This window comes from Xanthomonas euroxanthea (assembly GCF_900476395.1).
GTDB lineage: Bacteria > Pseudomonadota > Gammaproteobacteria > Xanthomonadales > Xanthomonadaceae > Xanthomonas > Xanthomonas euroxanthea.
In genome coordinates, this window is the sequence record NZ_UIHB01000007.1 from 113,054 (window position 1) to 170,724 (window position 57,671).

At 66.3% G+C, this 57,671-nt stretch carries 50 protein-coding genes and 1 tRNA gene; 16 read left to right on the top strand and 35 right to left on the bottom strand.

Annotated features, from left to right (window positions below):
- Positions 1-275 precede the first annotated feature (275 nt).
- Complete coding sequence (gene tmk / locus CPBF1521_RS19740; RefSeq protein ID WP_115678017.1) at positions 276-953, top strand: dTMP kinase; 678 nt, start codon at positions 276-278, stop codon at positions 951-953.
- Between the two features lie 178 nt (positions 954-1,131).
- On the opposite strand, the gene CPBF1521_RS19745 is transcribed toward tmk, so the two are convergent.
- The 4 genes from CPBF1521_RS19745 to birA form a co-directional block, all read right to left on the bottom strand.
- A tRNA-Thr gene (locus tag CPBF1521_RS19745) sits at positions 1,132-1,207 on the bottom strand.
- Positions 1,208-1,239: 32 nt separating this feature from the next.
- On the bottom strand, positions 1,240-2,163 hold the full coding sequence (locus tag CPBF1521_RS19750) for an SPOR domain-containing protein (protein ID WP_115678018.1): 924 nt from the start codon (positions 2,161-2,163) through the stop codon (positions 1,240-1,242).
- Positions 2,164-2,316: 153 nt separating this feature from the next.
- Complete coding sequence (locus CPBF1521_RS19755; RefSeq protein WP_102582093.1) at positions 2,317-3,045, bottom strand: type III pantothenate kinase; 729 nt, start codon at positions 3,043-3,045, stop codon at positions 2,317-2,319.
- Positions 3,042-4,055, bottom strand: a complete 1,014-nt coding sequence (birA, locus tag CPBF1521_RS19760) for a bifunctional biotin--[acetyl-CoA-carboxylase] ligase/biotin operon repressor BirA (RefSeq protein WP_328589320.1) — start codon at positions 4,053-4,055, stop codon at positions 3,042-3,044. Before birA ends, CPBF1521_RS19755 begins: the two co-directional genes overlap by 4 nt.
- A 40-nt stretch (positions 4,056-4,095) precedes the next feature.
- Here birA and CPBF1521_RS19765 point away from each other — a divergent pair, with 40 nt between their 5' ends.
- Both CPBF1521_RS19765 and CPBF1521_RS19770 read left to right on the top strand, forming a co-directional pair.
- Positions 4,096-4,410, top strand: coding sequence for a hypothetical protein (locus CPBF1521_RS19765; protein ID WP_016902777.1), 315 nt, complete (start codon positions 4,096-4,098; stop codon positions 4,408-4,410).
- Between the two features lie 8 nt (positions 4,411-4,418).
- The gene (locus tag CPBF1521_RS19770) at positions 4,419-5,174 is read left to right on the top strand and encodes a M90 family metallopeptidase (RefSeq protein ID WP_102251097.1); all 756 of its coding nucleotides are present in this window, start codon (positions 4,419-4,421) and stop codon (positions 5,172-5,174) included.
- A 157-nt stretch (positions 5,175-5,331) separates the two neighbouring features.
- Here CPBF1521_RS19770 and CPBF1521_RS19775 read toward each other — a convergent pair whose 3' ends face one another.
- From CPBF1521_RS19775 to aroE, 14 genes are all read right to left on the bottom strand, one after another.
- A complete protein-coding gene (locus CPBF1521_RS19775) occupies positions 5,332-6,519 on the bottom strand; it encodes a DUF1501 domain-containing protein (protein ID WP_115678020.1) in 1,188 nt (395 codons plus the stop codon).
- A gap of 84 nt (positions 6,520-6,603) precedes the next feature.
- Complete coding sequence (locus tag CPBF1521_RS19780; protein ID WP_370659389.1) at positions 6,604-8,193, bottom strand: DUF1800 domain-containing protein; 1,590 nt, start codon at positions 8,191-8,193, stop codon at positions 6,604-6,606.
- 123 nt (positions 8,194-8,316) lie between these two features.
- Entirely contained in the window at positions 8,317-9,687 is a 1,371-nt protein-coding gene (locus CPBF1521_RS19785; RefSeq protein WP_024939071.1) for an ATP-binding protein, read from the bottom strand.
- Between the two features lie 74 nt (positions 9,688-9,761).
- On the bottom strand, positions 9,762-10,445 hold the full coding sequence (locus tag CPBF1521_RS19790; RefSeq protein ID WP_002808458.1) for a response regulator transcription factor: 684 nt from the start codon (positions 10,443-10,445) through the stop codon (positions 9,762-9,764).
- 71 nt (positions 10,446-10,516) lie between these two features.
- On the bottom strand, positions 10,517-10,906 hold the full coding sequence (locus CPBF1521_RS19795; protein WP_180496800.1) for a hypothetical protein: 390 nt from the start codon (positions 10,904-10,906) through the stop codon (positions 10,517-10,519).
- A gap of 250 nt (positions 10,907-11,156) precedes the next feature.
- Positions 11,157-12,161 carry a tRNA dihydrouridine(20/20a) synthase DusA gene (dusA, locus tag CPBF1521_RS19800; RefSeq protein ID WP_115678050.1) on the bottom strand — a complete coding sequence of 335 codons (1,005 nt, stop codon included), beginning with the start codon at positions 12,159-12,161 and terminating at the stop codon, positions 11,157-11,159.
- A 462-nt stretch (positions 12,162-12,623) separates the two neighbouring features.
- Positions 12,624-12,848, bottom strand: coding sequence for a hypothetical protein (locus CPBF1521_RS19805; protein WP_181901303.1), 225 nt, complete (start codon positions 12,846-12,848; stop codon positions 12,624-12,626).
- Positions 12,849-13,728: 880 nt separating this feature from the next.
- Positions 13,729-14,304, bottom strand: a complete 576-nt coding sequence (locus CPBF1521_RS19810) for an ankyrin repeat domain-containing protein (protein ID WP_115678022.1) — start codon at positions 14,302-14,304, stop codon at positions 13,729-13,731.
- A gap of 57 nt (positions 14,305-14,361) precedes the next feature.
- A complete protein-coding gene (gene katB, locus CPBF1521_RS19815; protein WP_181142067.1) occupies positions 14,362-15,867 on the bottom strand; it encodes a catalase KatB in 1,506 nt (501 codons plus the stop codon).
- Positions 15,868-16,315: 448 nt separating this feature from the next.
- Positions 16,316-16,924, bottom strand: a complete 609-nt coding sequence (locus CPBF1521_RS19820; protein WP_104649929.1) for a DUF6624 domain-containing protein — start codon at positions 16,922-16,924, stop codon at positions 16,316-16,318.
- Between the two features lie 188 nt (positions 16,925-17,112).
- Complete coding sequence (dinG, locus tag CPBF1521_RS19825) at positions 17,113-19,245, bottom strand: ATP-dependent DNA helicase DinG (protein ID WP_115678023.1); 2,133 nt, start codon at positions 19,243-19,245, stop codon at positions 17,113-17,115.
- Positions 19,246-19,495: 250 nt separating this feature from the next.
- Positions 19,496-19,732, bottom strand: coding sequence for a hypothetical protein (locus CPBF1521_RS19830; protein ID WP_104584214.1), 237 nt, complete (start codon positions 19,730-19,732; stop codon positions 19,496-19,498).
- Positions 19,729-20,103, bottom strand: coding sequence for a hypothetical protein (locus CPBF1521_RS19835; RefSeq protein ID WP_181142066.1), 375 nt, complete (start codon positions 20,101-20,103; stop codon positions 19,729-19,731). The genes CPBF1521_RS19830 and CPBF1521_RS19835 overlap by 4 nt, the downstream gene beginning before the upstream one ends.
- Positions 20,093-20,944: a shikimate dehydrogenase gene (gene aroE / locus CPBF1521_RS19840; protein ID WP_104584212.1), complete on the bottom strand. Its 852-nt coding sequence runs from the start codon at positions 20,942-20,944 to the stop codon at positions 20,093-20,095. Before aroE ends, CPBF1521_RS19835 begins: the two co-directional genes overlap by 11 nt.
- Positions 20,945-20,996: 52 nt before the next feature.
- Between aroE and CPBF1521_RS19845 the strand changes: the two genes are divergently transcribed.
- Complete coding sequence (locus tag CPBF1521_RS19845) at positions 20,997-21,878, top strand: TolB family protein (protein WP_115678024.1); 882 nt, start codon at positions 20,997-20,999, stop codon at positions 21,876-21,878.
- 712 nt (positions 21,879-22,590) lie between these two features.
- On the opposite strand, the gene CPBF1521_RS19855 is transcribed toward CPBF1521_RS19845, so the two are convergent.
- The 3 genes from CPBF1521_RS19855 to CPBF1521_RS19865 form a co-directional block, all read right to left on the bottom strand.
- Complete coding sequence (locus CPBF1521_RS19855; protein ID WP_115678025.1) at positions 22,591-25,110, bottom strand: PepSY domain-containing protein; 2,520 nt, start codon at positions 25,108-25,110, stop codon at positions 22,591-22,593.
- Between the two features lie 345 nt (positions 25,111-25,455).
- Positions 25,456-26,445, bottom strand: a complete 990-nt coding sequence (gene hemB / locus CPBF1521_RS19860) for a porphobilinogen synthase (RefSeq protein ID WP_104584204.1) — start codon at positions 26,443-26,445, stop codon at positions 25,456-25,458.
- Between the two features lie 252 nt (positions 26,446-26,697).
- Positions 26,698-26,940: a hypothetical protein gene (locus CPBF1521_RS19865; RefSeq protein ID WP_005989387.1), complete on the bottom strand. Its 243-nt coding sequence runs from the start codon at positions 26,938-26,940 to the stop codon at positions 26,698-26,700.
- A gap of 203 nt (positions 26,941-27,143) precedes the next feature.
- Between CPBF1521_RS19865 and CPBF1521_RS19870 the strand changes: the two genes are divergently transcribed.
- Positions 27,144-27,599: a hypothetical protein gene (locus CPBF1521_RS19870; RefSeq protein ID WP_115678026.1), complete on the top strand. Its 456-nt coding sequence runs from the start codon at positions 27,144-27,146 to the stop codon at positions 27,597-27,599.
- A gap of 112 nt (positions 27,600-27,711) precedes the next feature.
- Here the strand turns inward: CPBF1521_RS19870 and CPBF1521_RS19875 are convergent, their stop codons facing one another.
- From CPBF1521_RS19875 to CPBF1521_RS19885, 3 genes are all read right to left on the bottom strand, one after another.
- Entirely contained in the window at positions 27,712-29,502 is a 1,791-nt protein-coding gene (locus CPBF1521_RS19875) for a DUF885 domain-containing protein (protein WP_181901304.1), read from the bottom strand.
- Positions 29,503-29,832: 330 nt separating this feature from the next.
- Complete coding sequence (locus CPBF1521_RS19880; protein WP_181901305.1) at positions 29,833-32,061, bottom strand: S9 family peptidase; 2,229 nt, start codon at positions 32,059-32,061, stop codon at positions 29,833-29,835.
- Positions 32,062-32,520: 459 nt separating this feature from the next.
- Positions 32,521-33,210, bottom strand: a complete 690-nt coding sequence (locus CPBF1521_RS19885; protein WP_115678028.1) for a glutathione binding-like protein — start codon at positions 33,208-33,210, stop codon at positions 32,521-32,523.
- Positions 33,211-33,463: 253 nt separating this feature from the next.
- Between CPBF1521_RS19885 and CPBF1521_RS19890 the strand changes: the two genes are divergently transcribed.
- The 5 genes from CPBF1521_RS19890 (at position 33,464) to CPBF1521_RS19910 (ending at position 41,072) form a co-directional block, all read left to right on the top strand.
- Entirely contained in the window at positions 33,464-36,478 is a 3,015-nt protein-coding gene (locus CPBF1521_RS19890; RefSeq protein ID WP_115678029.1) for a TonB-dependent receptor, read from the top strand.
- A gap of 178 nt (positions 36,479-36,656) precedes the next feature.
- Positions 36,657-37,358, top strand: a complete 702-nt coding sequence (locus tag CPBF1521_RS19895) for a SapC family protein (RefSeq protein ID WP_181901309.1) — start codon at positions 36,657-36,659, stop codon at positions 37,356-37,358.
- Positions 37,348-38,361: a cupin-like domain-containing protein gene (locus tag CPBF1521_RS19900; protein WP_115678030.1), complete on the top strand. Its 1,014-nt coding sequence runs from the start codon at positions 37,348-37,350 to the stop codon at positions 38,359-38,361. Before CPBF1521_RS19895 ends, CPBF1521_RS19900 begins: the two co-directional genes overlap by 11 nt.
- Positions 38,362-38,373: 12 nt before the next feature.
- Complete coding sequence (locus tag CPBF1521_RS19905) at positions 38,374-39,936, top strand: tryptophan halogenase family protein (protein ID WP_115678031.1); 1,563 nt, start codon at positions 38,374-38,376, stop codon at positions 39,934-39,936.
- 134 nt (positions 39,937-40,070) lie between these two features.
- Positions 40,071-41,072 carry an energy transducer TonB gene (locus CPBF1521_RS19910; protein WP_115678032.1) on the top strand — a complete coding sequence of 334 codons (1,002 nt, stop codon included), beginning with the start codon at positions 40,071-40,073 and terminating at the stop codon, positions 41,070-41,072.
- Positions 41,073-41,563: 491 nt separating this feature from the next.
- Here the strand turns inward: CPBF1521_RS19910 and CPBF1521_RS19915 are convergent, their stop codons facing one another.
- The 5 genes from CPBF1521_RS19915 to CPBF1521_RS19935 are packed head-to-tail and all read right to left on the bottom strand — an operon-like array spanning position 41,564 to position 45,974.
- Positions 41,564-42,757: an ABC transporter permease gene (locus CPBF1521_RS19915; protein WP_115678033.1), complete on the bottom strand. Its 1,194-nt coding sequence runs from the start codon at positions 42,755-42,757 to the stop codon at positions 41,564-41,566.
- Positions 42,754-43,500 (bottom strand): ABC transporter ATP-binding protein, encoded by a 747-nt coding sequence (locus CPBF1521_RS19920; RefSeq protein ID WP_104584186.1) that lies wholly within the window; start codon positions 43,498-43,500, stop codon positions 42,754-42,756. Before CPBF1521_RS19920 ends, CPBF1521_RS19915 begins: the two co-directional genes overlap by 4 nt.
- A 31-nt stretch (positions 43,501-43,531) precedes the next feature.
- Positions 43,532-45,130 (bottom strand): alpha/beta hydrolase, encoded by a 1,599-nt coding sequence (locus tag CPBF1521_RS19925; protein ID WP_181901306.1) that lies wholly within the window; start codon positions 45,128-45,130, stop codon positions 43,532-43,534.
- A gap of 59 nt (positions 45,131-45,189) precedes the next feature.
- Positions 45,190-45,390 (bottom strand): helix-turn-helix transcriptional regulator, encoded by a 201-nt coding sequence (locus tag CPBF1521_RS19930; protein WP_016903655.1) that lies wholly within the window; start codon positions 45,388-45,390, stop codon positions 45,190-45,192.
- A complete protein-coding gene (locus CPBF1521_RS19935; RefSeq protein ID WP_115678035.1) occupies positions 45,387-45,974 on the bottom strand; it encodes a hypothetical protein in 588 nt (195 codons plus the stop codon). Before CPBF1521_RS19935 ends, CPBF1521_RS19930 begins: the two co-directional genes overlap by 4 nt.
- 330 nt (positions 45,975-46,304) lie before the next feature.
- On the opposite strand from CPBF1521_RS19935, the gene CPBF1521_RS19940 reads away from it, so the two are divergent.
- Positions 46,305-47,870: a GH39 family glycosyl hydrolase gene (locus CPBF1521_RS19940; protein WP_104649915.1), complete on the top strand. Its 1,566-nt coding sequence runs from the start codon at positions 46,305-46,307 to the stop codon at positions 47,868-47,870.
- 144 nt (positions 47,871-48,014) lie between these two features.
- Here CPBF1521_RS19940 and CPBF1521_RS19945 read toward each other — a convergent pair whose 3' ends face one another.
- Positions 48,015-48,287, bottom strand: coding sequence for a metal/formaldehyde-sensitive transcriptional repressor (locus CPBF1521_RS19945; protein ID WP_104584178.1), 273 nt, complete (start codon positions 48,285-48,287; stop codon positions 48,015-48,017).
- Between the two features lie 65 nt (positions 48,288-48,352).
- Between CPBF1521_RS19945 and dmeF the strand changes: the two genes are divergently transcribed.
- Positions 48,353-49,351 (top strand): CDF family Co(II)/Ni(II) efflux transporter DmeF, encoded by a 999-nt coding sequence (gene dmeF / locus CPBF1521_RS19950; protein WP_115678036.1) that lies wholly within the window; start codon positions 48,353-48,355, stop codon positions 49,349-49,351.
- 79 nt (positions 49,352-49,430) lie between these two features.
- Here the strand turns inward: dmeF and CPBF1521_RS19955 are convergent, their stop codons facing one another.
- Positions 49,431-50,153 carry a ferredoxin--NADP reductase gene (locus CPBF1521_RS19955; protein ID WP_235858490.1) on the bottom strand — a complete coding sequence of 241 codons (723 nt, stop codon included), beginning with the start codon at positions 50,151-50,153 and terminating at the stop codon, positions 49,431-49,433.
- 140 nt (positions 50,154-50,293) lie between these two features.
- Between CPBF1521_RS19955 and CPBF1521_RS19960 the strand changes: the two genes are divergently transcribed.
- From CPBF1521_RS19960 to CPBF1521_RS19975, 4 genes are all read left to right on the top strand, one after another.
- Positions 50,294-51,322, top strand: coding sequence for an ABC transporter ATP-binding protein (locus CPBF1521_RS19960; RefSeq protein WP_115678038.1), 1,029 nt, complete (start codon positions 50,294-50,296; stop codon positions 51,320-51,322).
- Positions 51,319-52,122: an ABC transporter permease gene (locus tag CPBF1521_RS19965; RefSeq protein WP_104584169.1), complete on the top strand. Its 804-nt coding sequence runs from the start codon at positions 51,319-51,321 to the stop codon at positions 52,120-52,122. The genes CPBF1521_RS19960 and CPBF1521_RS19965 overlap by 4 nt, the downstream gene beginning before the upstream one ends.
- A 5-nt stretch (positions 52,123-52,127) precedes the next feature.
- Entirely contained in the window at positions 52,128-53,072 is a 945-nt protein-coding gene (gene panE / locus CPBF1521_RS19970) for a 2-dehydropantoate 2-reductase (protein WP_181901307.1), read from the top strand.
- A 624-nt stretch (positions 53,073-53,696) separates the two neighbouring features.
- A complete protein-coding gene (locus CPBF1521_RS19975) occupies positions 53,697-54,212 on the top strand; it encodes a hypothetical protein (RefSeq protein WP_104584167.1) in 516 nt (171 codons plus the stop codon).
- 134 nt (positions 54,213-54,346) lie between these two features.
- Here the strand turns inward: CPBF1521_RS19975 and CPBF1521_RS19980 are convergent, their stop codons facing one another.
- The 4 genes from CPBF1521_RS19980 to CPBF1521_RS19995 all read right to left on the bottom strand — a co-directional run bounded on the left by CPBF1521_RS19980 (position 54,347) and on the right by CPBF1521_RS19995 (position 57,524).
- Positions 54,347-54,757, bottom strand: coding sequence for an acyl-CoA thioesterase (locus CPBF1521_RS19980; RefSeq protein ID WP_104584165.1), 411 nt, complete (start codon positions 54,755-54,757; stop codon positions 54,347-54,349).
- Between the two features lie 349 nt (positions 54,758-55,106).
- Positions 55,107-55,433 (bottom strand): thioredoxin family protein, encoded by a 327-nt coding sequence (locus tag CPBF1521_RS19985; RefSeq protein WP_115051045.1) that lies wholly within the window; start codon positions 55,431-55,433, stop codon positions 55,107-55,109.
- On the bottom strand, positions 55,405-55,890 hold the full coding sequence (locus CPBF1521_RS19990; protein WP_115678039.1) for a flavodoxin: 486 nt from the start codon (positions 55,888-55,890) through the stop codon (positions 55,405-55,407). The genes CPBF1521_RS19985 and CPBF1521_RS19990 overlap by 29 nt, the downstream gene beginning before the upstream one ends.
- Positions 55,891-56,480: 590 nt before the next feature.
- Entirely contained in the window at positions 56,481-57,524 is a 1,044-nt protein-coding gene (locus CPBF1521_RS19995) for a ribonucleotide-diphosphate reductase subunit beta (RefSeq protein ID WP_039521116.1), read from the bottom strand.
- Between the last annotated feature and the right edge of the window lie 147 nt (positions 57,525-57,671).

The following is a 57,671-nucleotide window of genomic DNA, read 5'->3' on the forward strand; positions in this document are numbered from 1 at the left end:
ATACGGCATGGGCAATAGCGCTGGCGGCCGGTCGCCAGCCGCGCACGCAACCGGCGGTTGCAAGGCAGGTGCGGTACGCGCCCGGCGACGCTTTGGACACACCAGTCGTCCCGCCGTTTCACGCACGCAGCGATGTGCGGCATCAGTGCCGCCATCGGTGGACGCAGCAGATAGACGCAGCAGATACCTGACCCACCGGGATCGGCAATTGCGGGCCGAGGTCCCTGCCGCTGCGCAAGTGCTGATCCAGCACCATGATCGGATAAAGTAGCGCGATGACAATCGAACTGAAGCCCGGCGGTCTACTGATCGCGATCGAAGGCATCGACGGCGCCGGCAAGACCACCCTCGCCCGCAGCCTGGCCACCACGCTGGAAGCGGCCGGCGCGCGCGTGGTGCTCAGCAAGGAACCGACCAATGGCCCCTGGGGCACCCAGCTGCGCCAGTCCGCCGCCACCGGCCGCCTCAGCGCCGACGAAGAAGCCGAGCTGCTGATCCGCGACCGCCACGAACACGTGGACACCCTGATCGCGCCGGCGCTGGCACGCGGCGACATCGTGATCCTGGACCGCTATTTCCCCTCGATGGTCGCCTACCAGGGCGCCGCCGGCCTGCCGCTGGACGACCTGCTGGACCGCAACGCCTTCGCGCCGCGCCCGGACGTGCTGCTGCTGCTCGACCTGCCCCCGCCCACCGGCCTGGCGCGTATCCGCGCCCGCGGCGATGCACCCAATCACTTCGAAACCCAGGACAACCTGGAACGCTGCCGCAGCATCTTTGCCCAGCTGCAGTTGCCGGGAAAGCACGTCGTGGATGCCAGCGCCGATGCGGACAGCGTGCTCCGCCAGGCCCACGCCATCGTCGTTGCCGCACTGGCCGAACGCCTGCGCGTCGACGCCATCGATGCCGACCAGGCCACGCTGGAACTGCTGTCGGCCGGTCGCCCGGCCTGAGTCGCTGCGCGTCCTGCGCGCAGGCAACAGCAACTGGCGCGCTGTGATTGGCGGGCTGCGGGCAGATAGCTGTTTCGGCCGATCGCACCGGACAAGGCGCGGTCTGGAGACGCTGCCCCAACAGCACAGTCAGCCCCGAGCTACATGGACATTTCCGGATAGGACCAAAGAACCTTCGTGGTGCCGGCACCCGGATTCGAACTGGGGACCTACCGCTTACAAGGCGGTTGCTCTACCAACTGAGCTATGCCGGCAAAGGCAGGCGCGTTGCGCGCCGGTGCGCATTCTAGCGCAGCGCGGCGCAATCTAGCGACCGCTGACGCGCCGCACCTGCGGTGCCCTGCAATGTGCCGATCCCAGCCGTGCTGCGCACATCGATCCACCAGCGCGATTGCCCGGTGCCGCTGGGCAGCAACTGCGCCGGAAACCCCGCACCGACCAGGCTGGCCTGCCGTCGCTCGGCACGCTCGCGACTCTGGTACTGCCCCAGGGCGATGGTGTTGTTCTCGCCCTGGGCAATCACGTAATAGTCGCCCATGCCGGCGGCGGCGATGCGCTTGACCAAGGCTTGCGCCGCTGCACGATCGCCGACATTGGGCAGCATCACCCGGAACGTACTGACCCCGGCGTCCTTGTCCTCGCGCACGCGGGTGCGCGTGGCCTGGCCACGCAGGCGTGCCAGCGCGGCATCGGCATCGGCGCGCGCCGCATACGGCCCCAGGCTGGCGCAACGCTCCGGCGCAGCGGCGGGAGTAGGTACCGCTAGCGCTGGTTTGATCGCCACTGCCGCAACCTCGTTCGGTGTTGGAGCGACCTTGGTTGGTGGTGGAACCTGTGCCGACGTCTGCGACGTTGCGACCACCTTCGCGGCGGCCGCAGCAGTCGAAGAAGACGCCGCCGTGGGTTCCGTCGATGTCTCAGTCGATGCCGGTGTCGGTGTCGGTGTCGGTGCAGGTGCAGGTGTCGGTGCAGGTGCAGGTGCAGGTGCAGGTGCATCCGATGGTGCTGTGCCCGCAGCTGCCGGGCCCATGCCTGCCTCGCTCGCCCCGCCTGGCGCTGCTGCCGCAGTGCTCGGCAGCACTTCCAGGCGCGCCACACCGGCCGGCTGCGGCGGTGCCGCCACCGCTGCCGGTGCCGGCTGCAATGCCCACCACAAGGCCACACCGGCATTGAGGACGATCAGGACGACGATGAGTGCGCGGACATACATGCGATGGATTCTAAGCGCGGGCAGTCACAACCGGCGAGCGCTGGTCGGCTCGCTGCCCATGCCAGCCAGTGGGCGCAGTGTACGAGCGCGGCCGATCGATTCCGTCTCCCGGCCGCGCCCACCGCGTGGCCGCACGATCGCATGGCCCGCCGTTCAAGGCGCCGACGCAGACCTTGCCCAGGTCGCCAGCCCGTCCAGCACCAGCGCGGCGCGGAAGCTGGCATCGGGCAACAACGGCAGCAGCGGCGGCGCGCCGCCCCCGTGCACCAGCAGCCGCACCGGCACGCCCAGACTGCGTTGCGCGTGCTGCAGGCTGCGCTCGATCAGCGCCACCGCCGCGCCATCGCAGCCGGAGGTCAGCGCGTCGTCGGTGTCAACGGCCAGCTCGACATAGGTCCCGCCACTGACCGGCAACTGCACCGCGCGCGCATGCAGCGCCTCGCGCATGGTGGTCGGCGAGGCGGCGATGCGGCCGCCGTGGTGCTGCCCGTCGGCGCCGAGTACATCGATGGTCAGCGCGGTGCCCACGCCGGCCACCAGCACCGGTGCGTCGCCGCGTGCGCCCAGCAGCGCCAGGAAGCGATCGACCCCGAAGCGGCCCGGGTCTGCATAGGCGATGCGGATGCCGGCGCACTCGGCCGCGGTCCGCACGATGCGCACCTGTTCGAAACGCTCGCGCAGGCAGCCGAGCATGCGCTGCGTCAACGCCGGCGCAGCCACGCTGGCCACATGCGCGATGCGTCCGGTGGGCAGGGCCGACAACGCGGCCGCGTCCATCGCCTCGGCACCATGCGGCCAGGCCTGCACGTCGCCGGCGCGGTCGCCCTGCAGCGGTGCGTACTTGAACCGCGAATTTCCCAGGTCGAACAACCACTCGCTCATGCAGGTCTCACGCTCACTTCTCCGGAGTGGAACAGCCGTACCGTCTCGCCCAGTTGCACCCGCAACGCGCCGTCGGCCGCCAGGCCAAGCGCAATGCCGTGATGCCGGGTGCCGGCTTCCTCGACCTGCACCGCGCGGCCGCTCAGGACGTCCAGGTCCGCATAGCGGCCCAGGAACGGGGCCAGCCCCTGCGCCTCGAACAGCTCCAGCGCCGGCAGCAGCGCCGACAACACTGCAGCCACCACGGTATCGCGCGACACCGCGTGGCCGGCCAGCGTATCCAGATCCACCCACGGTTGGTCGATCGCAGCGGCCGCTGCCGCCGGCATATGCACGTTCAAACCCAACCCGATCACCGCGCGCGCGTTGCCGGCCATTTCGCCGCCGCCTTCGATCAGCAGGCCGCCCAGCTTGCGCTCGCGCGCCAGCAGATCGTTGGGCCACTTCAACCCGACATGGGCAAAGCCACAACCGCGCAGGGCCTCGGCCACCGCCACGCCCACGGCCAGGCTGAGCCCGGCCAGCTGGCCCAATCCGCCGCTGAAACGGCGCGAGGCCGACAGATAGATGTGCGCACCCAGTGGCGAGGTCCATTGACGCCCACGCCGGCCGCGCCCGCCGGTCTGCCGCTCGGCCAGCAGCACCGCCACGCCCTGCGCCGGCGCCGGGCGCGCCAGCAAGCTGGTATTGGTGGATTCCAGCGTCCAGGCGATCTCCAGCGCCGCCAGGCCTGCCAGCGCATCGGCCGCCATCGCCGCACGAATGCGCGCGTCGTCCAGCAGGTCCAGCGGCGCCGCCAGGCGGTAGCCGTCCCCGGCCCGCCCTTCGATCTCGACCCCGGCCGCGCGCAGGTTCTGGATCCGCTTCCACACCGCCGCACGGGTCAACCCGGCATCGCGCGCCAATGCATCGCCGGATAGCCGGCCGCTCGCAAGTTTGGCCAGCAAGGCGCGGTCATCCACGGCAAGTCCCCAAATCGATCCGCGAAAGTATGCGCCAAGCGTCCGCACCCGCCCAGCCTGGCTTGCGTGAGGGAGTGAAAAGCACGTTATGATCGGCGACTCACGCCGCTTGCCCTGGATGTGGACGATGCGCCGAATCACGGTTTGCCTGCTCCTGTTGTTGGCTCCGCTTGCCGCGCTGGCATCGGATCAGCTGGCCGATGGCGATCATGAGAGCTGCGTCAGCAGCAACTCGGCGGCACGCGGCAGAACCCCCAACGGCGAGCCGGCAACCCCGGCACGTGCTCCCGCGCACAAGCCCGCGCCGGCCACCGGCGGCGGTGGCAGTGACGGCGACGGACTGTTCCCCCGCATGCGCACGATGCCGCGCTGGCATAGCTTCCTGCCGGGCATGTTCCGCTGATCCAGTGGTTGTTGCGCCGGCTGCGCCGGCCGCCGGCCGATATTCCCGATGCCTTATGGCTGCCGGTCAGCCGACGCTGCGCCTGGGTCGCTGCGCTCGATCCGCCCCGCCAGCACCGTCTGCGTGCACTGACCGCGCAGTTCCTGCGGCAAAAAACCATCTCCCCGCTCGACGGGCTGCAGCTGCAACCGCACGATCACGTCCTGCTGGCTGCCACCTGCTGCCTGCCGCTGCTGAACATCGGCGCGGCCGGCTGGCGTGGCTGGTCGCAGCTGATCGTTTACCCGGACGCATTCCGCGTGCAACGCACGCATGTGGATGCGGCCGGAGTGATGCATGCCTGGGACGACACCCTGATTGGCGAGGCCTGGGAGCAAGGGCCGCTGATCGTCAGCTGGGCCGACGTACAGGCCGACCTGGACGACCCGCAGGCCGGCTTCAACGTGATCGTGCATGAGATGGCGCACAAGCTCGACGCACTCGATGGCGCGCTCGACGGCACCCCGCCGCTGCCGCGCGCTGCGCAGCGTGCCTGGGCACGCGATTTCCAGCGCGCCTTCGATACGTTTTGCCAACGCGTCGATGCGGGCGAAGACACCGAGATCGACCCGTATGCCGCCGAGGCACCGGAAGAATTCTTCGCGGTCGTAAGCGAATACCACTTCTCCGCGCCACAGCTGCTGGCGCGCCTCATGCCGGATGTCGCTGCACAGCTGACGCGTTTTTATGGGCCGTCGCCGTTTGCGGCGTCAGCGCAGCGCTGACGGTGCGCTGACATGCCTGCATGCGTTGGGCTGTCGTCGTGCAACGCTGTCGCGCGCATCAATCGCACGCGTTTCAACCGACTGACCACACCAATGCGCGATGCCGCACGCGGCTACACGCGGGACGGATCGACATCGCTCGCGCATTGCCAGGCACTCACACCAACCCAAGATCGCGCGGCCTGGCTCCGGGAAACACCCGTTCCAGCTGCGCAGGCGACAATCCCCACAACCGGCTCAGTACACCGCCGAACAGGCTGCGGTAATTGGTGAGCACCGGATAATCGCGGTTCTGCAGCAGCTGCGCCTGCGCAACTTCTACCTGCTCGCCGGCGATCCGGCCGCCACGCACGCTGCCACCCAGCACCCAATAGGTGGTGCCGTGCCCGTGATCGGTGCCCCTGCTGCCGTTCTCGCGGAAGGTGCGGCCGAACTCGGACAGCACCACCACCACGGTATCCTTCCATGCCGGCCCGAGGGCGTCGGCGTATGCCGCCAGCCCTTCGCCCAGATTGCGCAGATTGTTCGCCAGGCCGCCTTCAACACTGCCCTGATTGGCGTGCGTGTCCCAACCGCCGACATCGACAAAGCCCAGCCGATAACGCTCGCGCATCAGGCTTGCCATGCGCCGGGTTTCGTCGGCGAAGGTGCGCGCACTGGCGGCGCCGCGACCGGCCTGCTCCATCTCTTCGCGCAGCTGCGCGGTGACCTGCTGACGCAGTGCCAGTCCCTCGCGCGCAGCGGCCGCCAGCGGGGTTGCGTCGTACATTTGCGACAGGATCTGTGCCTGACGCGCATCCAGACCGCCCTTGCCGATGCCCCGCAACGACACGTTGGGCAAGTCGCCGCCGCCCTGGAAGGTCAGCGGCAAGGAATCGGTGAAGGCAATCGCCGGCACTCCGCTGAGCACACCCGACAGGCGCGCCATGAAGCCGGAACGATAATCGCGGCGCTGTCGGCCGGATTGCCCGGATTCGATATCGTCCTGGGTTTCGAAGTGACTGCGCGACAGATCGTCGGTACCGGCAAACGGCACGAACGCCAGTTGCCGGCGTTGCCACAGCGGCAGCAGCGCATCGCGCATCACCGGGTTGAGACCCCATTGCGTATCCAACGCAATGGCACTGTCCGGATTGGCCGCATCCGGCCGCGCAATCGCCAGGGTCGGACGCGCCTGATAATAGAAATCGCTGGCATGCGGCACCAGCAGGTTGTTGCTGTCATAGCCGCCACGCAGGAACACCACCAGCATGCGCGCACTGTCGCGTGGTGCAGCAAACAGGCGACCGCTCCAGGGCAGGCTGGCGGCCGCTGCGGAGGCGAGCAGAAATCGACGTCGTTGCATGGCGCACTCCCGTGGCGGTGATCGCTGGTCGGTTGTTGATCAGCGGGTATTGCATCGGCGGCCGTTGAATCGGCGCCCCTTGAATCAGCGATAGTTGAAGTCCGGCGATGACAGCAGGAATCCGTTCCATTCCGCAGGCGAACGCGCCTGGTCCAGCGCCTCACGCGTGCTGCTGGAAAGCGACGGCGCAACCCAGCGATACGATGGGCGCGTGTCGATCCGCGTCAGCGCCGGAAGTGGCGTGTCGTTATCGCCATCGAAGCGAAACAATTGCCTGGGTCCGCCACCCAACGCACGCGCCACCTCGAAGCGGCGTGCCAGCTGCCCGGAGCTGGTCCACGCCTGCGATTGCAGCGACCACCCATCGGGAGTGATGCGCCCGAACACCGGCTCGCCGAGTTGCTGCACCCAGCTCACCATCGGCGCGGCATTGACCACCGGCTGGCCCTCGTACGCCAGCCGCATCGCCGAGACCACAAACCGATTCGGATCCTTGAACTTGCGCGGTTGCGCCTGCGCAAACTCCGCTGAATCCAGCAGGGTCTGCATGACCTTGGCGATATCGCCATCGCTGCGCTGAAAGGTGTTTGCCATGCGCTCGACCAACGCGGCCGGTGGCGTGTCGCTGACAAAGTACTCGGCCAGGCGCTGCGAAATGAAATGGGCGCATGCCGGCTGCCGCACCAGCAACTGCACCGCACGCGCGATCTCATCCAGGCCGCCGGCGGCGATGCGCTGGCCCAGCAAGGTCTTGTCGCCAGGCTGATGACGCGCAGGATTGAATTCGAACAGCCCCTTGCGCACCCCCTGCGGCTGCCCCGGCGCGGTAGCGGCCAGCGGCGGAGCGCCCTCGGCCTTGACCGGCACCAGGCCGGCACCGGTAAGGATCAGCGCCAGCTGCTGCACATCCTGCTGGCTGTAGCCGCCATGCACGCCCAGCGTGTGCAGCTCCATCAGTTCGCGTGCGTAATTTTCGTTGACCTTGCCCTTGGCGTTCTTGGCGTTGTCCAGATACTCCAGCATCGCCGGGCTTTCCAGCGTGGCCATCACCAGGTCGGCGAACTTGCCGGTGGCGTGTGGGCGGATCGCGTTTTCCATGTAATCGGCCGCCATCCATTTCACGCGCCCCTTGTCGGCGTACACGCTGAAATGATTGAGCCAGAACCACACCAGCTGCTCATGCACCTGTTCCGGCGCATACACCGCACGCAGCAGCTGCGCCTGACGCGCCTGGGTCAGCATCTGCCCGCCACGCGCCTGCCACGCCTTGCGCAATGCCGTCTTTTCCTCGCCATCGGGCATGCCTTGCAGGCGGATCTTGTCGGCCTCGTACTGCGTCAGCAAGGCCAGCAAGGGCGTGTGCAATGCATCGAATTGCTGCAGTTGGGCACGGATCGGCGCTGGCAGTGCCGCATCGTCGCCGGCCTGCAATAGCAACCTGCCGTAGCGTTTGGGCCCGAGCCGCTGCAGTTGCGCTGCGCTACCGGCATCCACGCCGTAGGTGGCACGCTGCAGCCAGCGTGTCTGGGTCGGCGTCAGTGCTGGATTGGCAGCACTGCACGACATGGCGAAGACGCAACCCGCGAGAAGCCACGCCAGCTGCCATCGGTGGTGGCGGCGCGTGCCCACCGGATGTGCGCTCAGCCAGTGCATCTGTGCATTGCGCTCGAACATGCGGCTCTCCATCGCAGCGGCCTGCAACCAGCCCAGTATGGTCACGCCAACGCGCGGGGCGTTAAACGGTTGTCGGAGCGCGCTGCGACGTTGACCACCGGTTCATTCCGCCACCCGTGCCGGTCACAGCCCCGGCGGCAGGGTCACGTCGAAGCGGGCACCGCCCAGTTCCTGCGAGCGCACCACCTGCAGTTCGCCGCGGTAGGCCTTGATCAGGTCCTGCACGATCGACATGCCGATGCCGTGGCCTTGCACGCGCTCGTCGCCGCGCACGCCACGCTGCAGGATCTTGGCCACGTCTTCCGGCGCGATGCCGGGGCCATCGTCTTCCACCGACAGGATCAAGCCGGCGCGACGGCTGCCGGTGGTGGGACCGGGCTGGGCGGTCAGCAGCACGCGGCTGCGCGCCCATTTGAAGCCGTTTTCCAGCAGGTTGCCCAGCAATTCCTGCAGGTCGCCCGGCTCCCCATGAAAGCGCGCGTCGGGCGAAATATCGAACTCGCACAACACGCCCTTGACCGAATAGACCTTCTCCAGTCCGCGCACGATTTCTTCGGCGGTCGACTCGATCGGCAGCGGTGCGGCAAACAGCTTGTGCCCGCTGGAGGCCGCGCGAGCGAGCTGGTAGGACACCAGATCATTCATGCGGCGCAACTGCACATCCATTTCCTCGTGCAGGTCGCGCTCGGACTGGCCGCTATCGAGCTGGGTGCGCAACACCGCGATCGGCGTCTTGAGGCTGTGCGCGAGATCGGCCAGCGTGTTGCGCTGGCGATCCAGATTGTCGCGCTCGCTCTCGATGAAGGCGTTGATGCTTTCGGTCAGCGGCTCCAGTTCGCGCGGATGCTGCTCGCTCATGCGCTGGATTTCACCACGCTGCACCTTGGTCAGCTCGTTGATGACCCGCCGCAGCGGACGCAGGCTCCACTGCAGGATGAAGGCCTGCAGCACCAGCAGCACCACGCCGGCACTGCCGAGATAGAACCACACCGCGCCACGGAACACGCGCAGCTGCGCGCCCATCGAGCGCGCATCTTCCATCACGTAGATGGTGTACGGAATCTCGCCGCCGTGTTCGCGCTCGACGTAACTCACGCCCAGGCCGTAGCGGTACAACTGGCCCACGCTGCCGTCGATCTGGGTCATCTCCAACGGGCCGATGAATTCTTCCTGGCGCGGCTCGAGCATGCGCCCGTGCGGAATGTTCGGGCCTTCGGCCGACATCGAGGTCCAGCTTTCGTCCGGGCGCACGACTTCCACGTACAGCCCGCCGCCGGGCACATCGAAACGTGGATCCGGCGGCTGGCCGCCGATGTACAGCGAGCCGTCGCGGACGAAATCGATATTGGCGGCATACGCAGAGGCGTAGTTCTTCAGCCGCTCGCGCAGGTTTTTCTCGGCGGTATCGGCAAACGCCACGTCCAGCGCATACCCCGCCAGGGCCAGGAAGGCCACCAGACTGAGGCTGGCAGCCAGCAGCTGGCGGGCCTGCAGGGAGCGCGGCCGCCAGCGTCTATACCATTTGGAGCGGCCCGGCACCTGATCTTCCTGCTTGCCGATGCGCGGACTCAGCCTTCGGTACGCGGAATGGCGAAACGGTAGCCGCGGCCACGCACGGTCTCGATCGGCTTGAGCTCACCATCGGGATCGAGCTTCTTGCGCAGGCGGCCGATGAACACTTCCAGCACGTTCGAATCGCGATCGAAATCCTGCTGGTAGATGTGCTCGGTCAGATCGGCCTTGGAGACCAGTTCGCCGGCATGCATCATCAGGTACTCGAGCACCTTGTACTCGTAGCTGGTCAGGTCCACGTTGGCGCCATTGACGCTGACCGTCTGCGCTGCCAGATCCAGCGCGACCGGGCCGCATTCCAGGGTCGGCTTGCTCCAGCCTGCGGCGCGCCGCAGCAGCGCATTGACGCGCGCCAGCAACTCTTCCACATGGAACGGCTTGACCAGATAATCGTCGGCGCCCTGCTTGAGGCCTTCGACCTTGTCTTGCCAGCTCGAACGCGCGGTCAGGATCAGCACCGGGAATTTCTTGCCCTCGTCGCGCAGCGCCTTGATCAGCTCCATCCCGGACATCTTGGGCAGGCCAAGGTCGATGATGCCGACATCGAACGGGACTTCGCGGCCCATGTACAGGCCTTCTTCGCCGTCTTGTGCAGCGTCGACAGCAAAGCCTTCACGCTTCAGGCGCGCGGCAAGGGTCTCGCGCAGCGGAGCTTCGTCTTCGACCAAAAGGATACGCATGCACTCTCCCTAGTTACGTTGTCGGCCAATGGCCGGGGAATTTATAAGACTGAACGCAGAACTATCTACGTTTAGTGGTTATCGTCGCGTGGTGGCGCATCCGGCTGAGCCTGGCTGCGCGGTGGCGTAGCCTGCATCTGCTCCGACTCGTACACGGTATGCACGCGGCCATCCTTCATGTACTTGATCCGGTTGAGATTGCCCCCGTCGAACGGCACGCGCTCGGCACTGAGGATCTGTCCACCGGTGGACCGCTGCACCTGCCGGATGGTGTCCGAGAGCGTGCGCCCATTACCGCGCGCGGACGGCGGCAATGGATCGCGTCCCGCATGCGACATCGGATACGCCTGTCCCCATGCCAACGGCGCTGCCATGGCAACCCCAAGGGCAACCAGGACGACATAGCGGGCGCGGCAGGACGGCTGGGTCACAATGAATCCTAGCGGGTTGTTCAGGAACATTCAAAATTCGTGAAGACGGCCACCGGGCACCGCATGGTCGAACCCGAGAATAGACCCAAATTCTTGATTTTTCGGGGTGAATCCCATCTGAACTTTTTAGCTTTGTGTTAACGCTGTTCAGTGAAATGAATCCATCCGGCCGCCGTAGGGCGGTTCAGCGCCGGATTTCGCAGGCGCGCCTGACCGGCGGCATCCCGCTACAAGCCAGACATCCGTATGCCGGTTCAGCTAATGCAAGCTGCAAGCCAGTTCAGGCCACCACGCGCCAGCCCTGGGTGTCGGTGCGCTGCAAGGCCTGCTCGACCAGATCCCAACCGGCACCCGGCCGGTGTGCGCCCTCGCTCAGGACCTGCCGGAACGCGCGTCCGCCCGGCTGGCCATGGAACAGCCCCAGCACGTGCCGGGTCATATGCTTCAGCGCCAGGCCGCGTTCCAGCTGCGACTCGACGTAGGGCCGCAAGGCGCGCAGCAACGCATCGCGCGGCTGCTCCGCACGCTGGTTCAGGGCCGCATCCAGGCGATGCAGCACGTAGGGATCGTGGTAGGCGGCGCGGCCGAGCATGACGCCGTCGGCCTGGTGTAGATGCTCCAGGGCGGCCTCCACCGTCGCAATGCCGCCATTGAGCACCACCGGCAGCGCGGGGCGCTCCTGCTTGAGGCGATAGGCCCAGTCGTAACGCAACGGCGGCACCTCGCGGTTTTCCTTGGGCGATAAGCCCTTGAGCCACGCGTTGCGGGCATGCACCACCACCATCGCCGCGCCGGCTGCGACCACCTGGTCGACGAAGCTGGCGAACACGGCGTAGTCGTCGTCATCGTCCACGCCGAGGCGGCATTTGACCGTGACCGGCAACGTGGTCGCCGTACACATGGCGGCGACACAGTCGGCCACCAGCGCCGGCTCGCGCATCAGGCAGGCACCGAAGCGCCCGGCCTGCACCCGATCGGACGGGCAGCCGCAATTGAGGTTGATCTCGTCGTAGCCCCACTCCTGCGCGATCGCGGCGGCCTGCGCAAGCAGTGCCGGCTCGCTGCCGCCCAGTTGCAACGCCAACGGGTGTTCGACCGGATCGAAGCCGATCAGCCGCGCGCGATCGCCATGGATCACTGCATTGGCGTGCACCATCTCGGTATACAGCCGCGCCGAGGGTGCCAGCAGGCGATGGAAGACCCGGCAATGGCGGTCGGTCCAGTCCATCATCGGGGCGACGGACAGACGCAGGGAGGCGGCGTAGCGATCGGCGGAAGCGGTCATCGACATGTGGCCGCAGCAGGCGGCCATCGGAATGCGGAGCAGGATCAACAGCTTACACGGGCGCGGATGAATCTGCCGCAGCGCGGCATGGCGTCCTGCACGGCTTACTGCCGGAGTCCCCTGCAGGATCATCCGCTCACTGGACTCTGTGATTGCCCCATCTGGGCTGGCCGAGACCACGCAGGACGCACGTTTTATGACGTGCTGGCAGCGCGCTTTGGCGGGTGGCAGCGGGCGGCTTTGTGCCATCGGGAGGAGCGAACAACATCGCGCCGGCGCTGTTCTCGTTCCCGTCGCTTGCCCGGTGCAAGCGTCATCAGGCGGCTCAGGCAGCATCGCTGCAGGATGCGCGGTGTCTGGCGGCGTTCGCCTGGACAGGGCGAACGCAGTGCATCATCGGTGACGCGCGAAGCTCATTGGTCCGGTGCAGCGTAGTTTCCTGCGCCTGGACCGCATCTGTAGTTACTGGTTGCGGAAGCCCACACGCTCTTCGGCACTCAGCGGCTTGCCGAGGGCATGGTACGAAGCGACCAGGGTGATCAGGGCAGTGCCCAGCACGGTGTAGAAGCTCCACGACGTGGCCAGCACGTGTACCTGACCGAACACCAGGGCGACCACGGCAGTGGCGGTGCACAGCACCATGGCCAGCAGGGACATCAGGAAAGGAATGGAGGGATCGAGCTTCATGGTCCGGGGGGTTCCAGTGTGCGATAGCGGAAGCATCGGCGTTCGCAGCGCTTTCTTGAACTGTTTTTTGCGGTTTTCCCGAACAAATTTCAGGCAAGTCAGCGCGCACTCAGACTTCTGTCAAACCCTTGGCGCACAAGCATTTCCACGTCAGGAGACTCCTGACGCAGTGGCGTAAAAATCACCACCTCCGCCAGAGATCCAACGCGCTTGCGGCAGAAAACCGGCGGAGGCAGTGGCTGCACTTTTCGGAGGGTCGTGGAGGCAAATTGAGCAGGTCGGCGAGCCACTAGCTGATCCGGGAGCGACGATTCGCTGCGCTCGGTGCACCATGGCTGACCCCTCCGAACCTGGCGGGGGCGATGGTTGCCCCTCTCGGCAGGTGATGAAGGCAGATTGAGTAAGTCGAGGCGCGGCCAGCCGATCTCAGAGCGAGGATGCGGTGCGCTCGGTGCGCAACGGCTGACCCCCGAACCACGTCGGTGGTCATAGCCGAGCGGGCGTCGCCGGTACGCACCGGTAGTGTCAGCACGCGCGATGGAGTGCTGCAGCGAGGCCGTCGACGCTCCGTGTATCGAGGTGCAGGACTCAGGCGATACCGATCAGCGACTCATCCGACGGCCACCGGGACGGAGCTGCCGTTGCAACCACCGACAGCGCTTCGAAGACGGCCGAGCGCTAGGCGTGCAATCCGCTCGGCTGCGGCCTGCAGGCGACTGGCCTGTGCACCAGGTGCATTGCGGTACGGCACGCTGCAGCAAGCATCGCCGTTGGCTCACGCCGGCATCGGCCGCATGGCGCCTGTGCAGGCTTGCTGACGCCTGGCACCACGCACGCTTGGCATCACGCACGCCTGCCCGGCCACGCATGACAGGCGCGCTCAGCGCGCCGGGGACGTCGCAAACTCGCCGCGTTGCAGCTTGGTCACATCGTTGCCCTGCCCATCCTTGAGGCTGAGGTCCGCGCCCTTGGCGGCCAGGTCCTTGAGCACGTCGGTCCGCTGGAACAGCGCTGCGTACATCGCCGCGGTCTGCCCGGCATTGTTGCGCTGGTCGGGAGCACAGTCGGCCTGCATCAGGCGCTTGGCGATGCCCAGCTCGCCCTTGAAGATCGCCCCCATCAGCGCAGTGTTGCCGCGCTTGTCCTGCGCGCAGGGGTCGGCGCCGGCGCTGAGCAGCTGCTCCACTGCCGGGCGCTGGCCGTGATAGGCCGCCAGGATCAGGGCGGTGTAGCCCTTCTCGTCGCGGGTGTTGAGGTCGTAGTGCGAGCGAATGAACTCGGCCAGCATGTCCTGCCGCCCTTCGCGTGCGGCGTCGAAGAAGTACTCGCGCAGCTGCAGCTTGATCTGCGCCGGGTCGGCGGCGGCAGTCGTGGCGCTGGTGGAGGCAGCTGTGGGCGAGGCAGCGTTGGCAGCCGCAGACAGGGTGCCGAGCATCAGAAACAGCAGGGTGCGCATATGGCTCTCCCGATAGCGAAACGGCACCGCGGCACAGGCCGCGATGCCGTGGGTGGATCAGTCCTGCAGGCTGGAGGCCAGCTGCTTGACCCGGGCCAGGTCGCCCTTGGCGACACGGGTCACGCCGGTGCCGTACTCGGGGTCGGCCTTGTACAGGAACGACAGCAGGATGTGCTTGCTCTCGGTATCGGTGTTGGCCAGCGACTCGCCGAAACTCTGCACCAGATCGGCGCGATCCTTCTTGCTGTAGGACCGATACAACTCACCGGCCTGCTTGAAGTTCTGCTCGCGGGTGATCTTGGCCTGCTGGGTGGTACCCGACAGCGGCAGTTCGCTATAGCGCGCAGCAGTGTCCTGCGGACGCGGTTCCAGGCGGCTCGGCTCGTAGTTCACGCCACTGGTGGTGTGGCCGTGATTGGCCTCGCCATCCTGGTTGCCGTTGTTGACCGCCACACGCGGACGATTCACCGGCAGGCTCAAACCATTGGTGCCGACGCGATACAGCTGGGTATCGGCGTAGGAGAAGATACGGCCCTGCAGCAAACGATCTTCGGACGGCTCGATGCCCGGCACCAGGTTGGCCGGCGCCATCGCGACCTGCTCGGTTTCCTGGAAGAAGTTGTCGACGTTCTTGTTCAACACCATCTGGCCGACCTTCTGCTCCGGCACGTCCGGCCAGATCTTGGTGGCATCCAGCGGATCGAAATCGAACTTGGCCAGGTCTTCCGGCTTGAGCACCTGCACGTACAGGTCCCACTTCGGGTAGTCGCCCTTCTTGATCGCACCGACCAGGTCGTTGGTCAGGTGGCTGTAGTCCTTGGCCTGGACGGCGGCAACCTGCTTGGGATCGAGATTCTTGATGCCCTGCAGCGTCTTCCAGTGGAACTTGACGTAGTGCACTTCACCCTGGGCATTGACCAGCTTGTAGGCATGCACACCGTTGCCATCCATGAAGCGATAGCCAGCCGGGGTGCCTTCGTTGGAATACAGCAGCGTCAGCGTGCGGGTGCTTTCGGGCACGTGCGAGAAGAAATCGAAACGGCGCGAGTCGTCGTCCAGGTTGGTGCGCGGGTCCGGCTTGAAGGCGTGGACCATGTCGGGGAACTTGATCGCATCGCGGATGAAGAAGGTGGGGAAGTTGTTGCCGACCAGATCCCAGTTGCCTTCGCTGGTGTAGAACTTGGTGGCGAAGCCGTGCGGGTCGCGCAAGGTCTCCGGCGAGTGATTGCCGTGCACCACCGAGGAGAAGCGCACGAACACCGGGGTCTTTTCGCCGGCACTGAATACCTTGGCCTTGGTCAGGCTGGACAGATCGGCGGTAGCGGTGAACTCGCCTTTGACGCCGGTGCCGCGTGCATGCACCACGCGCTCGGGGATGCGCTCGCGATCGAAGCGCTGCAGCTTCTGGATCAGCTGCACATCCTGCAGCAGGGTCGGGCCATTGGCGCCGGCGGTCTGCGAGTTCTGGTTGTCACCGACCTTGGCGCCATTGTCGCGGGTCAGAACGGATTGGGCGAAGACCGGCGGGGCGATCAGCGTGGGGGCTAGCAGGGCTAGCACCATGAGGGATCCAGGGCGCATGGCGTCAGCTCGTTTGAGGGAGCTGAATCATGGCCAGCGGACCGAAGCGTGAGAAGTCGTTAGTTATGATCGCTGCGATAGGCGAACATGATGATGACTACAGAGCGTGATATGGATCGCGTTACAAGGCGGTAGCACGTTGAAGATCATGTCGCTTGCGCCTTGCATGCGGTGACCAGGCCTGATTTACAGCGACGCACGCTCTGCGTTGACGACTGCAAAATACTGCAGTGCACACGATTGGCAAACTTGCAAACGGCAATGGCAATGGCAATGGCATGCAGTGAAAGCACGCACAGGAAACCGGGTTCATCGCCCGGTGTAAGCAGGACACCAAGATCCCAGAACAGCTTGTTCGACCCACGCATGCACGCGCGACCCGTGCGTTGATCAGCAGCCATCGCATCGCACTTGGCGATCTCCGCAAGGTTCAAAGACCGCCAGAACCGCCCTGTTCGTCAGGCAAACCGACCTCTGCCCGTCTGCGTGCCAGCTGCGCCGGATCCTCCAGCTCGAACAGGCTGCCGTCCGCCTTGCGCTGGGTACCGTAGCGCTGCGGCTTGCCCGACATGATCAGATTACGATCCACGAACAATGCCATGTCCGCGGTGCTGTAAGACCCGCGCGCCACTGCAACCTCGATGCTCTTCAGGAAGCCATCGCGAAATGTGCGGTCAGTGGAGTGCTGCGCGACCAGGAAACCAGCATGCGCCCCGTCTTCGCCAACCGACGCGACATCGGGGAAGCCGAATTTCTCGATCAATGCAGACAGCGCAGCCTGGTTTTCCCGTTGCGACGCAACCAGACGCATTGCCATGTCTTTCGCTGCGCCTTGGTTGGCCTGTAGCTGTTGCGCCGTGAAAGCACCACGAATCTGCTCGCGGATCTTCTGATCTGCATCGGCCAGTGCCAGCAGCTGTTCGCGGTAAGAGGCGTTCATGCCTGGACCACCTTGCTGCAAATTGCGATCGACTCCGGCAATCGCCCATCCCGCAGTCGTCAGCTGCCATAGCAGTACACCGAGCATCACTGTCTTCATCCGCAATCCTCCCGGATCTGAAAAGGTCACGACATCGCGTCGATAAAGCACGGCAGGGAAAGATACCGCTGCCATCGACATGCCACGCGCATTGACGGGCACGGTCATGCACCGCAAACGCGTGACAGCGGCACTCTGCGAGACGGACGGTTCATCCTCCGTGCAGGACTGGCGCAGGCTTGGCGCCGCTAGCCGATCACCCGCTTGAACGGCGGCAGCGCGTCGATGATGCGTTTGCCGTAGCGGCGCGTCAGCAGGCGCGAGTCGAGGATGATCACGCGGCCGTGGTCGCTGGAGCTGCGGATCAAGCGGCCCGCGAACTGCGTGAGCGTGCGCAGCGCGTGCGGGATGGCGATCAGGTTGAAGGCATTGTGGCCGCGGCTTTCCAGCCATTCGCTCAAGGTCGAGGTCTGCGGGTCGGTCGGCACTGCGAACGGTACCTGGGTGATGACCACGGTGGTGCAGGCATCGCCGGGCAGGTCCAGGCCTTCGCCGAAGGAGTTCAGGCCAAACAGCACCGAGCCCTCGCCGGCGGCGATGCGGCGCAGGTGTTCGGTGATCAGTTGCGACTTGTTGCCCTCGCCCTGCACCAGTACGCGGTTGCGCTGCGCCAGCGGCATCAGGTCGGCGACCTTTTCCATCTTCCAGCGCGAGGTGAACAGCACGATGCTGCCCTTGGACGTCCAGTCGAGTTCGCGCACCAGGTAACGTGCGACTTCCTTCGGGTGGCCTTCGCGGTCGTCGGGGGTGACCGGGAAATTGGGCACGATCAACTCGGCCTGGTTGGGCAGGTCGAACGGTGAGGCCAACGAGGCCATCTCGGCGTGATCGGGCAGGCCGTTGTCGATGGCAAACGATTGGAAATCGCCGCCACCGGTCAAGGTGGCCGAGGTCATCACCACCGAATCCACTTCGTTCCAGATCATCGTGCGCAGCACCTGCGCGGCCGACACCGGCGAGCAATGGCAGATCAGATCGCCATCGCGCGACAGGGTGATCCAGCGGGCCATCGGCGGCTGGCCTTCCTTGTCCTCGCGCCGCCAGCCGCTCCACAGATTGTGTTGCTGCTCGGCCATCTCCAGGGCCAGGCCGAGGCTGCGCTGCAGGCGTTCGCGCGCCGCATCGTCCTGCTTGCCCTTGGCGATCGCACTGTGTGCGGCATGCACCCAGTTGAACAGCGCGCGGGTTTCTTCGCCGAGTTCTTCGATGGCCGGGCCCCACTGCGGCGGCAGCTTGCCATTGGCCGCACGCCACAGGGGATCGCGCTCGCCGGGCTCGGGCTTCCACACGCGTTCGACCTCGGCATGGAAGGCCTTGAGCAGCTTGGACACGCGCGCGGCCACCTCGATCGCCTCGTTGGGCAGCAGGTTGCCGAGCTTGTCCTTGTCCACGGCGCGGTAGGCGGCGGCGATGAGGATCTGCAACCGGCCGGTGCGCTTGGCCATCTCGTCCAATGGCAGGTTGGCCGCGCCCTGGTCGATCGCCACGCCAGCGATATGGTGGCCTTCGTCGAGCACCAGCAGCATGTCGGCGGGCGGGGCGATCAATGGCTGGCCATTCTCGGCATCGCCCAGCGACAGCGACGACAGCAGCAGTGCATGGTTTGTGACCACGATCTGCGCTTCGCGCACGTCGGTGCGCGCCTTCAGCACCGGGCATTGCGCGGCGTAGCTGCAGCGGCGGCCGGCACAGCCGGAGGCCGGCGTGGTGATGCGCAGCCGCAGCGGCACCGAGACCTGTTCGGGCGCATCGTCCAGATCGCCGTTCCAGCTGCGCTCGGCGTAGGCCTTGGCCAGGCGCTTGGCCAGATCCGCGTCGGCCGGGCTGAGCGGGCGGTCGTAGAGCACCTGCTCGTCGTCGAACATGCCTTCCTGGCTGGTTTCGCCCTGCAGCTCGGCGGCGTTGCGCGTGCACAGGTAGCGGGTGCGGCCCTTGGCCAGCGCAACCGTGGCTTCCAGGCCGGTGGCCTTGAGGAAGGCCGGGATGTCGCGCTCCACCAGCTGCGATTGCAGCGCCACGGTGCCGGTGCTGATGACCAGCTTTTTCTTGGTGGCCAGCGCGATCGGCACGCCGGCGGTGAGATAGCCCAGGCTCTTGCCGACGCCGGTAGGCGCCTCGGCAATGCCGATGCCACCGGAGGTGGCCAGCGCGCGCGAGACCAAGCCGATCATCTGGCTCTGCGCCCGCCGGGTGGCGAAGCCGGGCGTGTTGGCCTGCAGCTTGGCGTAAGCCTCGCGGATGCCGGCCTTGATCGGGTCGGTCAGAACACGCTGGGTGGGAACGGGCGCCGACGGCGCGGCCGGTGGGGCAACTTCATTCATCGGGCTATTTTCGCACGGACCGGCGCAGCGCCTGCGACCGGCACGGCGCTCGGCTGAACGTGTTTGCTGGCGCAGGGCGCCGCCGCCACCCTGTTCCCGGGTGCGCACGCTGCACGGCCACCGCATGCCTCGGATCCGATCAGCGCCGGCAGGCACTGGCCACAAGTCCTGACCCGAAGGGTCGCGCAATGGATGCCGACCGAACCACCCTGCGCCACCTGCAACGAGCAGGCAGCGTCGCTTCAGGTTGTCAGTGGCCTTGCGGCCGCCGCGGCCATGCATGGCGCGCCCAGACCAGTCCGATGACCACCATTGCGATGCCCATCAGCAACATGCCGGCGCCCACGCCAGTGGGCCCGAAGCGTTCGTACAGCAGACCGCCGCGATTGACCGCGGCCAGCGCCTGCGGATGCAGCAGCGTCCACCCGCCCTGCCCGGCGCTGACCAGCCCGACCACCACCAGCGCGATGGCTTTGAGCGGAATCATGGGCGCGGGCCGGTGGCGGGCGGCATCCGTTGCAGGCTGCCTGCCAGCGTCCACACCAGCACGCCGATGCCCACGCCTTGCACCGCCATCAGCACGAAGTGGGCGATGCTGACCACCGTGCTGATCTGACGCACATTGCCTTGCTGCAGCAGCAGCATCGGAATCGCCTGGAAGGCAACCTCGGCAAACAGGCAGCCCAGCAGTAGCCAGAGCGCGCCCAGCCCGGCACGCCGCAACGGGCTTTGCGAGGCACGCCACAGCAGAACCAGCCCGAGCAGCAGCGCGATCAGCATCGGCACGCGCGACAGCAGGCTGGTGACCAGGGTCAGCAGGATATCGGTGGCGGTGACGCTGCCCACCTCAGTCGGCACTGACCAGGAGGGCCTCGCGCGCGCGCAGCGCGGCGTACACCGGGTCGGTGTCCGGGCGCACGCCATGCCACAGCGCGAAACTCTCGGCGGCCTGCTCCACCAGCATGCCCAGGCCATCGACGGCGTAGCGGCATTGCGCTGCACGTGCCCAGGCCAGGAAGGCGATGGCGGTGGCGCCGTAGTTGAGATCGACCGCTGCGGTGAGGCTGTTGACCAGACCCAGCGGCATGGCGAACGCACCGGCGTCGCGATCACGCCCGGCTGCGGTGGCATTGACGATCAGTTCGAAGTCGCCCAGGTCGCGCAGGTCTTCGATATAGCGCGAGACCACCCGCCCCGGTTCGCCAAGCGCATCGCACAAGGCATCGGCGCGCTCGGGCGAGCGGTTCACCACCACCATTTCGGTGATGCCCGCTTCCAGCAGCGCCGGCGCCACGCCGCGCGCGGCACCGCCGGCGCCCAGCAGCAGCACACGGCGACCGCGCAGATCCAGCCCGTGGCGGTCGGTGAGATCGCGCACCAAGCCGGCGCCATCGGTGTTGTCGCCCTCCCAGCGGCCGTCGTTGCGCACCAGCGTATTGACCGCACCGGCCAGACGCGCACGCTCGCTCAGGCTGGCCGATAACGCACAGGCGGCCTCCTTCAGCGGCAGGGTCACGTTTGCACCCTTCCCGCCTTCGTCGGCGAAGCGCTCCAGCGCGGCAGCGAATGCTTCCGGCGCTGCGTCGATGGCGGTGTAGTCCAGCGCGATGCCGGTCTGCTTCCCGAAGTCGGCGTGGATGGCCGGCGACAGCGAATGGGCGACGGGGTGACCGAACACGGCATAACGGGATACGGGCATGAAACGCTCTCTGGTTGACTAGACTGTGCGCGACTTGAGACAGGAACACCGCATGCAACTTCGATGGACGCTGCTCGCGCTGGCGGCAAGTTTACTCTGCGTCCCGGCCGCTTCGGGGCTTGCCGAATTCGGCATCGAAGGCATGGGTGTGGTCTCCACGCCGGCCAACGAGGCGCGCGCCACGCTGAGTCCGGACGGGCAACGCATCGTCTGGGCCAGCGACCGCGCCGGCGGTACCGGCGGCTGGGATCTGTGGCAGGCCCGGTTGAGCGGCGGGCGTTGGCAGAACGCCGAAGTGCTGCCGATCAACACCGCGCAGGACGAGACCTCCCCGCTGTTCAGTGCCGATGGCCGCTGGCTGCTGTTTGCCTCCACCCGGCCCGGCGGTACCGGCGGCGCGGACCTGTATCGCGCGCCGGTGGATGCGCAGGGAAGGATCGGCGCGGTGCAATCGCTGGGCGCGCCGATCAACAGCCGCGGCAACGAGCGTTCCCCGACGCTGTCGCTGGACGCCACGCGTCTGGTGTTCGCCAGCGACGGCCACGGCGGCGCCGGCGGCATGGACCTGTTCGTGGCGCGCTGGGACGGGCAGGCCTTTGCGGCGCCGGTGCCGTTGAGCGACATCAACAGCGCTGCCGACGAGCTGGATGCGGCCTGGCTCGGCGATGGACGGGGGCTGGTATGGGCACGCGGCCAGCAGGATGGTCCCAGCCAGTTGGTGCTGGCGACCTGCAACAACGGCCATTACACCGTGGGCCATGCGCTGCCGCTGTCGTTCAACGGGCCGCAGGAACGCACCTTCGGTGCGGTGGTGGACACGGCCAAGCCGGGCGAGTTGCTGGTGACCGGCAGCGCGCGCGCACCGCGTGCGGGGCAGCTGGACATCTACCGGATGAAGGCACCGGCGGCGGAGGGAGATACGAGCTGCCGTTGAGGTGGCTGGATGTGCAGATTCAGGCAAGGAGCGGCCAGCCAGACTATGTCGCGTCGGTCTATGGCGAAGTGCTGATCCGGGCCCTTGGTGCAGGGCGGCTGATCAGCGATAGAACGTCTCGCCCGGTGCGTTTTCACTGCCCGCCTGTTGATCTGAGACCTGGCTGCAGGGCAGCTGAGCTGCTCGGCTGCTGAGCTGCGGCTTTGCCGAGGGGCCCTTGCCCGCCCACCATCGCGGGACACGCCGCGAGTACATCCCTGTAGGCTCTTACGCGGCATCCATGCCGCGTAAGGTCCCGCGACGGTGGGCGGGCAAGGACCAGTCGAGATGGCTGGTGTGCATGGTAAGAGCGGTGCTGGGTGCGCCTCGTTCGGTCATGAAGCATCGGCTCCATGTCTATGCACGCCGCACGACAGACAACCTTTGAGATGAGCGCCGACCAACTCGCTGGTGCGGTGTCCTCGCCGGTTCCGGACCGTGTGGCGGCGTGGATGCCGCCACCGAGACCCGAGGGACGGGTTTACGGCGTGTCCCGCAAGGGGTGAGGGCACCGCGCACTCGATTAGCCAGGCTTTTGACTGCATCCAACAGAAGCGGCCGATTAACTCTCCGGCTGCACTGCGATTCCTCCACGCCGTTCGCACCTGATTGACGCGCGCTCGCTATGGTTTGTCGGCACTCCAACGCCGCAATGCAGCGGTCATGACCTCGCTCAATAGACATCGCGCCGGTAACGCCCCGCCGCGGTCAGCGACTCCAGCCGCGTCTCGCCCAGCAGTTCGCGCAGCGCGGCATCGACCTCACGCGCCATGCTGTCCAGGCTGCCGCAGACATGGATCACCGCACCGCGGTCGATCCAGTGGCGCAAGGTGTCGCCGGCTTCGCGCAAGTGATGCTGCACGTAGCGCTTGTGCGCCTGGTCGCGCGAGAACACCTGATCGAGTTGCTGCAGGTGACCACGCGCCTGCCAGGCCTGCAGTTCGTCGGCGAACAGAGCATCGTGCGCGGCCTGCCGTTCGCCGAACAGCAGCCAGTGCCCGTGCACACCGGCCAGCTCGGCCTCGCGCAGCAGGGCGCGCAAGCCGGCGATACCGGTGCCGTTGCCGATCAACACCATCGGCGCCTGTTCGACGCGATGGAAACCGGGATTGGTGCGCAGCCGCGCGCGTATCTGCATCCCGATGGGTGCGTGGCAGATCAGCCAGCCCGAGCCCAGGCCGGGGCTGCCGTCGGCGGCTGTGGTCAGGCGCACCACCGCGCTCGCCACGCCGTCGGCCGGCACGCTGGCCAGCGAATAGTCGCGGGTCGGCAGCCAGGCGCAGGCATCCAGCCAGGTCTGTGGATCCGGATGCGGCGTTGGCGGGCGCGTGGGCGGCTCCGGCAGCACGCGCTCGGCGACGGCCTGCTGCAGCGGCAGCAGCTGCGCATCCACATGCACCAGCGCGTCGGGCGGCAGCCCCCAGGCGGCCAGGCACGCGCGGACGTGGGTGTAGGCATGCGCCGGCTGCACTTCGAGAATGTCGCCGGCCTGCCATTGCGTGCCGGATGGTGGCAGCAGATCGATCTGCCAGATCGGGGCGCCCTCGCTGCCCGGGTTCAGATGCGTGCGCGTCGACAACGTCCAGTGCAGCAGGGTCGGGCGCGCCAGCGGCACGGCCGCCACCGGCGCGCCGGCAATCTGCGCCAATTGCGCATGCCATTGCGCCAGGGCCTGCGGATCGGTGTTGTCCATCTCCACCGCCGGAAACAGCGGCTGCGCGCCCTGCGCCTGCAGCCACTGCTCGATGCGCCGCGAAAACCCGCAGAACTGCGCGTACTGGCGGTCGCCCAGGGCCAGCACGGCATAGGTCAGCTGCGACAGCGTCATGCGCTGGCGCAACAGCTCGCGCTCGAAGCTGCGCGCGGTATCGGGCGGCTCGCCATCGCCAAAGGTGCTGACCACGAACAAGGCATGCCGGGTGCCCTGCAGATGCTGCGCGCCGAGCTGCGCCAGCGAGCGCACCTGCACCGGCAGACCGGCGGCCTGCAGATGCCCGGCCGCCTGCCAGGCCAGCCGTTCGGCAAACCCGCTCTGGCTGGCGAACCCGATCAGCCAGGGCTCGGCTTGCGAGGCCGCCGGCGCACCGTGCAGGACCTCGCGGGCGGCACGCAGCGCGCGCTTCTTGCGGCGGCGATCCAGATACAGCATCCAGCCGGTCACGAAGAACACCGACATGCCGACACTGGCCAGCATCACCACGATGCGGCCCGGCAGCCCGAAGAAACTGCCCGAATGCAGCGGGAACATGCTGACCAGCAGCTGCTGGCCACGCGGCAGCAGCGCATAGTCCTGGCGACGCAGCAACGCACCGCTGCCCGGCTCGATTTCCAGATTGTCGTAGGCGCGGTCGTGGTCGGGATGGTCGGGCAGGAAGCGCACGCTCAGCGGTTGACCCGCACGCGGCGGGATGCGCAGGTCCAATGCCGTGCTGTGCGTGGCCGGGATGGCATCCAGGGTGCGCTGCACGGCCGCGAAATTCACCGTGGCCGGGCGATGATCGCGCCCGTCGCCGCGTATCGCCGGCTCGGTGCCGAGCAAGGCCACCATGCCGTCGCGGTACCACGGGTAGGACCAGGTCAGCCCGGTCAGCGCCACCAGCAGATACACCAGCAGGCACCAGGTGCCGAACACCGCGTGCAGGCTCCACAGAAAACTGCGCCCCTGTCGTCGCCATTCCACCGCCCACCAGGTGCGCAGGCTCCACCAGCGTCGCGGCCAACGCAGATACAGGCCGGAAGCGCAGAAGAACAACAGGATCAGGGTACTTGCACCGGTCACTGCCTGGCCGCGCTTGCCGGCGGCCAGGTGGCGATGCAGATCCTCGATGAAGGCAAACGCGCCGCTCAACCGCGGAGCGGCGACCTTGTCGCCGGTATATGGGTCGAAATACACCCGGCCGCCCCCCTTGCCGGCCAGGCGTGCGGTGGACGGACGTTTGCCGGTCGGATCGATCAGCATGCGCGTGACTGCCTGCCGTTGATCCAGGTCGAGCCGACGCAGCAGCGCATCCACCGGCAATGGCCGCTCGCCTGCCGCATGCCGCTGCGCCAGCTGTGCGATCGCCGGGTTGGCTAACCGCACGATCTCGTTCTCGAAGGACATCAACGCGCCGGTCAGCCCCATTACCGACAGCACCAGCCCGGCCGTGATGCCGAGCAGCCAGTGCAGTTGGAACAGGACGGTCTTGAGCACGCGCGAACAGCCTGAAACAGTGGGGTCCGCTATTGTAGATGAGAATCGTTATCGCAGTTTGGCTGCGGATTTTCGGGATTCACGCCACTGACGCAATGCGATGCGGCATGGGGATCACCCGATCATTGCCGCATTGCCGGTATCTGCTGGTCCTCTGCAATCACCGTGGCCAAGGCTGGCTGCACAGCACGACCCTCACTCATCCAGGCGCCTGCTGCGCTCTGCACGAAGCCCAGGCCGCGGAAGAACGCGGCCTGCGGAGTCAGTGCGTCTTCATCGCATCAAGCCAGACCTGCAAGCAGCGATTCCTTGCCTGCACGCCGTCACGCCACCGCATCACCGCACTCAGCCTTCCCGCAACCAACGTGCCACCTGGGGGGCGAAGTAGGTCAGCACGCCATCGGCGCCGGCGCGCTTGAATGCCATCAGCGCTTCCAGCACGCAACGACGTTCGTCCAGCCAGCCATTGGCGGCCGCCGCCTTGAGCATCGCGTACTCGCCGCTGACCTGATAGGCGAAGGTGGGCACGCGGAATTCCTGCTTCACCCGCCGCACCACATCCAGATACGGCATGCCCGGCTTGACCATCACCATGTCGGCGCCCTCTTCCAGGTCCAGCGCGATCTCGCGCATCGCCTCGTCGCTGTTGGCCGGATCCATCTGATAGGTGGTCTTGTCGGCCTTGCCGAGATTGCCGGCGCTGCCGACCGCATCGCGGAACGGACCGTAGAACGCCGAGGCGTACTTGGCAGAGTAGGCCATGATGCGCACGTTGAGATGGTCCTGCGCATCCAGCGCGCGGCGGATCGCACCGATGCGGCCATCCATCATGTCCGAGGGCGAGATGATGTCCACACCGGCTTCGGCGTGCGACAGCGATTGCCTGACCAGCGCCTCGACGGTGATCTCGTTGAGCACATAGCCCTTGGCGTCGATGAGGCCGTCCTGGCCGTGCGTGGTGTACGGGTCCAGCGCCACGTCGGTCATGATGCCGAGCTCGGGAAAGCGCGCCTTGAGCGCACGTACCGCACGCTGCGCCAGGCCGTCCGGATTCCAGGCTTCGGCCGCGTCCAGGCTCTTGCCGGCCGGGTCGATCACCGGGAACAGGTCGATCACCGGAATGCCCAGTTCCAGGGCCGCTTCGGCTTCGCGCAGCAAGTCGTCCAGCGACAGACGCTCCACGCCCGGCATCGAGGCGATCGGCGCGCGGCCGGACAATTCATGCACGAACACCGGCCAGATCAGGTCGTCGGTGGTCAGCGTGTTTTCGCGCATCAGGCGCCGCGAAAACGCATCGTGGCGCATGCGGCGGGGACGGTAGTGGGGATGGGCCATCGTGGGCTCCTGTCAGCAGCCGGCAAGTTTACGCCCGCCATCCGCCGCCGGACGCGCTGCGACGCAGTGTCGCAGCGCTGCAACGGGTAGGAGCGCGCCGCGATTCATGCCAGCGTGATTCGCCGGTTCACGGTCGGCTCACCCCATAGGGAACGCGTTCGGATGGCGGAGGTGCCACGCGGCGACCTTCTTCATCGCCAGCCGGGGCAAGGCCCTTCCGGCTTGCGCGACCTGCTTGGGCGCCGCCGCGCGCTAGATCACGCCGCCGCCCAGGCTCAGGCGGATCACCCCGACCACGATCACCAGGCCGTTGAGCAGCAGACCGGTCTTGGCACGCCCGCGATTGCCGGCCGAGGTGAACAGCAGCGCGATCGCGGCAATCAGCGCGCCCACCGCCGCAAACGGGATCAGGAACCAGTTGCCCCAGCCCAGCAACGGGATGAAGGCCAGCACCATCCACAGCAGCGCCACGATGCCCCACAGCAGGCTGATCAATCCCACGTATCACCTCGACGTCTTAGAAGAATGGCCTGAGCTTAGCCCTGTGGCCGCCAAGACGCCGTGGGCAGGTGGTCACCCTGACCAATGGCGGCTTGGCGGCAGCCTCACGTGGGCACGGCTAGGGTGCGGCGAAGTCCGGCGCGATTCAGTCCGGGCGCCGGATCATCGTCATCACTGTCGTCAACAGGGGCCGCATCATGAATAAGCATGTCGTCATCGCCGCTGCGCTCGCCATGCTCCTGGCCGGTTGTGCCAGCAGTTCCAGGGTGATGCTGGGCCAGGCGCGTGCCCCGATCGACCCGGCGCAGGTGCAGGTGTACTCCAATGCACCGGTCGGCTCGGTGGAGATCGCCCAGCTCGAATCCACCAGCGCCGCCGGCTTCGGCACCCAGGGCCAGACCGATGCGGCCGTGCAGCGCCTCAAGCGTGAGGCGGCCAAGCTCGGCGCCAATGGCGTGGTCATCGTCGGCGTGGGCTCGGAACGCTCCGGCGGCGGCCTGTCGGTGGGCGGCGGCAGCTACGGCGGCCGCGTCGGCGGCGGCCTGGGCATCGGCATCCCGACCACCCAGAAGCGCGCGGCCGGCATGGCGATCTGGGTGCCGGCCGGGGCGCAGCAGCGCGCGGCGCCAGAGGTGTCGCCTCCAATGCGCTGAGGCGAGCCTCAACAATTCGAAAGCATTTGCGAAGGCAGTGCTGCAACAGGGCGCGATAGTTGGCCGATTCAAGCTCCATCGTGCCCTGCTGCGTTACGCCGTCTCGAATTGCTTAGCGCTTGCCCTGCTGCGCAGGGATGAACTGCGTCTCCACCGCCTTGGCCAGCTGGTCCGGCGGCAGCAGGCCCTGGTCGAGCAGGAAGTTGTTGAAGGCCAGGCGGTCGAACTTCTTGCCCAGGACCAGTTCGGTGCGCATGCGCAGTTCCAGGATGCGGGTGTAGCCATAGAAATAGCTGCCGGCCTGGCCGGGCGCGCGGACGGTGTAGCGGTCCAGTTCCTGGCGGGTCATCGCCGGCGAGAGGCCGACATCGTCTTCGAGCACCTGGCGTGCGCGTTCGCGGTCGATCAGGCCGAGGTTGAGCATCGGGTCGAGCATGGCGCGGGCGGCGCGCAGCAGGCGAAACTGCAGCGCGATCAGCTGACCGTCGAGTGGCTCGTACGGGACCATTTCGGCTTCGGCATACAGCGCCCAGCCTTCGACGTTGACCGAGTTGAACGCGAACAGGCTGCGCGCCAGCGACACGCCACGTTCGACCATGGCGGTGAACTGCAGCTCATGGCCGGGGCGGCCTTCGTGTGCGCTGAGCGTCCAGGCGGCCGAGCCGAAGTTGAAGTCGTCGTACTGCTCCTTCTTGGCACCATCGGCGGTCGGGTTGCCCAGCGGCAGCACGAACTGGCCCTGCTGGCCGGTATTGCCGATCAGCGGGGCCGGCAGGAAGTGCGGTGCCGGTTGCGCAGCGCTTTCGGCCGCGCTGCCCAGGCGCATCTGCATCGGGCGGTTGGGCACATCGACGATGCGCTGCTGGCGGATGATCGGGTCGATCTGGTCGATCACGCCGCGGTAGTGGGTTTCCAGCTGGTCGTCGGCAATCTTGTTGCCCTTGAGCGCGCGGATCACCTGCACATAATCACTGCCCTGCACGCCCTTGGCCTTGGCCACCAGCGGCGCCAGCTGACGCATCGCCGAGCGGGTTTCCATGAATTCCAGCTGCGCGCGCTGGATCAGCTGCTGCGGGGCGATGTCGATGCCGACCTGCTTGAGCTGGAAGGCATACAGCGGTTCGGGCAGGCGGGTGTCCTTGCGTGCCTTCGGCAGCACCGTGGTGCGGGTCCAGGTGGCGTAATCCTTCAACTGGGTGGACATCGCCTTGAGCGCTTCGTCGGCGCCGGCGATCTTGTACTTGGCGAACAACTCGCCGATGCCGGCGACGTAGGTGTCCACGTTGGCCAGCGCCTGCTCCACTTCGCGCTCGGTCGGCTGCAGCAGGGCCTTGTTGCCAAGCTGTTCCTCGTAGCGCTGGCGGGCCAGCGTGGTGGTCGGCGTCGTGCCCGGCACCAGGCCCACGTAACGCTTGAGGCGATCCAGCGCCTTGGCGCGGCGCTCGGGCACGGTCTGGTCGGACAGCAATCCATTGAGGCCGCTGAAGACCAGCTGCGGCGCGTCGCTCCACGGCAGCAGGTAGCGCTCGTTGAGCTGGCTGCCTTCGATGTTCTGTTCGGCCGCCGCAATCATGATCTGCAGGTCCTGGCGCACGTTGACGTCGCGCTCGGTCGCCAGCTTGGCCTGCAACGCGGTGCGCGCCTTGCTCATCGCATCGCGGTAGCGCGCGGCGTTGTTCGGCCCCAGGTCGATGACCTGGTCGTCGTAGCCGGGCACGCCGAAGAAGCTGGCGTATTCGGGCTGGAACGGCGCCTGCGCGTTCAGCAGGATCTGCGCGTCGCCGTTGCTGGTCTGCACCCAGGCCGGCGTGGCAGGCTGGGCCTGCCCGGGCTGAGCGGTCTGTGCCTGCAATGGCAGCGAAGCACCGAGCGCCAGCGCAACGGCGAGAACAAGTGGTTTCATGGGGTGGATCCGCAAGTTGAGTAGCGCGACCCTACCCATCCGCAGCGGCTGCGGCAATGCGCCTTAGGTCATGGTCGCAGGAGTGCGGCGGCGCTTGCGCACCCGTTACCAGGCTGCAGACGTTGGCGATTGCAGCTTGCCAGGCGCTGCAGCCGGAGCCGGCGGCAGCGATGACATGACAACGTCCTTGTAGGCCAAGTATTGGGGCACGACTGCAGATGACCTCGGCGGTGAGCAACACCACGGCGCGGCCAACATCGCCGCGGGGCCGCGGCGGCCGCCGCTGTACCACTGCAGTGGCCGCGTCCCCTGCAGCCGGCCGCCGGCCGCTCAGGGCATCAGGCAGCGCTGGATGAAGGCCTCCGCGGTCTTGTAGCGATGCAAGGCGGTGCTGCCGGACAACCCATGCTTGGCACCGGGATAGGTCATCAATTCGAAGGCGGTGCCGCGCGCCTGCAACGCGCTCATCAGCGCGGTGGAGTTGGTGAACAGCACGTTGTCGTCGGCCATGCCGTGGATCAGCAGCAGCCTGGCGCGCAGGCCGTCCAGATGGGTGGCGATGCGCGCGTCGCGGTAACCGCCGGCGTTGCTGGCCGGCAGGTCCATGTAACGCTCGGTGTAGTGGGTGTCGTACAGCCCCCAATCGGTGACCGGTGCGCCGGCCACGCCGCAGGCGTAGGCCTCGCTGTGCCTGGCCAGCAGCATCAGCGTCATGTAGCCGCCGTTGGACCAGCCCTGCACGCCGATGCGGGCCGGATCGACCCAGCGCTGCGCCTTGAGCCAGGCCACACCCTGCAACTGATCGTCCACTTCGACTGCGCCCTGCCTGCCGTACAGCGCACCGCCGAAGGCGCGGCCACGCCGCGGCGTGCCGCGGTTGTCCAGCGAGAACACCACATAGCCGCGCTGGGCGAGGTACTGGTCGAACAGCGCATCGCCACGGCTCGGCCAGGCATCGAGCACGGTCTGCGCGGCAGGGCCGCCATACACGTACACCATCACCGGATAGCGCCTGGCCGGGTCGAAGTTGTCCGGCTTGATCAGGCGGTACTGCAGCGGCGTGGTGCCGTCGGCAGCGGTGAGCGTGCCGAATTCCACCGGGCGCTGCGCGTCGCGGTATCTGGCGTAAGGGTGCTGCGGATCGGCCAGGTCGTTCTTCAGCAGCGTGGCGATTTTTTCGCCATTGGCGCGGAACAGCTCGATCTGCGGCGGCGTGGTGGTGTTGGACCAGGTATCGACATACACGCTGGCATTGCCGGCGAAACTGGCCGCGTGCGTGCCGCGGGGCATCGAACGTTTTTCGATCGCACCGCCGGCCAGTGGCACGGCGTAGATGTGGGTCTGGGTCGGCGATTCCTTGCTGGCGGAGAAATACACCGTGCCGGCGTGCTCGTCGACGGCGAGCAACGCATCGACCACCCAGTCGCCGGAGGTCAGCGGGGTGAGCGTGCGCCCGTCTTCCGATGCCACATACAGATGCGCGTAGCCGCTGCGCTCGGAGTTCCAGACAAAGCGGCCGTCCTTGAGAAAGCGCAGATCGTTGTGGAGCGGCACCCAGGTCGGCGAGGTCTCGGTGACCAGCACGCGCTGCCTGCCGCTGGCCAGCGTGGTTTCGATCAACGCAAGGGTTTTCTGGTCGCGCGACTGGCGCTGGAAGGTCAGCCGCTGCGCATCGCGCCAGTCCACCCGCGCCAGGTAGATGTCCGGGTTCTTGCCCAGGTCGACCCACTGTGGCTTGGCTGCCGCACGCGGGGCGATCACGCCGAGCTGCACGGCCACATTGGGCTGGCCTGCCTGCGGATAGCGCTGGTCGATCACCTCGGTGTGGTCGGCGTAGACCTCCGGGCGCTTCTGGATCGGCACAGCCGATTCGTCGATGCGCGCGAAGGCGATCGCCGAATCGTCCGGTGCCCACCAGTAGCCGGTGTGGCGATCCATTTCCTCGTCGGCGACGAACTCGGCCACGCCATTGCCGATGGTCTCGCTGCCGTCGCGGGTCAGTTGCAGCTGTTTGCCGCTGGCCAGGTCGATCACCCACAGGTTGCGCGCGCGCACGAAACTGACGAAGCCGCCCTTGGGCGAGAGCTTGGCATCGGTGGCGAAACCTTCGCCGTGGGTGAGCTGGCGCACTGCGGCGCTGCCGGTCTTGCGCAGGTCGTACAGATACAGCTCGCCGCCGAGCGGAAACAGCAACGCGTGCGCGTCCGGCGCCCATTGGTAATCGACGATGCCGGCGAAGGCGGCGATGCGTTGGCGCTCACGGCGGGCCTTTTCCACATCGCTGAGCGTCTCGGTGCCAGGCAACACGAGCTTGGAGTCAACCAGCAGGCGGGTCTGGCCGCTGGCGATGTCGTACTCCCACAGATCCAGTTGATTGCGGTCGCTGTCCTTGCCGCGCAGGAAGCTCACGCGCGAGCCGTCGGGGGCGACCTTGGGTTTCATCAGCGTCGGGCCGGACAACGGCAACGGGCCGGTGATGGCATCGAGGGTGAGTTTTTCGGCGTGAGCGGTGGGGAGCGTGCTGAGCATGAGGGCAAGGGCGGCGAACAGGGCGCGCATCGAAGATCCTGTCTTGAGATAGCACACAGGATGCGGGCGCGTGGGGTGTTTGAGAAGCGCGGCGATGGCGCGTGTGCGCGATGACGGACTGTGCATGGTTGCGCGCATGTGCGGCAGCGTGGTTCTGGAGTCGTCCTCGCCCTGCCTTGCGCGGCAAAGGTGCGATGGCCCGATGGTCGCAGTTGGCGCGCTGCGGAGGGTGCATGCGTATTTCGTGCTGCGCAGGTTCCGGGGGGGCGGTGGGTCTCGCTCCACTTGCGTACCCTCACCCCCAACCCCTCTCCCGGGGGGGAGAGGGGCTCAAGGCACCGGGTGTGTCGCACGCAGTTGATGCACGCGCATGCCGCTGCTAACTCCTGATGCTGCTTGCCGTTGCTGCCTGCTGTTATTGCTGCGCAGTTGCACCAGTCGCCGCTATCGCCGCATGGGCTGTTACGCAGCCGCGCCTGCCGCTTTGCTTCAGCGCTTGCCGAACAGGTGCTTGCGTTCTTCCTCGCCCAGTGGCTTGCCGGCGTTGGGGTTGACCTGTTCTTTGAGCGCATAGGCGCGCTGGGTGGCCGGACGCGCGGAGATGGCGTCGTGCCAGCGCTTGAGATGCGGGAAGTCGGCGTAATCGGGGCGGATGTCGGCGTAGACCTCGATCCACGGATAGCTGGCCATGTCGGCGATGCCGTACTCGGGGCCGGCCAGGAACGCGGAGGCGGCCAGGCGCTTGTCGAGCACGCCATGCAGGCGACGTACTTCGGTGTTGTAGCGCTCGATCGCGTAGGGAATCTTTTCCGGCGCATAGACGTTGAAGTGGCCCATCTGGCCGCTCATCGGCCCCAGCCCGCCCATCTGCCAGAACAACCATTCCAGCGCGGCGATGCGGCCACGCGCATCGCGCGGCAGGAAGCGGCTGGTCTTCTCGGCCAGGTACAGCAGGATGGCGCCGGATTCGAACACGCTCTGCGCGGGACCGCCGTCGGCCGGTGCGTGGTCGACGATCGCCGGCATCTTGTTGTTGGGCGAAATCTGCAGGAAGGCCGGCTCGAACTGCTCGCCCTTGCCGATGTTGACCGGCCTGAGCGTGTAGTCCAGCCCGGCTTCTTCCAGGAACAAGGTGACCTTGTGGCCGTTGGGGGTGGGCCAGTAGTACAGGTCGATCATCGTGCGCTCCAGTTCGGCAGGGGGGTGGCACGCAGCCGCGCGCCTCGACGACCGATGGTACGACCAAGCCCGCGACCTGCGCGTGCGCTCGCCGTGGTGCTGACTGGAACGATGTGTGACGCGATTGCTCGCGGCCGATGCTGCAGTGCAAGTTGACTTGGTTAAGGCTGCGCTCACAAATGCACGACTGCTTCATCGACCTTCGCCTGTCCCGCCTGGGGCCGGCTTATCTTCACTTGGGGAAGAAATCATCGTGAGAGAGCCACGCACCCTGCCGCGCACGCGGCGTCTGACGTCTGCCCTGCTGTTTGCCTTGTCGACGCCGCTGGCCGCGCAGACCGCACCGCCGCCGCAGTCCGCGTCCACCGTTCCGGGCGCAAGCCAGGCCGATCCGGCCACGCTCGATGCGGTGCAGGTCACCGGTATCCGCGGCAGCCTCACCTCGTCGATGAACGTCAAGCGCGATGCGCAGGGCATCGTCGACGGCATCGTGGCCGAGGACATCGGCAAGTTCCCCGATACCAATCTGGCCGAGTCGCTGCAACGCATCAGCGGCGTGTCGATCGACCGCTCGCTGGGCGAAGGCTCGCGCGTCACCGTGCGCGGCGTCGGCCCGGACTTCAACCTGGTGCTGTTGAACGGCCGCCAGATGCCGGGCGCCAGCATCGAGGAATCCAACGCCTCCAATTCGCGTGCGTTCGACTTCGCCAACCTGGCGTCGGAGTCGATCTCCGGCATCGAGGTGTTCAAGACCAGCCGTGCCAGTACGCCCACCGGCGGCATCGGCGCGACCATCAACATCAAGACCAGCCGGCCGCTGGACAACCCGGGCCTGCATGCCAATGTCGGCCTCAAGGGCGTGCACGACAGCTCCAACGAGAACCTGCCCGGACGTCTGCAGGGCGACTCACTGACACCGGAAATCTCCGGCATTTTCAGCAACACCTCGGCCGATGGACGCTTTGGCGTGTCGCTGAGCGGCAGCTACCAGGAGCGCGACTTCGGCTACAGCCAGGTCGGCGTGCCCAACGGCTGGCGCTCGTTCCGTGGCGATTCCACCGCCTACGGCACCATCCCGCAGCCAGGTACGTCCGGCTCGGAGAACATCGTCAACCGTCCCGGTCCGAATGACATCTATTCGGTGCCGCAGAACCTCAACTACCGCGTGGTCGGCGTGGAGCGCCAGCGCACCAACGGCCAGCTGGTACTGCAGTACAAGCCGCTGGACAACATCACCACCACGTTGGACTACACCTACTCGGAAAACAAGATCCAGCAGCAGCGCAACGAGATGTCGGTGTGGTTCAACTACGGGCCGTCGGCCAGCGCCTGGACCAACGGCCCGGTGGCAGGACCGGTGAGCTATTCGGAAATCGTCAATCCGGCCACTAGCGACCTGGCCACCGCCGGCTCCAATGCGGCCACGCGCAACCAGAACAAGTCGCTGGGCTTCAACGTGGATTGGGCGGTCAACGATCAATTCAAGCTCAACTTCGACATCCACCGCTCCACCGCCGAAGCCGGTGCGGACAGCCCGTTCGGTTCCAGCAATTCACTGGGCGTGTCCGGCTTTTACCGCGGCACCTCGGTGGTGGATTTCAGCAAGGATTTCCCGGTGTTGCAGCAGCAGTTGGGCTTCGGCCTGACCGGGCTGGATCCGTCACGCACGCTGGTCACCGGCTCGGCGTTCCGCAACAGCTACATGAAGTCGGAGATCGACCAGGCGCAGGTCAACGGCGACTTCACCTTCGAAAACTATTCGCAGTTGAAGTTCGGCATCGGCAGCACCGAGGTCAAGAACCGCTCGGCATTTTCCAACGTGCAGCGCGACACCTGGGGCGGTGCCGGCACCGCGGCCGATTATCCGGACGATCTGTGGATTCCAAGCTCGTTCGCGCAGTATTTCGATGCGATCGATGGCAGCGGCAACCCGGCGCAGTTCGATCAACTGTTCCTGTTCGACTTCGAACGCGCCCGCCAGGCCGCCGCGCAGGTGGCCGGCGACGACGCGCTGTACCGCACCTCGCCGGTGTTCACCACCGACCGCCGCGTGACCGAAAAATCCAAGAATGCCTATTTGCAGTGGAACAACAGCTGGGACGATCTGCGCGTGCCGATCAGCCTGGCCGCCGGTGTGCGCTACGAAGAAACCAAGGTGGACGCACAGGCGCTGGTGCCGGTGGCGGTGGGCATCGACTGGGTCGCCAATAACGAGTTGCCGATCCGCCTGGCCGACTCGGCATTTGCCAGCGGCAGCGGCAAGTACGAGTACTGGCTGCCCAGCCTGGACCTGAGCTTCAAGCTCACCGAGGATCTGGTGCTGCGCGGCAGCTACGGCGAAACCATCGGCCGGCCCGGCTGGGGCGATATCCAGGGCGGGCAGACGCTCAACCAGATCGCGCGCCTGGAAGGCGGCACCGGCCAGGAAGGCAATCCCGGCCTCAAGCCGCTGCTCTCGCACAACATCGACCTGTCGCTGGAGTGGTACTACAGCGATGCCAGCTACGCCTCGGTGGGCTTCTTCCGCAAGAACATCGACAACTACATCGGCGTGACCACGCGCAACGATGCCTCGCTGGGCCTGAACACGCCGGTGGGCGGTGCGTACTGGAACGAAGCGCTGGGCAACGGCTGCGCCTCGGCGGACCTGACCTGCATCCGCAACTACATCTTCCGCAACCGCGGCGGTGCGCCGGGTGTGGTGCGCGGGACGGACGACTCCAATGGCAATGCCACCGGTGTGATCAGCGGGCAGCCGGGCGATCCGGTGGCCAACTTCGCCATCACTGCGCCGGCCAACCAGCGCTCGGCCTCGCTGGACGGCTGGGAATTCAACCTGCAGCACATGTTCGGCGACAGCGGCTTCGGCGTGTCGGCCAACTACACCATGGTCGACTCCGGTCTGACCTACAACAACTACGTGATCGGCGAGCAGTTCGCGCTGGAAGGGCTGAGCGATTCGGCCAACGTGGTCGGCTTCTACGATCGGGACAAGTGGCAGGTGCGTGCGGCCTACAACTGGCGCGACGAGTTCCTGGCCGCACGCTTCGACGGCAGCGGCCAGCCCAACCCGGTCTACACCGAAGCCTATGGCCAGCTGGATCTGAGCATCGGCTACCAGTGGACCGAGAACCTGTCGCTGAGCCTGGAGGCGATCAACCTCACCGACGAGGTGCAGCGCCAGCACGGCCGTCACCCGAACCAGATCATCTACGCCACCCAGACCGGCCCGCGCTACATGCTGGGCGTGCGTTACAAGTTCTGGTGATGCAGCGCTGTGGTCATGCAGTGATGTTCTTTTTTTAAGCGCTCCCGGCAGTGAGTCTGCCGGGGCGTTTCGCACGGCTCTCTCGTGGCGTTTCCCGGATGTGTCGCATCCGGGACTTGCCATGCCGAAGCAACTGTCCAAGCATGGGCCACGCGCCCCGCGTGATCTGCCTGCCCCCATGACCAATGCCGTGTTGTTGAACAACCTCGATCACCGCGATCTGCGCGTGATCACCGCGCACGGCGCCGCCTTCGGCGATGACGTGATGTCGGCTACGACCTTTCCGCAGGAATTCCGCCAACTCCAGGCGCAATACCCGATCGTGTTCCATCGCAGCGGCGAGCGCAGTTTTCAGCCGCTGGCGTTGCTGGGCCTGCGCCTGGGCGAGAACCTGTTCCTGGACGGTACGCGCTGGGATGCGCCGTACGTGCCGCTGGCGATCCAGCGGCAACCGTTTCTGATCGGCGAGCAGGCGGACGGACCGATGGTGCACGTGGACCTGGACAGCCCGCGCATCAGCCGCAGCGAAGGCGAGGTGCTGTTTCGCGAACATGGCGGTACCACCGAATTTCTCGACCACATCAGCCAGGTATTGCGCACCTTGCATGATGGCCTGACCGCGAGCGAGGCGTTCGTCGCACGCTTGCTGGGCTACGACCTGCTCGAACCGTTCGTGTTCGAGGCCACGCTGCAGAACGGCCTGGAATGCCGTCTGACCGGGCTCTACGCCGTGCACGAAGAACGCCTGCGCGCGCTCGACGATGCCGCACTGCTCGATCTGCACCGGCATGGCGATCTGGAACCGCTGTACATGGCGGTGGCCTCGATCGCGCAGTTCCGCCACCTGCTCGACCGCCTGCAGCGCCGCCATGCTGGTTGAGCCGCGCGCCATCGAAGAGCGACACGGGCTGGACCCGCAGCAGCTGGATCCGGCCATGCTGCGCTCCACCACGCCGCTGGTCTTGCGCGCGCTGGTGCGCGACTGGCCGCTGGCGCAGGCCGGCGCGAGCTCTGCGCAGGCGGCGGCCGCCTACCTGCGCGGCTTCGATCGCGGCGAGGCGGTGGTGGCGCAGGTCGGCCCGCCGGAGATCGATGGGCGCTTCTTCTACAACGCGGACATGAGTGGCTTCAATTTCCGCCCCGAACGGGTGCCATTGAGCGTGGTGCTGGAGACCTTGCTGCGCGATCTGCACAACCCGCAGCCACCGGCGATCTATGTCGGCTCCACCACACTGGACACCTATTTGCCCGGCCTGCGCGCGCATAACCCGATCGCCCTGCCACAGGCGCAGCCGCTGGCCAGCATCTGGATCGGCAACCGCACCCGCATCGCCGCCCACCAGGACCTGCCCGACAACCTGGCCTGCGTGGTCGCCGGGCGGCGCCGCTTCACATTGTTTCCGCCGCAGCAACTGGCCAACCTGTATATCGGCCCGCTCGATCTCACCCCGGCCGGGCAGCCGGTCAGCCTGGTCGACATCGCCGCGCCGGACCTGCAGCGCTTTCCACGCTATGCGCAGGCGCTGGAACACGCGCTGGTGGCCGAGCTGGAACCGGGCGATGCACTGTTCATTCCCAGCATGTGGTGGCATCACGTCCAGGCGCTGACGCCGTTCAACGTGCTGGTGAATTTCTGGTGGCGGCAGAGCCCGGCCTACATGGATTCGCCGATGAACGCGCTGATGCTGGCGCTGCTCACCATGCGCGACCTGCCAGCGGAGCAACGCGCCATCTGGCAGGACGTGTTCGACCATTACGTGTTCGATGCCGACGCGGACACCGCCGCACACATGCCCGAGTCTGCGCGCGGCGTGCTGGCGCCGATGGACGAGGCCCGTGCCCGCAGCCTGCGCGCGCGCTTGCTGCAACGCCTGAATCGCTGAGGATCTGATGCCATGACCGACACCACGCCTGCGGATCCACAACAGCGCCCGGTGCGCCGCGTCGTCATCGCCGGTGGCGGCACCGCCGGCTGGATGGCCGCCGCCGCGTTATCCAAGGTGCTGGGCCGGCACCTGCAGATCACCCTGGTGGAGTCGGACGAGATCGGCACGGTGGGCGTGGGCGAAGCCACCATCCCCAGCCTGGTCACCTTCCACCGCCTGCTGGAGATCGACGAGGCCGCGTTCATGGCCGCCACCCAGGCCACCATCAAGCTCGGCATCGGCTTCGAGCATTGGCGCGATGTCGACCGGCACTACATCCATTCCTTCGGCCATACCGGCACCGATCACTGGAGCGCCGGCTTCCAGCATTTCTGGTTGAAGGGCCGGCAGCGTGGCGTGGCGCGCGACTTCGGCGACTATTGCCTGGAGCTGCGCGCCGCGCAGGAGGGCCGCTTCGCCCACCTGCCCAACGGCGGCATGAATTACGCCTATCACCTGGATGCCGGACTCTATGCGCGTTTCCTGCGCCGCTTCAGCGAAGGCTTCGGCGTGCAGCGCATCGAAGGCCGCATCGGCAGCGTGGAGACCGATGCGCACAGCGGCTATCTCACCGCGCTGACGCTGGACAACGGCATGCGGGTGGAAGGCGATCTGTTCCTGGATTGCACCGGCTTTGCCGGCCTGCTGATCGGCAAGACGCTGGGCGTGGGCACCGACGACTGGTCGCACTGGCTGTTCGCCGACAGCGCGCTGGCGGTGCAGACCGAATCGGTCGGCGCGCCGGTGCCCTACACCCGCTCGCGTGCCGATCAGGCGGGCTGGATGTGGCGTATCCCGCTGCAGCACCGGGTCGGCAACGGCATCGTGTATTCCAGCCGCTACATGGACCAGGACAGCGCCGCGCAGGTCCTGCAGCGCAATCTCAGCGGCCGCGCACTGAGCCAGCCGCGGGCACTGCGCTTCACGCCCAATCAGCGGCATCGGGTGTGGGAAAAGAACTGCGTGGCGCTGGGGCTGGCCAGCGGCTTTCTGGAGCCGTTGGAATCGACCAACATCCATCTGATCCAGCGCGGCATCATCCGGTTGATGCAGACCTTTCCGCAGGTCATCAACGATGTCGATATCGCCGAATACAACCGCCAGGCCGCCGCCGAAATCACCCATATTCGCGATTTCGTGATCCTGCATTACCACGCCACCGACCGCCGCGACACGCCGTTCTGGCGCGATTGCGCGGCGATGGACATCCCCGACACGCTGCGCCATCGGGTGGAGTTGTTCCGCCAGAGCGGGCGCGTCTTCCATCAGGCCAACGAGCTGTTTGCCGAGAACTCCTGGGTGCAGGTGATGCTGGGCCAGGGCATCACGCCGAAGCAGCATCACCCGGTGGCCGACCTGATGGGCGATGCCGAGCTCCGTCATTTTCTGGAGACCATCCGCACGCGTGTCGATGCTGCCTTGCTGCGGCTGCCGGCGCATGCGGACTTCCTGCGGCGCTATTGCCCGGCACCGCTGCCCGAGCCGGCAACGCGGCTGCCGACCGACACGGCGCTGGTCACCGGGGCGGAATGAATTTCGCGCCCGGCAGGCGCCCCCCTTGGCTTAGACCGCCTCAGCAATGCTAGATTGCGGCTTTGCCAGCCATTGCGGGAACAATGGCCGGCGCTCGCCGCAGCATCTTTTTGCAATCGGGGTAAGGGGAACGCATGTTGGATCTGACACAGGGCCGTATGGCACGCCGGATCGCGCCGGTCATTTTGTTGGTCGGCCTGGCCGCCTGCTCCAGGCAGGACGACAAGGCCGCCACCACCGCGCCTGCCACCGGCGCCACGCCTGCGGCACCGGCCACGGCGGTGTCGCCGCAGGTGCAATCGATGGCTGCCGACCAGTTGCGCGCCTCGGCCACCAAGGCCTTGCAGGACAACCGCATGTACGCCCCGGCCGGCGACAACGCGGTGGAGTACTACCTGGCCCTGCGTGAGAAGCAGCCGCAGGACGCCACCGTCAACAGCGCGCTGACCGACCTGCTGCCGTACACGCTGATCGCCGCCGAACAGGGCATCAGCCGCGAAGAATTCCCCGAGGCGCAGCGCCTGATCGCGCTGATCGAAAAGGTGGACCCGAAGGCACCGGCACTGCCGCGCCTGAAAAGCGGCCTGGACACCGGCATGAAGACCGCCGCCAGCCGCTCCGAGCAGGATGCCGAGCAGGCCAAGAAGCTGGTCGAGGACAAGGCCAAGCAGGCGGCCGAGCAGAAGCGTCTGGCCGAACAGCAAACCCGCGAGGCGGCCGCCGCGCAGCAGATCGCCGCGCAACAGGAAGCCGCCCGCCAGCAGAGCGCCGAGGCCGAACGCCAGGCCGCCGCGCGCCGTCAGGCCGAGACTCCGGCGCCCGCGCCGACCCCGGCGGCCCCGCGCCCGGCGCCGGCAACTGCCGCAGCTGCACCGGCCGCGCAGTCGCTGCGCCCGATCAGCACCCCGGCACCGCGTTACCCACCCGAAGCGCTGCGCGCCGGCACCTCCGGCGAAGTGCTGGTGGAGATCACCGTCGGCACCGATGGCTCGATCACCGCCTCGCGCGTGCTGCGCGCCACCCCGCCGCGCGTGTTCGACCGCGAAGCGCTCAATGCGGTCAAGCGCTGGCGTTTCGAACCGGTGGCCGCACCGGTGACCACGCGGCGCACGCTGTCGTTCAACCCGGGGGGTTGAGTGGGGCGTTGGGCGATCAGGTAGTTCTGCATGCGGCTGAGTGAGTGAGTCCGTTGATTGCTTGGTCGTTGATTCCTTGATTGCTTGGTCGTTGATTGGTTGATTGGTTGATTGGTTGATTGGTTGATTGGTTGATTGTTGGCTCATGGCTCATGGCTCATGGCTGCCGATGATCGATGCACTGCACTCCCGGCGGATGTCGGGCGCCAAACAAAACGCCCGCAGCGATGCGGGCTTTTTGTTAGCTGGTGATCCGTACCCTCATCCGCCCTTCGGGCACCTTCTCCCGAGGGGAGAAGGAACTGCTAGCCCCTCTCGGGAGAGGGGTTGGGGTGAGGTACGGCGACCGAATCGACGTCACGCACTGCGCAGACAACAAAACCGTTCAATCAATCAACATCGACATCGACATGCGTCACCGCGCATTCGTACCGGCAATTTGCACCGTCCTCCGGCGCTGTGCGCCACCGTCTCCCGGCAGGAGAAGGGCATCAGCCGGAAATCGCCAGCCGTTCCTGGTGATAGCGCCTTACCGCCGCGTACCACAGCAGCGCGGCCAGGCCGAAGCCCGCCAGCAGATACACCGCCCAGGTCTGGGCGTCGATCTGCTCGTGGCGGATCACCTTGAGCAGCATCTGGTTCTGCGCCAGGAACGGCACCGCGAAATGCCACAACTGCGTCTTCAACGGATACGCCATCAGCGCATAGCCGGGCAGCATCGGCAGCAGCAACAGCCAGGTCATATGCGCCTGCGCTTCCTTCATGCTCTTGGCGGCGGCGGCCAGATAGGTCAGCAGCGAGGTGCCGATAAACAGCATCGGCACCAGGATGAACAGCATCTGCAGCATCGGCACGACGCCGACATTGAGCTGGCGGCCCAGGTTCGACGTGGACAGCTGCGCGCTCACCTTGAAGGCCAGCAAGGTCAGCAGCAACGACAGCATGCCGATCACGCAGGCGGCGGCGATCTTGCCGCTGACGATCGCGCTGCGCGGCGCCGGCGTGGCCAAGAGGGGTTCCAGCGACTGGCGTTCGCGCTCGCCGGCGGTGGCATCCAGGATCAGCGAGGCGCCGCCCAGGAACGAGGTGATCACCAGCAGCACCGGCAGCAGCATCGCCATCATCTGCCCGCGCTTGGCTTCGGCGGTGGCCAGATCCTGCGCGGCGATTTCCAGCGGCCTGCCCACCTGCGCATCGATGCCGCGCGCCAGCAGGCGCAGTGCACCGACCTGCTGGCTATAGCTGCCGAGCGCGGCCTGCAGGCGCAGGCTCGGCACGTCGGCCTCGCGCCGCGTGCTGTCCTTGATGACCTCCACCAATGCCGGGCGCCCGGCGCGCCAGTCGTCGGCGTAGCTGGCGCTGATGCGCAGTGCCACATCCACATCCTGGTTGCGGATTGCGGCGGTCAGATCGGCCGGCGCATCGACCGCGTTGAGCCCCTGCGCGGCCAGGAACCGCACCAGATTGGGCGCGTTCTCGCGGCCGAGCATGGGAATTTCCAACGGCTTGTCGATCTGGGTACGCACACGGCTTTCGCTCAGTGCCCCCATACCCAGGATCAGGATCGGATACAGCAATGGCGACAGCAGCAAGGCCAGTGCCAGCGTGCGGCGATCGCGACCGATGTCGCGCAGTTCCTTGCGCAGCACCGTCCACAGCGTGGACAACAACGATGTGGTGCTCATGCGTGCAGTCCCTCGTCCGAGCCGATCGCCTTGACGAAGGCGTCTTCCAGATTGTCCTCCCCGGTGGCGGCGCGCAGTTCGTCGGCGCTGCCGCAGGCCACTACCGTGCCCTTGGCAACGATGACGATGCGGTCGCACAGCGCCGCCACCTCCTGCATGATGTGGCTGGAAAAGATCACGCAGCGGCCCTCGGCCCGCAGTTGCTGCAGAAAGCCGCGCATGGCGCGCGTGGTCATCACATCCAGCCCGTTGGTGGGCTCGTCGAGGATGACGTTGCGCGGGTCGTGCACCAGCGCGCGTGCAATCGCGGTCTTGGTGCGCTGGCCCTGGCTGAAACCTTCGGTCTGGCGATCGAGAATGTCGTCCATGTCCAGCGCCGCCGACAGCAGGCGCGTGCGCTCGGCGATGCGCGTGCGCGACATCCCGTGCAGCTCACCGAAGTAGGCGATGTTCTCGCGCGCGGTCAGCCGCTTGTAGACGCCGCGCGCATCCGGCAACACGCCCAGCGCGCGGCGCACGGTCACCGGGTCGCGGGTGGCATCCACGCCATCGACGGTGACGCTGCCCTGGTCGGGCGACATCAGCGTGTAGAGCATGCGCAAGGTGGTGGTCTTGCCGGCACCGTTGGGGCCGAGCAGGCCGGTGATCTGGCCATCGGCGGCACTGAAACTGACCCCATCGACCGCCTTCACCGGCCCGGTCTTGGTCTTGAACGTTTTGTGCAGGTTGTCGACGACGATCATGCGTGCGCCTCCGTGGCGTGGTCGGTGCGGCTCATGGTTCCCATCCGTTGAACGAGGTAAACGCGGGCACGTTGTTGAGGCTGGCCACGCACTGCGCATCCAGTGCCTTGGCATTGGCGGTCTGCAGGAACTGGCCCAGCACCTTGGGCATGCAGCCGAGGCGAAAGACGCCATGGCCCTGCCCCGGCGCCACCAGGTGGCGGCCATTGGGCAGGCCCTGCAGTACACGTTCGGCATAGCGTGGCGGCGTCACCGGATCCAGCTCGCCCGACAGCAACAACACCGGCAGGTTGGACTTGAACGGCGCGGCATCGGCAGCCGGGGCCGGCTTGGTCGGCCAGGCCGTGCAGGGCGCGAAGAACATCTGCGCCACGTCCGCCCCCAGCAAGGTCCCGTCCTTGGCGGCTGGCGGGGTATAGCGTCCGGCGTCCTCGCTGCACAGCACCGACCACTGCATCGGGCGATTCATCTGGTCGGACATATCCGATGCGCTCATCTGCGCCAAGGCCATCAACGAGGCGTAACGGCCCGCCGCCGCCTCGTCCAGCACCAGCGGCAGCAACGAGGCGGTTTCCGGCGCATACGAAAACCCGAATGCCAGGCCGACCACGGTATCGGCCGTCACCTGCTCGTGGTGCAGTTCACCGGTGCGCGGATCGCGGTAATCCGCTGCAACCGGCGCCTGCCGCAGGCGCTCCACCACCTGCCGCAGCTGCGTGCGCGTGTCCACCGGAAAGCGCTTGGCGCAGGCGGGTTCCTTGCGACATTGGCTGGCCTGCAACGCGATCGCATCTTCGAACGTCCGCGCAAATTCGCCGCCGATCACCAGATCGTTCGGCGCCACGCCATCGATCACCAGCGTGCGTGTGTGTTGCGGATAGCGCGCCGCATAGTGCTGTGCCACTCGGGTACCGTAGGAGCCGCCAATCAGGTTGAGCGTTTGCACGCCGAGTGCCGCGCGCACCGCCTCCAGATCGCCAACGGCCTCACTGGTGGTGAAATAGCGTGGATCGGCGTCATTGCGCAGCCCCTGTGCACACTGGCGCGCGTAATCGGTCAGTTGCTCGGCGGTGGCGGCACTGCTGTTTTCCAGCATGAGCGGCTTGCCAGCGGCATCGCGGCACTCCAGCGGATGCGAGCCGCCGGTCCCGCGCTGGTCGACCAGGAAGATATCGCGCTGCTTGCGGACTTCATGCAGACCCATGTCCACGATCGCGGCGACCTGCGTGGCCGATTGCCCCGGCCCACCGGCGATGAAGAACACCGGGTCCGGCGTGCTGCCCGCGCCAGCATCGCTTTCCAGCCAGGCGATCTTCAGGTCGATGCTGCGCCCTGTCGGCGCGGCCGGGTTTTCCGGCACCCGCAGGCTGGCGCACTGTGCTTCGATATTGCCGGCCGCGCTGCCGGAACTCAGCGTGCACGGTGCAAAGTGCAATGCGCCGTAGCGATTGCCGGCGGCGGTGCCGGTCTGCGCCGTTGCAGCACGCGGCCGCACGCTGCCGGGCGCGGCCGGCACAGCCTTGGTCGCGCCAGCTGCGTTTTCAGCCGGCTGGTCCGCCCGCTGACATCCGCTCGCCAGCAGCGCGAGCAGCAGTGCTGTCACCAGTGTGGGTTGCTTGACCATGTTCACCATCTCTCCTGATATCCCTGTCCCCTGACACCGCAGCCGGTCGGGTGTGACCGCCGCGACTACTGCCCGTCTTCGTAAAGAAAGACGTGCTCGATCGATTCCCCGAACAAGCGCGCGATGCGAAACGCCAATGGCAGGCTGGGATCGTACTTGCCGGTCTCCAGTGCATTGATGGTCTGCCGCGACACACCCAACCGCTCGCCCAGCTCGCCTTGCGACCAGCCACTGGCCTCGCGCAGTTCGCGCACGCGACTATTCATTGAAACCGTCGTGCGTTGATGCTTTTGGTTACGCCGTAGATGGCGCACAACATCGGAAACACCCACAACATCGCCACCGTCGCGGGAATGTCGATCAGCCTGGCGGCCTGCAGAAAGCCGCCGGTCATGTACGCGCTGCTGAGCAGGCCGGCGGCAATGGCGATGGACTCCAGCTCGATGCGTCGCTGCATCTCGTCCGAGTCACGCACGTAGCGCGCCACCGCGCGGATCACCAGGGCGACCAGCACCGCCGGCAACAAGGCGATCAGCACGCGCGCCCAGCCCGGACCCACGCGGGCAAGCACCTGGTTCCAGAACAGCATCACCACCACATACATCCCCATCGGCACGCCGAACTCGCGGTGATAGCGTCGCGCCAGGACCGGCCGCGTGCTGTCGCGCAGGCTGCCACGCGACAGCCAGAGCAGCAGCGACAGCAACAGGCACGACACGCCCCCGCCCACGCACAGCCCGGCAAGGTAGGCGCCCAGCGGCAGCAGCCGCCAATGCCCGAGCACCCCCACGGCAAGCAGGCCCGCACCCAGGCAGAGCGCCATCAGCGCGTTGCGATTGCAGCCGGTCATGCGCCGTGCCGCGCAAGTGTCGATGCAGGCAGTGGCAGGCCAGCGCTGCGGATTCCGACTCCGCCGCGCAGCAAGGGCTGCGCCGACCATGCCGGTCTGCATTGCAGTTGCCGATGCCGCTGACGCATTCCCTTCGCCTGTCAAGTCAACTTGACAGGCAAGATGCGCCTGCCATGGCCGGCTGTCAAGCACCCTTTACATGGTCGATCGTGTGCGCCTTTCCCCGCTGCGGCGCGACGATCGCAGGAAGCAGACGCAAGCATTTGCGGCGTGCAGCGCGGGACCCGAGCTGGGTTACGCTCCCCCGATCGAACCTCGGCGGGAGCGCCAATGCGTCTGAAGATCTTGTTGGCAATTGCACTGGGCGGCTGCATGGCGGCCTCTGCCATGGCGCAGGCGCCAGCGCCGCGCACCATCCAGGTGGATCTGGGCAGCGCCGGCGGGCCGGTCGACCGGTTCTACGATCTGTCGATCGGCTCGGACTTTCCCGGCACCTTGATCCGCAGCGACAGCCAGGCGCAGCTGGTGCCAGCGGTGCAGGAGCTGGGGTTTCGCTACATCCGCTTCCACGACGTATTCCATGACGTGCTCGGCACCGTCAAGGAGGTGGACGGCAAACTGGTGTACGACTGGACCAAGCTGGATCAGCTCTACGACGCGCTGCTGGCCAAGCGCATCCGCCCGTTCGTCGAGTTGGGCTTTACGCCCGGCGCGATGAAGACCTCCGAGCAGACGCTGTTCTACTGGAAGGGCAACACCTCGCATCCGGACCCGGCCAAGTGGACCCAGCTGATCGATGCATACGTGCGCCACATCCGGGCGCGCTATGGCGCCGAGGAAGTACGCCAGTGGTACTTCGAAGTGTGGAACGAGCCCAATCTCAAGGATTTCTGGGAAAACGCCGACCAACAGGCCTACTTCGAGCTGTATGCGAACACCGCACGCACGATCAAGGCAATCGATCCGCAGCTGCGCGTCGGCGGCCCGTCCACCGCCGGTGCGGACTGGGTGCCGGAACTGCTGGCCTATGTTGCCAAGAACAAACTGCCGATCGACTTCGTCACCACGCATACCTATGGCGTGGACGGCGGCTTTCTCGATGAAGACGGCAAGCAGGACGTCAAGCTGTCGGCATCGCCGGACGCCATCGTCGGCGATGTGCGCCGGGTGCGCACGCAGATCCAGGCTTCGCCATTTCCGGATCTGCCGCTGTATTTCACCGAGTGGAGCAGCAGCTACACGCCGCGCGATTTCGTCCACGACAGCTACATCAGCGCGCCCTATATCCTGACCAAGCTCAAGCAGGTGCAAGGCCTGGTGCAGGGCATGAGCTACTGGACCTACACCGATCTGTTCGAAGAACCCGGCCCGCCGCCCACGCCCTTCCACGGCGGCTTCGGGTTGATGAATCGCGAGGGCATCCGCAAGCCGGCCTGGTTCGCCTACAAGTACCTGCACGCGCTCAAGGGCCGCGACATTCCGCTGGGCGATGCGCATGCGTTTGCGGCGGTGGATGGCCAGCGCATCGCGGCAGTGGCCTGGGATTGGCAGCAGCCGGTGCAGGCGGTGAGCAATACACCGTTCTATACCAAACAGGTGCCCAGCACCGACAGCGCAGCGCTGGTGTTCCGGCTGGCGCAGGTGCCGGCCGGCAACTACCGGCTGCAGGTGCGCAAGACCGGCTACCGGCGCAACGACCCGCTGTCACTGTACATCGACATGGGCATGCCCAAGGACCTGGCACCGCGGCAGCTGGCGCAGCTGCAGCAGGCCACGCGCGATACGCCCGAACAGGACCGGCGCGTGCGTGTCGGTGCCGATGGCGTGGTGGAGATCCGCGTGCCGATGCGCAGCAACGACGTGGTGCTGATGACCTTGGAGCCTTCGGCGCGCTGAGTGCACGGCAAGCTCTTGCCCCCGTGCACGCGGGCGAGGGCGGACGGCGCGCAGGAACCGCAGTGCGCGCATGGCACGTGCCGGGTCCTGGCGCCGGCCGCATCCGCCTGGCGGCGAACGCGGTGCTTCTTCCGATGGCCGCGCCTACTTCAGATACGTCCTGAGAATGGCGGCGATGTCGTCGACCGCCAGCTCGCGCTCGCTCAGCGCGTCGGGCGCGGCGACGTGATGCTTCAAGTGCTCGCTGAGCAACTCCACCATCAAGCCCTGCGCAGCGCCACGAAACGCCGCCACCTGCGTCAATAACGCCGTGCAGTCCACGTCCTGCGCCAGGGCCTTCTCCAGCCCCTCCACTTGTCCACGGATCCTGCGCACGCGGGCGAGCAGCTTGGATTTGTCCTGATTCAGATGCGCCATTGCCATATACCCCCTGGGGGTACCTGAGATACCATAGGGGGGTATCGTAGCCAGGGCCTCTCCCGATGTCGATCATGCATGCCGCGCCGCACTGCGCGCAGTCGCACACCTTCGCCAGCGCCAACCCGCTGGCCGAGCGCAGCACCCGCAAGGCGGTCATTCTGACCGTGGTGATGATGGTGGCGGAGATCGTCGGCGGCTGGACGCTCAACTCCATGGCCCTGCTCGCCGATGGCTGGCATATGAGCTCGCACGCGCTGGCGCTGGGCCTGGCGCTGTTCGCCTACCGCTTCGCGCGGCGCAATGCAGGCGACCTGCGCTTCAGCTTCGGCACCTGGAAGGTCGAAGTGCTCGGCGGCTACACCAGCGCAATGCTGCTGCTGGGCGTGGCCGGCCTGATGGCGTTCCAGTCGGTGGAACGGCTGTTTTCGCCCAGGCCCATCCAGTACCAGGAAGCCACCGTCATCGCCGTCATCGGCCTGCTGGTCAACCTGATCTGCGCCTGGTGGTTGCGCGACTCGCATGGCCATGCGCATGGCCACCACCACGGGCACGACCACGCGCATGACGGTCATGGTCATGGTCATGGTCATGGTCATGGTCATCACCACGATGGGCATGCCGATCTCAATCTGCGCGCCGCGTATCTGCACGTGGTGGCCGATGCCGCGACCTCGGTCCTGGCGATCGTCGCGCTGCTCGCCGGCATGTACTGGGGCGTGAGGTGGCTGGATCCGATCATGGGCATCGTCGGCGCGGTGCTGGTCACCGTGTGGGCGTGGGGGCTGCTGCGCAGTACCGGCCGGGTGCTGCTGGATGCGGAGATGGATGCGCCGGTGGTGGCGGAAGTGAAGCAGGTCATCGCCGGGCTGCCGCATGCCATCGCCATCGGCGACCTGCATGTCTGGCGCGTGGGCAGCGATCGTTATGCCTGCGTGGTCAGCCTGGTCACTGCGGCCGACATCGATGCGGACCTGGTGCGCGCCGCCTTGCAGATCCACGAAGAACTGGTGCACATCACCGTCGAGTTGCGTCGCCCGCGGGCGGCGCTGGCGGCGGCCTAGCGGCCCGGCAGCGCCAGCTGTGGGCGGGCCTTGCCATCGCCGGGGCAACCGGGTCTGCGCCGGCCTCGCGCGGGAAGCCTCAGGTCTTTGCCGGTGCCGGGCTGACGTACTTCTCGCGGCGGATCTGCGCGTTCGGCAGGCCGGCTGCCTTCAGGGCGTCGATGCAGCTGTCCACCATGTCCGGGTTGCCGCACAGGTAGGCGATATCGCCCTGCGCATCGGGCGCGCATTCGGCCAGCTGCTGCTGCACGTACCCGTGCCGCACATCGGCATGCGGCTGTTCCGGCAGCTCGCGCGAAAAACACGGCATATAGCGGAACTGCGGGTGCGCATCGGCAAACGCGCGGAAGTCGTCGCCGTACAGCAGCTCGGCCGGCGTACGCGCGCCCTGCAGCAGCAGCACCTGCACGCCGCGGGTGGCGATCGCCTCGGCCAGCAGCGGCAGCATCGAGCGGTACGGGGTGACGCCGGTGCCGGTGGCGATCAGCACATAGCGCCGGTTGTGGTCGCCCGGCGGCAGGCAGAAACGTCCATAGGGACCGCTGGCTTGCAACTGGTCGCCGATCTGCAGGCCTTCGAACAGCGCGGTGGCCGAGCCGCCGGGCACGAAGCTCACCGCGATATCCACCGCCTCGCCCGGTCCGAACGCATGGTCGTGGATGGTCGCCAGCGAATAGCTGCGCTTGGTCGGCGTGCCGTCGGCGGCAGTGAAATGGATCTGGATGAACTGCCCGGGCTGGAAATCCAGCGGCTGCCCGTCGTCACGCAGGAACTGGCAGTGGGCCACGGTGGGCGCGATCATGCGCCGGTCGACAAGCTTGAGGGGGAATTGAACGGGCACGAACGTATTTAGGACAGTCTGTGATCGGGGCTTGCCCCCGCGGGCTTCTATAATAACGGCCTGTAACTCGCTGCGCCGTCACGCTGACGCGAAGGAACATCTTGAATTCCCCATCTCCGATCACCGCACCCGCGCTGCGTGTGTGCGATCTGCGCAAGACCTACGACAACGGCACCCAGGCGCTCAAGGGCGTGTCGCTGGACGTGGCGCCAGGCGACTTCTTCGCCCTGCTCGGCCCCAACGGCGCCGGCAAATCCACCCTGATCGGCATCATCAGCTCGCTGGTGAACCTGTCCGCCGGCCAGGTGGAAGTGTTCGGCACCGACCTGGTCGGCCAGCGCAGCGATGCGATGCGCCTGATCGGCCTGGTCCCGCAGGAGGTCAACTTCAACCTGTTCGAAAAGCCCTTCGACATCCTGGTCAACTACGCCGGTTTCTACGGCATGCCGCGCGAGCAGGCTGCCGCGCTGGCCGAAGCGGAGCTGCGCCGCTCGCACCTGTGGGAAAAGGCCCAGGTGATGAGCCGCACGCTGTCCGGCGGCATGAAGCGCCGGCTGATGATCGCCCGCGCCATGATGACCCAGCCGCGCCTGCTGATCCTGGACGAGCCCACCGCCGGCGTGGACATCGAGATCCGCCGCGACATGTGGCGCGTGCTCAAGGAGATCAACGCCGCCGGCACCACCATCATCCTGACCACGCACTACCTGGAAGAAGCCGAGCACCTGTGCCGCAACCTGGCCATCATCAACCACGGCCAGATCGTCACCCAGGGCCCGATGCGCGAGCTGCTGGCCAAGCTCGACGTGGAGGGCTTCCTGTTCGATATCGACGGCGACCTGCCGGCCGAACTGCCGGTGATCGAAGGCACCACGCTCACCGCCATCGACGGCCACACGCTGGACCTGGACATGCCGCGCGCGATGGACCTCAACCGCGTGTTCGCCACGCTCGGCAGTGCCGGCATCCGGGTGCGTTCGATGCGCACCAAGAGCAATCGGCTGGAAGAGCTGTTCGTGCGCCTGACCGGCGACGCCCCGGCACCGGCCGATGCCGCCGCCGCCGCATCCACGCCTGTCGTGCCCCACGGCACGCCGCCAGCGCAGCCGCGCAGCGGAGGCCAGCCATGAACGAGATCCACACCGTGACCGAACCCACCAACGCGCGCCGCAACTGGATTGCGCTGGGCACCATCGTGCGCCGCGAAGTGCAGCGCATCCTGCGCATTTGGGGCCAGACCCTGGTGCCGCCGGCCATCACCATGACGCTGTACTTCTTGATCTTCGGCGGGCTGATCGGCTCGCGCGTGGGCGACATGGGCGGCTACACGTACATGCAGTTCATCGTGCCGGGCCTGGTGATGATGAGCGTGATCCAGAACAGCTACGGCAACATCTCCTCCAGCTTCTTCGGCGCCAAGTTCGGCCGGCATGTGGAAGAGCTGCTGGTCAGCCCGATGCCCAACTGGGTGATCCTGTGGGGTTATGTCTCCGGCGCGGTGCTGCGCGGGGTGATGGTCGGCGCGCTGGTGCTGATCATCGCGATGTTCTTCACCCCGGTGCGCATCCCGCATCCGCTTGTGACCCTGACCACCGTGTTGCTGGGCGCGACCATCTTTTCGCTGGCCGGCTTCGTCAATGCGGTGTACGCCAAGAAGTTCGACGACGTGGCGATCGTGCCGACCTTCATCCTGACCCCACTGACCTATCTGGGCGGCGTGTTCTATTCGGTGAAGCTGCTGCCGCCCTGGGCCGAAGCGGCCACCCACGCCAACCCGATCTTCTACATGGTCAACGCGTTCCGCTATGGCCTGCTCGGCAGCTCGGACGTGCCGATCTGGGTCGCCTACGCACTGATGCTGGGCTTTGTCGCGGTGCTCAGCGCGCTGGCGCTGTGGCTGCTGCGCCGTGGCGTGGGCTTGCGGAGCTGATGACGATGGCGATGCGTATCTTGATCCTCGGCGCCGGCGGTACCGGCGGCTATTTCGGCGGGCGTCTGGCGCAGGCCGGGGTCGATGTCACCTTCCTGGTGCGCGATGCGCGCGCGGCGCAGCTGCAGGCCGATGGCCTGCGCATTCGCAGTCCGCTGGGCGATGCGGAGCTCCCGGTGGCGCATGTCACCGCGCAGGATCTGCCGGCGCTGGTGGCGCAGCGGCCGTTCGACCTGGTGATCCTCAGCTGCAAGGCCTACGACCTGGACAGCGCGGTCGAGGCGATTGCGCCGGCGGTGGGCGAGCACACCACGGTGCTGCCGATCCTCAACGGCCTGCGCCATTACGCCGCGCTGGACGAGCGTTTCGGTGCGGCACGCGTGCTGGGCGGGCTGTGCTTCATCAGCGCCACCAAGGGCGCGCAGGGCGAGATCCTGCACCTGGGCAAGCCGGCGGCGATGACCTTCGGCGAGCGCGATGGCAGCGCGGAGTCGACGCGCGTGCAGGCATTTGCGGCAGCCTGCACGCAGGCCGGCATCGATCATGTGGCCAGCGCGCAGATCGCGCAGGAGCAGTGGATCAAGTACAGCTTCCTCACCGCGCTGGCCGCTGCCACCTGCCTGATGCGTGCGCCGGTCGGGGCGATCGTCGCCACCGACGACGGCCGCGCGTTGATCAACGGCGTGTACAACGAATGCCTGTGGGCCGCCGATGCGGCCGGCCAGCCGATTCCGGAAAGCGCGCGCGCCAAGGCGCTGCAGACGCTGTTGCAGGTGGATTCGCCATTGAAGGCCTCGATGCTGCGCGATCTGGAAGCCGGCCAGGACGTGGAAGCGGCGCAGATCATCGGCGACATGTTGAAACGGGTGCGCGAGACAGGGCGCAACGCGCCGCTGCTGATGGCGGCCAATGTGCATCTGCAGGCGTATCAGGTGTTGCGGCATAGCTGATGGGCATGGCGGGCGTACGCGTCGCCCCCATCCGCCCTTCGGGCACCTTCCCCCGCAAGCGGGAGAAGGCAGTGGCAGCCCCGCTGCATGACTGGACGAGCGGCCTGCGTCGTCCCTACGCCGCTTAGCCGCGGCAAATCCTTCTCCCGCCTGCGGGAGAAGGTGGCGCAAAGCGCCGGATGAGGGCGCAGGGTCGGGGCAGCCCTCGCACCACCACAGCGACCTCCTCGCCCCCACCGCTTACTCCCGCAGATCCCTTCCCTTCTCCCGCCCGCGGGAGAAGGTGGCGCAAAGCGCCGGATGAGGGCGCGCCGGGTCGGTGCAGCCTCACACCGCCACAGCGACCTCCTCGCCACCCCGCCGCCTGCTCACCGCAGATCCTTCTCTTGCCTGCGGGAGAAGGTGGCGCAAAGCGCCGGATGAGGGCGCGCCGGTCGGTGCAGCCCTCGCAATACCACAGCGACCTCCTCGCCACCCCGCCGTTTGCTCCCCACAAATCCTTCTCCCGCCTGCGGGAGAAGGTGGCGCGAAGCGCCGGATGAGGGCGTGCCGGACGGCGCAGCCTTCGCGCCGTCACGACGCCACGCACACGATGCTCTGCAGCCCTCCCTCGCCGTCGTCATCATGAAGCTGCTCAGCCATCTGTTCCGTGCCGGTCACTTCGTGATCCTGGCGTTCTTCGTGCTGTGCGCGGCGGGCCTGGTGACGATGGCCGGGCTGGAGTTGTGGCATGGCTTCACCCCCGGCGGCGACATGGTGGTGCGCGACCGCTTCAACGTGGTGCTGGAAGCCGTCGGTCTGCTCACGGTGGCATTGGTGACGCTGGAGCTGGGCCAGACGATCTTCGAGGAAGAGATCCTGCGCGACGTCAAGGTCAGCGGGCCGACACGCGTGCGCCGCTATCTGTCGCGCTTTTTCGTGGTGATCGTGATCGCACTGGCGATCGAAACCCTGGTGTCGATCTTCGAGCTGATGCACGCCGATCCGGCCAAGCTGCCATATGCCGCGGCGGTTGGCTCGTGTGCGGCATTGCTGCTGATTGCCTGGGGCGTGTTCGTCAAGCTCAATCGCAGCGCCGAAGAGCTGGAACCCGAGGCGATGGCAGAAACCAAGCGCGAAGACCGCGAGGTCGAGGAATAGGCAAGCGCACGCGGCTGCCGGTTACGCAGGCGCATCTTGCGGGGTGCGCATGTGCACCCGGTGCGCCCTGCCATGCGCGCAGGACAGGTGCCTGGCCGGCTGCACCGGCGACGAGAACAGCGCTGGTTGCAGCCTCAGCCCTTGTCCGTCATCGGGAGTGCCGGCACCGAGGTCGGCTTGCCGTCGTCGCCGAGCGCGATCATCACGAAGTGGCCGCGGGTGCACAGCTCGCGCACGCCGCTGAGCAGGTCCTCGGCGATCAGTTCCACTTCCACCTTGATCGAACTGCGCCCCACCGACACCACCCGCGCGATGGTTTCCACCATCTGGCCCTGGCGGATCGGCAGCTTGAAATCCACCTGGTCCGAGCGTGCGGTCACCACCGCACGCCGGGCGTAGCGCGATGCGGCCAGGAATGCGGCCTTGTCCATCCACGCCAGCGCCTGCCCGCCGAACAGCGTGCCCATATGGTTGGTGTGGTTGGGGAACACGATCTCGGCCATGCGGGCTTCGATCGGTGGCTGGGTCTGCAAGCTGTCTGACATGAGGGGTTCCAGTGGAGAGGCGCTGCGTGCCAAGGCGATTGCAGCAGCCTGACACAGACAGGATAGGCGGTCAGCCGCAGCGGCGTACGCCGGAACGCAGCGCAGCCGCCGTTGCCAACCATCGTACCGAGGCGGACACCGCGCTTGCGCATTGCCGCTTTGGGAGGGTCGGCTGATGGCCAATCGCCTGCGTGGCTATCGCATGCATTGCCGCGTGCCCGATAGGTTCGTCACGACGGCGGTCGCGGCCCGGGCCGCTCCTACAAGAGCACCGCGATCGCTTGGCAGCGCGCAGCGATTATCCTTGATGCATGACGTGGCAACCCGCAGGCGCCCGTGCCACCGTAGCTCAGAGACTGTGCTTGACTGCGGTTTCCACCTGCGCCGGCGACTGGAAGCCGGGCAGTCGTGCCACCTCGCTGCCGTCGCGGTATAGCGACAGAGTTGGGGTCTGGCGCAAGCCGAGATCCCGAAAGAAGTCATGACCTACCACTTCCAGCTTGACCTTCAGCAAGGCCACGCCACTGGCGGCATCGCTTTTAGAGAATCTGTCCAGCGACATGTCGAGCATGCGGCAGCCAGGGCAGTCGTCCTTATAGAAATCCACGAGCGCACGCGGGTGGGCTGCCAAAGTGGCTGCGTAGTGTTCAGGCGAGGTGACTGTAATGGTTTGCATCTTGGGGACTATGTTGGCAGTGGGCCAGGACTTGATCAGTCCAGGTAGCGATGATGTTTGCGTCACTTACACCGTGAGGCATCTGCTCGATTGTCAGAACGGGAAAGGGACTGGCGAAGAACTGTGCAATGCGGTGGACCGCGCCGCAATAGTACTCCTCGCCCCACTGTGTTTCGCCAGTACCAAAAACCGCGACGTGTGAGGGCTTTCCCACCAGACTTACCATATCGATGATGAAACGCTTCATTTCCGACGGCGTGCGCCCCCCGTTGTCCGTCCAAGTGCCCAGCATGAACAGGTCATATCGACTTGGTGGAGCTGGGGCATCAGCAAGCGTCTGCATGTCGGTCTCGATCCAATCTAGTGCCAATCCATGCTCTGCGCAGCGAGCGGAGACTAGCCTTGCTACGTCGCGGGTGTTGCCACTAAGCGATGCTACGGCAAGAAGGATCTTCATGACTTGATTTATTCACTATGGCATTACCGGCACTCAAATGAGGCGCTATAACGGCCTTCATTGACAGCTGTAGCGATCATTTCCAATTCCAAAGCAACACAGCAACTCAGATTGGGGCGTCGGTACACCGACGCCCCTCCCATTTACCAGTTAACAACTACCAATCAATGATTGGGTAGCGAACGAAAGTGCTGACATACGTTCTCCAGGCGTCCATTACGGAACCTAGTGTACGAATGCACAAACACACTCTTGGCATGAGCTGTCATGCTGACCTCTTGATCGAACTAAGAGGCGCAACGAACCGGTAGAAATGGAACTACCCATCCTGTCGAAGAGTGACCGAAGGCACTAGGCCTAGCGTCCAACTCTCTGTAGGATGCGTGTTGTCAGCGAGTGCAAATTGTTGACGATGCTCCAAATCTGGTGTAGTGCGAACCGCCTCTTTGGCATCCGCCTATCCCGGGCCTCGGGTGGAAGAATGTGCGTTGGCGCGCACAGTCCACTACCCGGCAGATCTAATCATCTAAGTTGTAAAAGAGCGATCTGGAACCCGCCCACAGTGGCGGGTTCTTTTTTTGCATCTTCTGCTAGAGATCGTCGAAGCCGTTATCCGAGTTGGTCTTCTTGTACGACGCATTGCGCATCTCGAAGAAGTCGGTCTTGGTTTCGGTGAAGTTGTCGGCGTAGGCCTTGATCCACGGCATCACGTTGTCGTTGGCGCCTTCGTACAGCTTCTCGATGCCGAGCATGCCGGCCATCTTGTTGGCGCGGTACTTCACGTAGCGGATCATCTCGTCCACGTCGATGCCGTCGATGCCGTCCAGCACTTCGGCCGTCCACACCGTTTCCAGGTCGATCGCGTGCTCGAAGGCCTTGTGCACGTAGTCGGTGAGCTGGTCGCCCTGCAGCGCCTGGTTCTCGCCGATGATTGCGCGAATCAGCTCGCTGATGAACTTGGAATGGGCCAGCTCATCGCGGTTGATGAAGCTGATGATCTTGCCGGTGCCGGTCATGCGGTTCTGGCGGACCAGATTGTAGAAATACGCAAAGCCGGAATAGAAGTTGATGCCTTCCAGGATCGAGGACTGGATCAGTGCGCGGATCAGCGTTTCGGCCGTCTTGTCGCGCATGAAGTCTTCGTAGGCGCCCATGATCGGCGCATTGCGCTTGATGATGGTCGGATGCGTGCGCGCGATCTCGAACACGCGGTTCTGGTCGGCCAGGCCGGTGATCGAGGCCAGCACGTAGCTGTAGCTCTCGTTATGGATCACTTCCTGCTGGCCGATGATCGCAGCATTGGCATGCGCGGCCGGGTCGGTGATGTATTCGGCGACGTTGTAGATGAAGCGCGTCTGCGGCGAATCCAGCGTGGCCAGCAGGCCGATGATCGAGTCGTAGGCATTCTTCTCGCGCGCCGACAGCTCGTTGTACTGGCGCGCGTCGCCCTTCATGTCCACCTCGTCGGGGATCCAGAAGTTGGTCGACAGCTCCTTGTAGGCCCGATAGAAGGACGGGTACGGGATGTCGTTCCAGTTGAGGATGCCGGAGGTTTCGCCATTGATGATGGCGGTGGAGCGGTTGGGGTGACGCGGCTCCAGGATCTTGATGCGCTCAAGCGGTGTTGCGGACATGGGTCTCTACTCGTGTTTCAGGCGTCGCGCGCGCGTGCAGCGGGGACGACGGCAGCAATCATTCTGGAAGAAAGCCCCCTGCGTGAGGGGGCGCGCCGAAGGCGCGGGGTGTGGGAGCTGGTGAAGCAGGGTCCACGGTTCGCAACG

Coding starts and splice junctions, on each gene's coding strand:
- tmk (WP_115678017.1), top strand. CDS start 276: ATGACAATCGAACTGAAGCCCGGCGGTCTACTGATCGCGATCGAAGGC.
- CPBF1521_RS19750 (WP_115678018.1), bottom strand. CDS start 2,163: ATGTATGTCCGCGCACTCATCGTCGTCCTGATCGTCCTCAATGCCGGT.
- CPBF1521_RS19755 (WP_102582093.1), bottom strand. CDS start 3,045: ATGAGCGAGTGGTTGTTCGACCTGGGAAATTCGCGGTTCAAGTACGCA.
- CPBF1521_RS19765 (WP_016902777.1), top strand. CDS start 4,096: ATGATCGGCGACTCACGCCGCTTGCCCTGGATGTGGACGATGCGCCGA.
- CPBF1521_RS19775 (WP_115678020.1), bottom strand. CDS start 6,519: ATGCAACGACGTCGATTTCTGCTCGCCTCCGCAGCGGCCGCCAGCCTG.
- CPBF1521_RS19780 (WP_370659389.1), bottom strand. CDS start 8,193: ATGTTCGAGCGCAATGCACAGATGCACTGGCTGAGCGCACATCCGGTG.
- CPBF1521_RS19790 (WP_002808458.1), bottom strand. CDS start 10,445: ATGCGTATCCTTTTGGTCGAAGACGAAGCTCCGCTGCGCGAGACCCTT.
- CPBF1521_RS19795 (WP_180496800.1), bottom strand. CDS start 10,906: ATGTTCCTGAACAACCCGCTAGGATTCATTGTGACCCAGCCGTCCTGC.
- dusA (WP_115678050.1), bottom strand. CDS start 12,161: ATGACCGCTTCCGCCGATCGCTACGCCGCCTCCCTGCGTCTGTCCGTC.
- CPBF1521_RS19805 (WP_181901303.1), bottom strand. CDS start 12,848: ATGAAGCTCGATCCCTCCATTCCTTTCCTGATGTCCCTGCTGGCCATG.
- CPBF1521_RS19810 (WP_115678022.1), bottom strand. CDS start 14,304: ATGCGCACCCTGCTGTTTCTGATGCTCGGCACCCTGTCTGCGGCTGCC.
- katB (WP_181142067.1), bottom strand. CDS start 15,867: ATGGTGCTAGCCCTGCTAGCCCCCACGCTGATCGCCCCGCCGGTCTTC.
- CPBF1521_RS19820 (WP_104649929.1), bottom strand. CDS start 16,924: ATGAAGACAGTGATGCTCGGTGTACTGCTATGGCAGCTGACGACTGCG.
- dinG (WP_115678023.1), bottom strand. CDS start 19,245: ATGAATGAAGTTGCCCCACCGGCCGCGCCGTCGGCGCCCGTTCCCACC.
- CPBF1521_RS19830 (WP_104584214.1), bottom strand. CDS start 19,732: ATGATTCCGCTCAAAGCCATCGCGCTGGTGGTGGTCGGGCTGGTCAGC.
- aroE (WP_104584212.1), bottom strand. CDS start 20,944: ATGCCCGTATCCCGTTATGCCGTGTTCGGTCACCCCGTCGCCCATTCG.
- CPBF1521_RS19845 (WP_115678024.1), top strand. CDS start 20,997: ATGCAACTTCGATGGACGCTGCTCGCGCTGGCGGCAAGTTTACTCTGC.
- hemB (WP_104584204.1), bottom strand. CDS start 26,445: ATGGCCCATCCCCACTACCGTCCCCGCCGCATGCGCCACGATGCGTTT.
- CPBF1521_RS19870 (WP_115678026.1), top strand. CDS start 27,144: ATGAATAAGCATGTCGTCATCGCCGCTGCGCTCGCCATGCTCCTGGCC.
- CPBF1521_RS19875 (WP_181901304.1), bottom strand. CDS start 29,502: ATGAAACCACTTGTTCTCGCCGTTGCGCTGGCGCTCGGTGCTTCGCTG.
- CPBF1521_RS19880 (WP_181901305.1), bottom strand. CDS start 32,061: ATGCGCGCCCTGTTCGCCGCCCTTGCCCTCATGCTCAGCACGCTCCCC.
- CPBF1521_RS19885 (WP_115678028.1), bottom strand. CDS start 33,210: ATGATCGACCTGTACTACTGGCCCACCCCCAACGGCCACAAGGTCACC.
- CPBF1521_RS19895 (WP_181901309.1), top strand. CDS start 36,657: ATGACCAATGCCGTGTTGTTGAACAACCTCGATCACCGCGATCTGCGC.
- CPBF1521_RS19900 (WP_115678030.1), top strand. CDS start 37,348: ATGCTGGTTGAGCCGCGCGCCATCGAAGAGCGACACGGGCTGGACCCG.
- CPBF1521_RS19905 (WP_115678031.1), top strand. CDS start 38,374: ATGACCGACACCACGCCTGCGGATCCACAACAGCGCCCGGTGCGCCGC.
- CPBF1521_RS19910 (WP_115678032.1), top strand. CDS start 40,071: ATGTTGGATCTGACACAGGGCCGTATGGCACGCCGGATCGCGCCGGTC.
- CPBF1521_RS19915 (WP_115678033.1), bottom strand. CDS start 42,757: ATGAGCACCACATCGTTGTTGTCCACGCTGTGGACGGTGCTGCGCAAG.
- CPBF1521_RS19920 (WP_104584186.1), bottom strand. CDS start 43,500: ATGATCGTCGTCGACAACCTGCACAAAACGTTCAAGACCAAGACCGGG.
- CPBF1521_RS19930 (WP_016903655.1), bottom strand. CDS start 45,390: ATGAATAGTCGCGTGCGCGAACTGCGCGAGGCCAGTGGCTGGTCGCAA.
- CPBF1521_RS19935 (WP_115678035.1), bottom strand. CDS start 45,974: ATGACCGGCTGCAATCGCAACGCGCTGATGGCGCTCTGCCTGGGTGCG.
- CPBF1521_RS19940 (WP_104649915.1), top strand. CDS start 46,305: ATGCGTCTGAAGATCTTGTTGGCAATTGCACTGGGCGGCTGCATGGCG.
- CPBF1521_RS19945 (WP_104584178.1), bottom strand. CDS start 48,287: ATGGCGCATCTGAATCAGGACAAATCCAAGCTGCTCGCCCGCGTGCGC.
- dmeF (WP_115678036.1), top strand. CDS start 48,353: ATGTCGATCATGCATGCCGCGCCGCACTGCGCGCAGTCGCACACCTTC.
- CPBF1521_RS19955 (WP_235858490.1), bottom strand. CDS start 50,153: ATGATCGCGCCCACCGTGGCCCACTGCCAGTTCCTGCGTGACGACGGG.
- CPBF1521_RS19965 (WP_104584169.1), top strand. CDS start 51,319: ATGAACGAGATCCACACCGTGACCGAACCCACCAACGCGCGCCGCAAC.
- panE (WP_181901307.1), top strand. CDS start 52,128: ATGGCGATGCGTATCTTGATCCTCGGCGCCGGCGGTACCGGCGGCTAT.
- CPBF1521_RS19975 (WP_104584167.1), top strand. CDS start 53,697: ATGAAGCTGCTCAGCCATCTGTTCCGTGCCGGTCACTTCGTGATCCTG.
- CPBF1521_RS19980 (WP_104584165.1), bottom strand. CDS start 54,757: ATGTCAGACAGCTTGCAGACCCAGCCACCGATCGAAGCCCGCATGGCC.
- CPBF1521_RS19985 (WP_115051045.1), bottom strand. CDS start 55,433: ATGCAAACCATTACAGTCACCTCGCCTGAACACTACGCAGCCACTTTG.
- CPBF1521_RS19990 (WP_115678039.1), bottom strand. CDS start 55,890: ATGAAGATCCTTCTTGCCGTAGCATCGCTTAGTGGCAACACCCGCGAC.
- CPBF1521_RS19995 (WP_039521116.1), bottom strand. CDS start 57,524: ATGTCCGCAACACCGCTTGAGCGCATCAAGATCCTGGAGCCGCGTCAC.